Here is a 57384-nt window from a genome sequence, read left to right as displayed (position 1 = left end):
GGCGGGCCTCCGGCGCGGTCCACGGCACGGGGCCGTCCAGGGCGTAGTCGATCTTGAAGACGCCGGGGCCGTAGCGGTAGCCCTCGTAGTAGTTGCCGAGGCCGGCGATGCGGGCCAGCGCGGTGGGCGAGGTGTCGAAGACGTACGCGCGGGCGGGCGGCAGGTCGTCGAGGCGCTTGACCTCGTAGTCGGTGTGGACGTTGCCGCCGAGGTCCTCCAGGTACGCGGTGAGCGCGTCGGAGATCGACTGGGAGCCGCCGCGGGCCAGGGGCCAGCCGCGGGCGTGCGCGGCGAGCGCGAAGACCAGGCCGATGGCGCCGGTGGCGAAGCCGCCGAGAGGGGCCATGACGTGCGCGACGAGACCGGAGAACAGGGTCTTGGCCTGCTCGTCCCGGAAGCGCCGCATCAGCCAGGTGGACGGCGGCAGTCCGACCAGGCCGAAGCGGGCGAGCGTGACCGGGTCGCGGGGCAGCGCGGTCAGCGGCAGGGACATGAAGTCACGGGCCAGGGTGTCCCACTTGGCCAGGAACGGCTCGACCAGCCTGCGGTAGGGCCCCGCGTCGCGTGGGCCGAAGGAGGCCGCGGTCTCGGCGACGGACCGGGACAGCACGGCGGCGGTGCCGTCGGTGAAGGGGTGCGCCATCGGCAGGCCGGGGTGCAGCCACTCCAGGCCGAAGCGGTCCAGGGGCATGGTCCGGAAGACCGGTGAGTTGATGCCGAGGGGGTGCGCGGCGGAGCACGGGTCGTGCCGGAAGCCCGGGAGGGTCAGCTCTTCCGTGCGGGCGCCCCCGCCGACGGTGTCACGTGCCTCGAACACGGCGACGGAGAAGCCGCGGCGGGCCAGCTCCACGGCAGCGGTCAGTCCGTTCGGCCCCGCACCCACCACGACCGCATCGAGCATCGACGGCACCTTCGGACTCCTTCGTCAGCCGATGGCCTTGAAGGGTCAGGATATGCCGGGGCACTGACAGCGGAGGGCGCGGGCAGTACCGCCCGGGTTCTCGGTCCCATCGGTGGCAGCGCGACCGCGGCTGGCTGGAGGGCTTGTCACGCCCACGCGGCGGAGCCGCACAGCGACAGAGCCCCGGGCCTCCGTGGGCGCGGCCCAGGTGGGTCGTTACACCCCGCCGGCCAGCAGTCCCGCCACCCGCCGGGCCGTAGCCGCGTCCCGCGCCGCCGTGAACGGCAGTGCGTTGCCGCCGGTGATCCGGAACGGCTCGCCCGTGCGGGTCAGGTGGGCGCCGCCCGCCTCCTCGACCAGGAGAATGCCCGCGGCGTGATCCCAGGCGGCCTCCCAGCTGAATGCGGTGGCGTCCAACTCGCCCCGCGCGACGGCCAGATACTCCAGGCCCGCCGAACCGCAGGAGCGCGGCGCGATGCCGTCGGTCCACAGGCCGAGCAGCCCGCGCTTCTGCTCCTCGGTGGTGTAGTCCGGGTGGGACGTGGCGATTTCGAGGTCACGGCCGGGCTCCGGCGCGCCGGACCGCAGCCGTACGCCGTCCAGGTAGGCGCCCTGGCCGCGCACCGCCGTGGCGAGTTGGTCGCGGGCCGCGGCGTAGGTCCAGGAGGCGAGCAGCACACCGTGCCGGGCGAGCGCGACGAGCGTGCAGAAGCCGGTGTCGCCGTTCACGAACTGCCGGGTGCCGTCGACGGGGTCGATGATCCAGACCGGCGCGTCGCCGCGTATCGCCTCGTACGACGCCGGGTCGGCGTGCACCGCTTCCTCGCCGACCACGACCGAGCCGGGCAGGAGGGTGCTCAGCGCCCCGGTGAGGAACTGTTCGGCGAGCCGGTCGGCGTCGGTCACCAGATCGTGCGGGCCGCTCTTCTGGTCGATCTCGTGCTCGGCGAGCTGCCGGAAGCGGGGCATGATCTCGGCGGCGGCCGCCTTGCGGACCGCTTCCTCCACGTCGGCCGAGTGCTGTGCGAGAAACTCTTCGATGGTTTCGTTGTCTTCGATCACGTGTCAATAAGAACACGCCCCACTGACAACCCCCGCCCGCCGGGTGACCGCCGGATGGCATCGGCGTGAACATGAGGGGCGGGCAGCGCCGGGCCGAAAGCGCCGGACCGGCGATGCTCAGCGTCCGACCGCGTAGCCCTGCATCCCCCGCGGATTCGCCGCCGCCGACAGGACGCCGGTGTCCGGGTCCCTGGCCACCGCGCAGAGCCGGCCCTCCGACCAGGCGTCACCGACGGTCACGTCATGACCGCGGCGCCGCAGCTCCGCCACCACCGCGGGATCCGTCCGCGACTCCACGGTGACGCTCCCCGGCCGCATCCCGCGCGGGTAGAAGGAGCCGGGGAAGCTGTCGTTGTGCCAGTTCGGGGCGTCGATCGCGCCCTGCAGGTCGAGGCCGCCGCGCACCGGGCCGCGCAGGGCGACCGCGAGGAGGAAGTGCAGCTGCCACTGGTCCTGCTGGTCCCCGCCGGGCGTCCCGAAGGCCATGACGGGCACGCCGTCGCGCAGGGCGACGGAGGGCGTGAGGGTGGTGCGGGGCCGCCGGCCCGGCGTCAGGGAGTTCGGCAGGCCCTCCTCCAGCCAGGTCATCTGGAGCCGGGTGCCGAGCGGGAAACCCAGCTCGGGTACGACGGGGTTCGACTGGAGCCAGCCGCCGCTGGGGGTCGCCGCGATCATGTTGCCCCAGCGGTCGACGATGTCGAGGTGGCAGGTGTCGCCGCGGGTCCCGCCGTCGGCGGCGACGTCGGGCTCGCCCGGCACCGGGGAGGTCGGGCGCTTGGCGACGGTCGGCTCCCCGACGCCCAGCGCGTCGGAGCCGGGCTCCACGTCGGCCGCCACGCGCGCGTGCGCGGACAGCCGCGGGGCGCGCCCGCCGGGGCTGCCCGGCCGCATCTCACGGGACGCCGTCCCGCCGACCAGCTTCCGCCGGGCCGCGTTGTACTCGTCCGACAGCAGCTCGGCCAGCGGCACCTCGGCCGCGTCGCCGTACCAGGCCTCCCGGTCGGCCATGGCCAGCTTGCAGCCCTCGATCAGCAGATGGACGTACTCGGCGGACCCGTACCGCGGGAGCTCGGGCGGGAGCAGCGCGAGCTGTTGGAGAAGGACGGGGCCCTGGCTCCAGGGACCGGCCTTGCACACGGTCCAGCCGTTCCAGTCGTACGTCGCGGGCGCCTCGTAGGTCGCGGTCCAGCCGGCGAGGTCGGCGGCCGTGAGCGTGCCGGAGTGCCGCTCGCCGCTGGTGTCCAGGGTGGGGCGCCCGGCCTGCCGTACGAGGGCCTCGGCGATGAATCCGGACCGCCACACCTGGCGCGCGGCCTCGATCTGGGCGACCCGGTCACCGGCGCCCGAGACCTCGTCGAGCAGCCGCTTCCAGGTCGCGGCGAGGGCGGGGTTGCGGAACAGCTCCCCGGGGCGGGGCGCCCGGCCGTGCGGCAGATAGACCTCGGCCGACGAGGTCCACTCCGTCTCGAACAGTTCCCGGACGGTCTCCACGGTCTCGCCGACCCGCTCCACCGGCGCGTGGCCGTGTTCGGCGTACCCGATGGCGTACCCGAGCACCTCCGCGAGCGACCGGGTCCCGTGGTCCCGCAGCAGCAGCATCCAGGCGTCGAAGGCGCCGGGCACGGCGGCGGCCAGCGGCCCGGTCCCCGGCACCAGGTCGAGTCCGAGTCCCCGGTAGTGCGCGACACTCGCCCCGGCCGGCGCCGGCCCCTGCCCGCACAGCACCCGCACCTCGCCGCCCGCCGGGGCGACGAGGATCGGCACCTCGCCGGCCGGGCCGTTGAGATGCGGCTCGACCACGTGCAGCACGAACGCCCCGGCCACGGCGGCGTCGTACGCGTTGCCCCCGCGCTCCAGCACGGCCATCGCGGACTGCGAGGCGAGCCAGTGCGTGGAGGACACCATGCCGAAGGTGCCCTGGAGGGTGGGACGGGTGGTGAACATCGGGTCTCTCACCTCGCTGTCGCGCGGATCGGTCCGTCCGATCTTCGGGCACTCACTGTTCGGGCTTCAACCTTCCCGCGGCTCCGGCCCGCCTCGGCGGTGTGAAGGTATAGAGGTCGAGCACGTCGGGGCAGGGCGCGACGCCGGGGCCGCCGGCCCGGACCCAGGTGATGATGTCCTCGGTCGCGTCGGGGTCGTTGACGAGGCCGAGCCAGACCGGGCGGGCGCCGGACGCGCGGGCGGCGGCGGAGGGCTGGACGACGATCACGTTGGCGTGTTCGCACACGTCGAGGCAGTCGGAGACGCGTACGGGCACGGTCTCGGCGAGGCGCGCGGTCTGCCGCGCGTGGTCGACGCCGGTCACCTTCGGGGTGCCGCAGCAGCAGTCCCGGCACAGGACGACGCGGCACGGCGCGGGTGCGGCGGCGGGTGCCGGGGGTTCGGTCGGCGTGGACTCGGCGGGTGCCCGGGGTTCGGTCGGCGCGGGTGCGGCGGCGGGTGCCGGGGGTTCGGTCGGCGTGGACTCGGCGGGTGCACGGGGTGCGGTCGGCGCGGGTGCGGCGGCCCGTGCCGGGGGTTCGGTCGGCGTGGACGACGTGGTGCTGCGGGACGCGGGGCTGGGGAGCACGGGTATGCCTCGGGTGTCGGGGCTCGTACGCGGAGCCTGGCCTGCGGACGTCCTCCCCGCCCGGGGGCGCGGAGGTGCCAGCAGGTCTTCGGACTCGGGTTCGTCCGGTCGGGGCGCCTTCCCGGTCCCGGCCCCCGGCGGCCCCACGGCCGTCGCGGACCCCTTCCAGTGGCTTCGCGTGCCCCGCCCGTCCCCCTCACCGCTGCGCGTCAGTTCCGGATTCGCACCGGATTCCCTGGCCTCGGATGTGGCTCGACTGGCCCGTCGAGGCTATCAACTCCCCCTGCCGCTCAGGTCGTGCGCTCGGTCACGGGGTACGGCACGAACGTGCTGGTGTTCTGGTCGATGCGCAGGGTGCGGCCGAGGGGCGGCACGGCACGCTGCGGGCAGTCGAGGCGTTCGCAGACGCGGCAGCCCATGCCGATCGGCGTGGCCGCGGCGGGGCTGGTGAGGTCGAGTCCGTCGGAGTAGACGAGGCGCTGGGCGTGCCGGATCTCGCAGCCCAGTCCGATGGCGTACGTCTTGCCGGGCCCGCCCCAGCCGCCGCGGTGCCGGGTGACCGCGCGGGCGGTCCACAAGTACCGCTGCCCGTCCGGCATTTCGGCGATCTGCACATGGATGCGGCCGGGCGCGGCGAACGCCTCGTAGACGTTCCACAGCGGACAGGTGCCGCCGGCCCGGGAGAAGTGGAACCCGGTCGCGGACTGCCGTTTGGACATGTTGCCGGCCCGGTCGACCCGCACGAAGGAGAAGGGCACGCCGCGCAGGCGCGGGCGCTGGAGGGTGCTGAGCCGGTGGCAGACGGTCTCGTAGCCGAGGCCGTGGCGGTCGGTGAGCCGCTCGATGTCGTAGCGGACCTCTTCGGCCGCGGCGTGGAAGGCGGTGTACGGCAACACCAGCGCGGCGGCGAAGTAGTGGGCGACGCCGATGCGGGCCAGGGTGTGGGCGGGCGAGCCGGCCGGGAAGTCCTCGCCGGCCTGCCGGTCCAGTTCGTCCGCGTACTCCAGCAGGGCGAGCTGGGTCGCCATCCGGAAGGCACGCTGGCCGGGGCGCAGTCGGTTCGACAGGTGCAGGGTGCGGGTCGATGCGTCGTAGTGGTGCAGGCGGTCGCCGGAGCCGGCCGGCGGGGGGCCTCCCTCGGCCGGGCGGGTGCCGTGGGTCCCGGGGGCGTCGGCGAGGCGGATCCCGTGGGCGTCGGTGAGACGTGCGGTCAGGGCCTGCAGGACCTCGCCGGGCCGGATGCCGATCCGCTCGGCGAGCCGCTCGGCCGCGAGGTCGGTGTCGTGGAGGTAGTTCTGGCGGCGGTAGAAGAAGTCGCGGATCTCCTCGTGCGGCGAGCGGGGCAGCGCGTCAGCGGTGTCGCGGCCGTCGGCGGGGGCCCGGCCGTCCGCTCCGGCGAGCCGCTCCGACAGCAGCTGGTTGCGGCGGCCCAGGTCGAGCAGGACCTGCGCGACCGCGGGCATGCGGGAGGCGAGTTCGGCGAGGTCGGTCGGGGAGACGCGGGCGGCGGCGATCTCGCCGGTGAGCGCCTCGCGCAGGTCGGCGACGAGCCGGGCGGTGTCGCGCTCGGAGAAGAAGCCCGGGTCGACGCCGAACGTCTCGGTGAGCCGGAGCAGGACGGGCACGGTGAGCGGGCGGGAGTCGTGCTCCATCTGGTTCAGATAGCTCGCGGAGATGCCCAGGACGCGGGCGAGTTCCGCCTGGCTCATCCGGCGCTCCTCACGCAGCCGCCGCAGCCGCGTACCCGCGTACGTCTTGCTCACCCGCGCACCTCCAGGTCCGGTACGGAACCCGGTCAGCGTACGCGAACGCGGACTGTGCGCACCCTTCGCAAACTTCGCGAACGACGGTCGGAAGATTCGCAGAACTTGGCAGACGTCCACCATTGATGGCACTCAGTGCCAGTGCCAGAGTCTTCGTACGGCCCGCCGGACCCGGCAGGAACCGCCCGGAACCGGGAGACGACTCACGCCCTGACGTCGGCGATCCCGGCGGTGGCGGCACCCTGCGCAGGCAGCATTGCTCAGCTTCGCCCGCGAGGGCGACGGCGGGCCGCATCCCCCCTACGACACGCGGTGCCACGCCCTGCCGTGAACGGCACGGGCTTGGCAGACACAACAGACCGAGGAGACGGTGACAGTCATGGCAGAGGCGAGGACGCAGGCGGCCGAGGAACTCGCACGGCGCTGGGCCACCGACCCGCGCTGGCGGGACATCGAGCGCACCTACGGCGCCGAGGACGTCGTCCGGCTCTCCGGCAGCGTCCGCGAGGAGCACACCCTGGCCCGGCGCGGTGCCGAGCGGCTGTGGCGCCAACTGCACGAGCGGGACTACGTCCACGCGCTCGGCGCGCTCACCGGCGGCCAGGCCGTGCAGCAGGTCAAGGCCGGCCTCCAGGCCATCTACCTGTCGGGCTGGCAGGTCGCCGCGGACGCCAACCAGGCCGGGCACACCTACCCCGACCAGAGCCTGTACCCGGCCAACTCCGTTCCCCAGGTGGTCCGTCGGATCAACAACGCCCTCCTGCGCGCCGACCAGATCGCCGCCTCCGAGGACGCCGGTGACACCACGGACTGGCTCGCGCCGATCGTCGCCGACGCCGAGGCCGGGTTCGGCGGCCCGCTGAACGCCTTCGAGCTGACCAGGGCGATGATCGCGGCCGGCGCGGCCGGGATCCACTACGAGGACCAGCTCGCCTCGGAGAAGAAGTGCGGCCACCTCGGCGGCAAGGTCCTGGTGCCGACCTCCCAGCACATCCGCACCCTCAACGCGGCGCGGCTCGCCGCCGACATCGCCGATGTGCCGACGGTCGTCATCGCCCGTACGGACGCCCTCGCCGCGAACCTGCTCACCAGCGACGTCGACGAGCGCGACGCCGAGTTCGTGACCGGCGAGCGCACGGCGGAGGGCTTCTACCGGGTACGGAACGGAATGGCACCGGTCATCGCCCGCGGGCTCGCCTACGCCCCGTACGCCGACCTGATCTGGGTGGAGACCGGTACGCCGGACCTCGCGCAGGCGCGGGAGTTCGCGGAGGCCATCCACGCGCGGTACCCGGATCGGATGCTCGCCTACAACTGCTCGCCGTCCTTCAACTGGAAGGCGGCGCTGGACGACGACCGGATCGCCAAGTTCCAGCGTGAGCTGGGGGCGATGGGATACCGGTTCCAGTTCATCACGCTGGCCGGTTTCCACTCGCTCAACCACGGGATGTTCGACCTCGCGCGGGGGTACGCCGAGCACGGCATGACGGCGTACGTCGACCTCCAGGAGCGGGAGTTCGCCGCGCAGGCGCAGGGGTTCACGGCGGTGCGGCATCAGCGGGAGGTCGGTACGGGGTACTTCGACCTCGTGTCGACGGCCGTGAATCCCGCCTCCTCGACGACCGCGCTGGCCGGGTCCACCGAGGAAGAGCAGTTCCACTAGCCGGTTCGCCGTGCGCGGGTGCGTGGGGGCTGGTCCCGCACACGTGGCGGAACCCGCATGTCGACACAGCCCCGCGCCCCTCGCAGGGCGATACCCCGCACGGTCTCGACGAGGAGAGCCCGATGTCCGTCACCGCAGTCACCCACCCCGTCCGTGTGCTGGGCTCCCCCGGGCACCGGCACGACGAGATCCTCACCCCCGCCGCCCTGGACTTCGTCGGCCGGCTGGCCGCGGAGTTCGGTGAGCGCCGTCAGGACCTGATGAGAGAACGCCGGCGACAGGCCCTCCGGCTCGCCGCCGGCTCCCCGCTCGACTTCCCCATGGTCACCTCCGCCGTCCGCGCCGATCCCACCTGGCGTGTCGCACCGCCCGCCCCCGGGCTGGCCGACCGGCGCGTGGAGATCACCGGACCGCCCGATCGCCGTACGGCGTCCGCCGCGCTCGACTCCGGTGCTCAGGTGTGGGTGGCCGACTTCGAGGACGCCACCTCCCCGACCTGGGACAACATCATCGACGGGCAGCTCACCCTGCTCGACGTCGACGAGCGGCACCCCACTCTCATGGTCCGCCCCCGCGGCTGGCATCTGGACGAGGAACACCTCACCTGTGACGGCCGCCCCGTCCCCGCCGCGCTCGTCGACTTCGGCCTCTACTTCTTCCACTGCGCGCAACGCCGGATCGACGCGGGTGGCGGCCCGTACTTCTGTCTGCCGAAGCTGGAGAACAGGTACGAGGCCCGGCTGTGGAACGACGTCTTCGTCCTCGCCCAGGAGCTGCTCGGCATGGCGCGCGGCACGGTCCGGGCCGCCGTCCTGATCGAGACGATCACCGCCGTGTTCGAGATGGAGGAGATCCTCCATGAGCTGCGCGAGCACTCGTGCGGGCTCGACGCGGGCCGCTGGGACCATCTGTTCAGCCTGATCAAGACGTTCGGCCACCGCACCGACTTCCTGCTGCCGGACCGCGCGAAGGTGACGATGACCGCCCCGTTCATGCGGGCGTACACCGAACTGCTCGTGCGCACCTGCCACCGTCGCGGCGCGCACGCCATCGGCGCTAGGTCCGCCCAGGTGCCGGGTGGGGAGCCGGCCGCCGTCGAGGCCGCGCTGGCCACGGTCCGGCTGGACAAGGAGCGGGAGGCGGAGGACGGCTTCGACGGGTCGTGGGTGGCCCACCCGGGCCTCGTCCCGGTCTGCCGCGAGGTCTTCGACGACGTCCTCGGCGCACGCCCGCACCAGATCGACCGTACCCGCGACGACGTCGAGGTCACCGCCGCGGACCTGCTGTCGGTGCGCCGGATCAGCGGCCCGCCGACCGACGAGGGCGTGCGCACCGGCATCGCCGTCGCGTTGCGCTACTTCGCCGCCTGGCTGCGCGGACAGGGCGCCGTCGAAGTCGACGGCCTGTGGGAGGACGCGTCCACCGCCGAGATCGCCCGGGTGCAGATCTGGCAGTGGCTGCGGCACCGGGTGATCGACCGGGAGACGGTGCTGCGGCTGCTCGACGACGAACTCGCGGCGCTGGGCGCCGAGTACCCGTGGGCACCGGTCGAAGAGGTCCGCGCGCTGTTCGAACGGAGCGCGATGGCAGGGGAGTTGCCGCTGTTCTTCACTCCCGACGCCTACACCCGTCATCTGGTGCGCCGGACGGAGGCCGCGGCATGAGCGGGGACGTCCGACGGGTCGGTGTGGTCGGCGGCGGGCAGATGGGCGCCGGGATCGCCGAGGTGTGCGCGCGGGCCGGTCTCGACACGGTGCTGTGCGAGGTGGACGCGGTCGCGGCGCGGGCCGCCCGGGACCGGGTGACGGCATCCCTCGACCGTGCGGTACGGCGGGGGAAGCTGACGCGGCCCGCCGCCGCCGACGCGCTCGCCCGTCTGGTGTGCACCGGCAACCTGGAGGACCTGGCCGACCGGCAGCTCGTCATCGAGGCCGTCGTGGAGAACCCCGACGCCAAGACGGAGGTGTTCGCCGCGCTCGACAAGATCGTCGAGGACCCGGCGGCGGTCCTGGCCACCAACACCTCCTCGCTGCCCGTCATGCGGCTCGGCATGGCCACCGGCCGCGCGGACCGGGTCGTGGGCCTGCACTTCTTCAACCCCGTTCCGGTCCTGCCGCTGGTGGAGGTCGTGACCTCGCTGCACACCTCGGCCGCGACGATCACCGCTGTCGAGTCGTTCGCCGCGGGGGCGCTCGGCAAGAGCGTGATCCGCTCCCGCGACCGGGCCGGCTTCGTCGTCAACGCCCTGCTGATCCCGTACCTGTTGTCGGCGATCCGGATGGCGGAGTCCGGCTTCGCCACCGCCGCCGACATCGACACCGGCATGGAACTCGGCTGCGCCCACCCCATGGGCCCGCTCCGGCTCGCGGACCTGATCGGCCTCGACACCGTCGCCTCGATCGCCGAGTCCCTCTACGACGAGTTCAAGGAGCCCCTGTACGCCCCTCCCCCGCTGCTCCTGCGGATGGTCGAGGCGGGGCTGCTGGGCCGCAGGAGCGGGCGGGGGTTCCACACGTACGGCCGGGTAGGCTGACCGGTGCAGCTGGTTCGCCCCGTCCGCCAGGCGGGATGCGTCGTAAGAGGGAACCCGGTGGGAATCCGGGACTGCCCCGCAGCGGTGAGCGGGAACGACCGCCGTCATCAGCACTGAGCCCGACATACCGGGCCTGGGAAGCGACGGCCAGTAGGAGTCCTCACGAGGTGAGGACGTGCCCGCGAGTCCGAAGACCTGCCAACTGCCCGCGCGCGAACCACTCGTGCGCGGACATCCCGGTGACCTCGAGGGCGGGTCGGCGAACATGACCGAGCGGTAGCCGTACGGCCGCTGCCGTCCGGTCCGTCACCCCTTCGCGCTCTCGTCCCGTCGCCGGGATCTCAGGGATTCATCTCGCGAAGGAGATCTCCGTGACCACCAAGCCCGCAGCCGCGGCAGCACGGGCCACCGTGTACGGCTACCCCCGTCAGGGCCCGGACCGGGAACTGAAGAAGGCGATCGAGGGCTACTGGAAGGGCCGCGTCACCGCCGACGCCCTCCGTGCCACCGCCGCGGAACTGCGCCGCGCCAACTGGCGCCGGCTCGCCGACGCCGGCATCCACGAGGTGCCGACCGGCGACTTCTCGTACTACGACCACGTCCTGGACACCACCGTCGCGCTCGGCGCGATTCCCGAGCGGCATCGCGTCGCCGTCGAGGCCGACGCCCTGGACGGCTACTTCGCCATGGCCCGCGGCACGCAGGACGTCGCGCCGCTGGAGATGACGAAGTGGTTCGACACCAACTACCACTACCTCGTACCCGAGTTGGGCCCGGACACGGTGTTCGCGGCGGACTCGGCCAAGCAGGTCGCCGAACTGAAGGAGGCCCTGACGCTGGGCCTGACCGCCCGGCCGGTCCTGGTCGGGCCGGTCACCTACCTGCTGCTCGCCAAGCCGGCACCCGGCGTCGCCGCGGACTTCGAGCCGCTCACCCTGCTGGACCGGCTGCTGCCGGTGTACGCGCGGATCCTGGCCGACCTGCGCGCGGCGGGCGCCGAGTGGGTCCAGCTGGACGAGCCCGCGCTGGTCCAGGACCGCACCCCGGCCGAGCTGAACGCCGCCGGGCGCGCCTACCGTGACCTCGGCACGCTCACCGACCGGCCGAAGCTGCTGATCGCCTCGTACTTCGACCGGCTCGGCGAGGCGCTGCCCGTGCTGGCGAAGGCCCCGGTCGAGGGGCTGGCGCTCGACTTCACCGAGGCCGCGGGCGGCAACCTCCAGGCGCTGGCCGCGGCCGGCGGGCTGCCCGGCAAGCGGCTGGTCGCCGGCGTCGTCAACGGCCGCAACGTCTGGGTCAACGACCTGTCGGCGTCGCTCGCCACGCTCGGCACCCTGCTGGGCCTCGCGGACCGGGTCGACGTCGCGGCCTCCTGCTCCCTGCTGCACGTGCCGCTGGACGCGGCGGCCGAGCGCGACATCGAGCCGCAGATCCGGCGCTGGCTGGCCTTCGCCCGGCAGAAGACCGCCGAGGTCGTCACCCTCGCCAAGGGCCTCGCCCAGGGCACCGGCGCGATCACCGCCGAACTCGCCGCGAACCGGGCGGACCTGGTCTCCCGAGCGGGCTCGCCGATCACCCGCGACGCGGCCGTACGGTCCCGTGCGGCGGCCGTCACCGCCGCGGACGCCCGCCGCTCGCAGCCGTACGCCGAGCGAGCCGCGGCCCAACGCGCCCACCTCAGGCTGCCGTTGCTGCCGACGACCACGATCGGTTCGTTCCCGCAGACCGGCGAGCTGCGTACCGCGCGTGCCGACCTGCGGGCCGGCCGGATCGGCACGGCCGCCTACGAGGACCGTGTCAGGGCCGAGATCCAGGAGGTCGTCGCCTTCCAGGAGAAGACCGGCATCGACGTCCTGGTGCACGGCGAGCCCGAACGCAACGACATGGTCCAGTACTTCGCCGAGCGGCTTACCGGGTACCTCGCCACACAGCACGGCTGGGTGCAGTCCTACGGCACCCGCTACGTCCGCCCACCGATCCTGGCCGGCGACATCTCCCGGCCCGAGCCGATGACGGTCCGCTGGACGGCGTACGCCCAGTCCCTGACGTCCCGCCCGGTCAAGGGCATGCTCACCGGGCCGGTCACCATGCTCGCCTGGTCCTTCGTCCGCGACGACCAGCCGCTCGGCGAGACGGCCCGCCAGGTCGCTCTCGCGCTGCGCGATGAGGTGAACGACCTGGAGGCGGGCGGCACTTCCGTCATCCAGGTCGACGAACCGGCCCTGCGCGAGACCCTGCCGCTGCGCGCCGCCGACCGCGACGGGTATCTCGCCTGGGCCACGGAGGCGTTCCGGCTCACCACCGGCGGGGTCCGGCCGGACACCCAGATCCACACCCACATGTGCTACGCCGAGTTCGGCGACATCGTGCAGGCCATCGACGACCTCGACGCGGACGTCATCAGCCTGGAGGCGGCCCGCTCGCACATGCAGGTCGCCCGCGAACTCGCCGCGCACGGCTATCCGCGCGAGGCCGGACCGGGTGTCTACGACATCCACTCGCCGCGTGTGCCCAGCGCCCGGGAGGCCGCCGCACTGCTGCGCACCGGGCTGAAGGCGATCCCCGCCGAGCGGCTGTGGGTCAACCCCGACTGCGGTCTGAAGACCCGCGGCTGGCCGGAGACCCGGGCCTCGCTGGAGAACCTGGTGGCTGCGGCCCGTACGGTACGGGGCGAGCTGTCCTCGTCCTGACCCGGCCGGCCGGGGGGCCCTCGCCGCCGCGGTGAGGGCCCCCGGACAGCGAGGAGCACGTCATGACCCCGGCCCGAGGAGCAACCCCGTGACCAGTCGCGTCACCTTCATCTCACCCGCGATGAACGCGGCACTGCGCCGGGCCCGCTTCGACGACGGCTGGACCCCGCTCGACGACATCGGCACCGCGCAGGCCCGCTCGGCCGCCGCAACCCTGCGCCCGGCCGCCCGGGTGCTCACCTCGCCGGGCCTGCGCTGCCGTGAGACCGCCGAGGCGCTCGGTCTGCACGGCCCGGTCGTACCGGAACTGGCGGGGCCGGACATGGGCGGCTGGCGGGGCCGCACGCTCGACGAGGTGAGCGCCGCCGAGCCGGAGTCCGTGGGCCGCTGGCTCACCGACCCCGACCGCGCGCCGCACGGGGGCGAGTCGGTACGGGAGTTCTGCGACCGGATCGCCCGATGGCTGGCGGACGCCCGGGACCTGGACGGCCGCACGCTCGCCGTGGTCGAGCCGGAGGTGGTCCGCGCGGCCGTCGTGCACGCGCTCGGCATGCCCGTGGCGGCCTTCTGGCGGCTCGACGTCGCCCCGCTGACAGCGACCGCGCTCAGCGGACGGAGCGGACGCTGGAACCTGCGGCTGGGGCGGCCCCTCGCCGCGCCGGACAGCGACGACTAGCGACGGCTCCCCGGCATCAGGACGCCGTATCGCGGTGGCGGCGCAGCAATGCCGGACACCGACGACTAGCGACGGCTCCTCGGCATCAGGACGCCGTGCCGCGGTGGCGGCGCAGCAATGCCGGACACCGACGTGGCGACCCCTCCCCGGCGTCAGGACGCCGTGTCGCGGTGGCGGCGCAGCAGTGCCGCCACCGCACAGCGCAGACAGCCCGGGTCGGCGTCGGTCTGCGTCCCCGCCTCTGCGGCGCACGCCGTGCCCTGCTGCTCGCGGCAGGCCGGGAGCGGCCGCGCGACCAGTGTCTCCAGGTCCCGCAGCAACTGCTCGGTTCGCCTGACCTGCTGACCGAGGACCCGGACGCGGGCGCTCTGGCCGCCTATCTGCCGTCGGCTGGCGATCAGTTGCTCGTACTCCTCCACGGTGAGCGCCACCGCCTCGCGGCCGCCGAGAGTGATACGGCGCGGCTGTGGATGTCTGGCCACTCGACTCCTCCGCTCCCCGCCGGAAGGACCGGCGGGTGATCGGCCGTTGTCCCTGCCCTGTCTGTCCGGGCCCTGTCTGTCCGGGCCCTGTCTGTCCGGGCCCTGTCCGTCCGGGCCCTGTCCGTCCGGGCCCTGTCCGTCCGGGCCCTGTCCGTCCGGGCCCTGTCCGTCCGGGCGCTGTCCGTCCGGTCGACTCGGTGCCCGGGGAACGCGAAAGGGCCCCCGGATGGTTCCGCGGGCCCTCGCGCGTGAGCGCATACCGGTCAGCCGGGCGTGGTCACCGCCGAGGCCGGTGCCGCGGCGGCCGGCCTCGGGTTCAGCAGCCGCTCGGCCAGCTCGCCGAAGACGAGTCCGAAGCCCGCCCACAGGGTGACCTGCATGGCCAGCGCGGACAGCCGGAACCGCCACAGGACGGTCGCCGGGAAGTCCGCGGGGACCTCGTCGACGGCCGGCAGGAACGCGTACGCCAGACCGATCAGCAGGGCGAACGCGGCCACCGCGGCGACGGTGGCGTACCAGGTGCCCAGCCTCGGGGCGAGGCGCCTGCCCAGCATCGCGGCGGCCACCGCGAGCAGGACGCCGAGCACCATCATCAGGAAGTACAGGGTGGTCCGCTTGCCGATGGTGTCGTGGTCGCCGACGGCGGGCGGGTTGGCCGGGTACTTCAGGAACGGCACGACGTAGACGGCGAGCAGCGCGCAGCCGGACAGCAGCAGCGCGGTGGCCCGCGGGGTGAAACGGCCGACGCGGCCGAGGGCGAAGCAGTAGGCGAGGGCGGCGATGCCGCCGAAGGAGACGCCGTAGATCAGGACACCGGTCGCGAGGCCGGCGGTGGACTGGAGGCTGCGGGAGACGAGTTCGACCTCGTGCTCGTGCCCGGCGGCGTGGGCCTCCTCGAAGCCGATCGCCTTGTCGACGCTCGGCTCGCCGAGGACGTACGCCACGATCAGCGCGAGGACGCCCGCGGCGAGGCCGGCGAGCATGCCTCGCACGAGCAGGTTGCGCACGGTTGCGGAGTTCATGAGGGTTGCGGGTCCCCGGTCAGTGGCAGGGGAAGCCGAGCAGGTGGCGGGCGTCGTGCACCCACTCGTGGACGTCCTCGCCGGAGACGACGGAGGTGGCGCCCTGTTCGGCGCCGACGAAGTACAGCAGGACCAGCATCAGGATGCCGAAGAAGACCGCCCACGGGACGATCGCGCCGATCGGCAGCTTGGCGGGGAGAGCGGGGGTCGTGGCGGTCGGCTGGGCGACATGCTGCGCCATGGCAGAGCCTCCTTGGGGGAGTTCGCGTCCCATCTCGGTGGTGCACAGGACGACGGCCACGGGTCTGACTCGCCGCCCCTCGCGAAGGGGGCGGCATACAGTGGCGCGACCGTGCCGGATTCCCACCGGCTTCCGTCGTGCCGTCGTCGATATCGCCCCGACCGTACCGCTCGACCGGGACATGACCAATGGCGGACGGGCCTGCCGGGCCCTGCTCTGACCGAACCTTTACCTGCGACGAAAGCCGCGGAACGCCCCTTCCCCGACCGCCGGGAATCAGGCGGAGATCCAGGTCACAATGCGGGAGAGGGCAAGGTCACAGCCGTGCCCTCTGCTGCTCCTTTGTCGATCTGACCTAGCATCCGAGCATGACGGTCCTGCCTGACGACGGGCTCTCGCTGGCCGCCGAGTTCCCTGACGCAACCCATGAGCAGTGGCAACACCTGGTGGAAGGTGTGCTGCGCAAGGCGGGCAAGGACGTCTCGGGCCCGGCTGCGGAAGACGCCCTGTCCACTGCCCTGGAGGACGGGTTGCGCACCCGCCCTCTGTACAGCGCGCGCGACACCGCGCCCGATGCCGGTCTGCCCGGGTTCGCCCCGTTCGTCCGAGGCGGTCGCGCCGAGGGCAACACGGCCGGCGGCTGGGACGTCCGGCAGCGGCACACGGCGCTCACCGACGGCGTGGTGCTCGCGGACCTGGAGAACGGCGTCACCTCGCTCTGGCTGGTCCTCGGCGAGGGCGGCATCCCGGTGACGGAACTCGGCCGCGCCCTGGACGGCGTGTACCTCGACCTGGCCCCGGTCGTCCTCGACGCGGGCACCGAGGTGGAGCCCGCCGCCCGTGAGCTGCTGCGGCTGTACGAGGAGCGGGGCGTCGCCAAGGAGGCGGCGCGCGGCAACCTCGGCGCCGACCCCCTGGGCCACGAGGCCCGTACCGGAAAGTCCTCCGGGTTCGCCCCCGCCGCCACGCTGGCGCGGCTGTGCGCCGAGGAGTACCCGGGACTGCGGGCGCTCACCGTGGACGCGCTGCCGTACCACGAGGCCGGTGGGTCGGCCGCCCAGGAGCTGGGCGCCTCGCTGGCGACCGGTGTCGCGTATCTGCGTGAGCTCACCGAGGCCGGCCTGACGGTCGAACAGGCCGCCGCGCAGCTTGAGTTCCGCCTCGCCGCGACCGCCGACCAGTTCCTGACCATCGCCAAGCTGCGCGCCGCGCGCCGGCTGTGGGCGCGGGTGACCGAGGTGTGCGGGGCGCCGAGCGCGCAGGTGCAGCACGCCGTCACCTCACCGGTGATGATGTCGCGCCGCGACCCCTGGGTGAACATGCTGCGCACGACGGTCGCCACGCTGGCCGCCGGCGTCGGGGGCGCCGAGTCCGTGACGGTGCTGCCCTTCGACCACGCGCTCGGCCTGCCGGACGCGTTCGCGCGGCGTATCGCCCGCAACACCTCGACCATCCTCATCGAGGAGTCGCACCTGGCCCGGGTGATCGACCCGGCGGGCGGCTCCTGGTACGTGGAGCGGCTCACCGACGAACTGGCCGAGGCGGGCTGGGAGTTCTTCCAGCGGATCGAGGGGGCCGGCGGCCTCGCGGCCGCGCTGCGCTCCGGGCAGCTGGGCCAGGACCTCGCCGCCACCTGGGAGGCCCGCACCGGCAAGCTCGCCAAGCGCCGGGAACCGGTCACCGGCGTGAGCGAGTTCCCGAACCTCGCCGAGCAGCTCGTGGTGCGCGAGCCCGCCCCCGAGGCCCGCTCCGGCGGCCTGCCCCGCGTCCGGCGCGACGAGGCGTACGAGGCGCTGCGTGCCCGCTCCGACGCCCACCTGGCCGCGACCGGCTCCCGGCCGCGGATCTTCCTGGCGGCGCTCGGTCCGGCGGCGGCGCACACCGCGCGCCTGACCTTCGCCTCCAACCTCTTCCAGGCGGGCGGCGTCGAGCCCGTCACCGAGGGCACGTTCGCCGAAAGCGGCGCCACCGAGGTGTGCCTGTGCTCCAGTGACGCCGTGTACGAGGAGCAGGCGGAGGCGGTGACCGAGCAGCTGAAGACCGCCGGCGCCTCGCACGTGTTCCTCGCCGGACGGCCCGGGAACCACCCCGGTGTCGACAGTCACGTCTTCGCCGGCTGCGACGCCGTCGCCGTGCTGTCCGCCACCCTCGACCGCATGGGAGTGTCCTGATGGGAATCCCCGACTTCTCCGGGATCGAGCTGGGGGAACCGAGGACCGACGCCGGCGTCGACGAGTGGCGGAAGGCGGCGGGGAGCGACGGAGCCTTCTGGGAGACCCCGGAGGGCATCGCGGTCAAGCCGCTGTACACCGGCCGTGACCTGGAGGGCCTGGACTTCCTCGGCACCTACCCGGGCATGGCGCCGTATCTGCGCGGCCCGTACCCGACGATGTACGTCAACCAGCCCTGGACGATCCGCCAGTACGCGGGCTTCTCCACGGCCGAGGAGTCCAACGCGTTCTACCGCCGCAACCTCGCGGCCGGCCAGAAGGGCCTGTCGGTCGCCTTCGACCTGCCCACGCACCGGGGTTACGACAGCGACCACCCGCGGGTGACGGGCGACGTCGGCATGGCGGGTGTCGCCATCGACTCGATCTACGACATGCGGCAGCTCTTCGACGGCATCCCGCTGGACCGGATGACCGTGTCGATGACGATGAACGGCGCCGTGCTGCCGGTGCTGGCGCTGTACATCGTGGCGGCGGAGGAACAGGGCGTACCGCCCGAGAAGCTGGCCGGGACCATCCAGAACGACATCCTCAAGGAGTTCATGGTCCGCAACACCTACATCTATCCGCCGAAGCCGTCGATGCGGATCATCTCCGACATCTTCGCCTTCACCTCGCAGCGGATGCCGCGCTACAACTCCATCTCCATCTCCGGCTACCACATCCAGGAAGCCGGTGCGACGGCCGATCTGGAGCTGGCGTACACCCTCGCGGACGGCGTCGAGTACATCCGCGCGGGCCGTGAGGCGGGCCTGGACGTGGACGCGTTCGCGCCTCGGCTGTCGTTCTTCTGGGCGATCGGCATGAACTTCTTCATGGAGGTCGCCAAGCTGCGGGCGGCGCGCCTGCTGTGGGCGAAGCTGGTGAAGCAGTTCGACCCGAAGAACACCAAGTCCCTCTCCCTGCGCACCCATTCGCAGACCTCGGGCTGGTCGCTGACCGCGCAGGACGTGTTCAACAACGTCACGCGCACGTGCGTCGAGGCGATGGCGGCGACGCAGGGCCACACGCAGTCGCTGCACACCAACGCCCTCGACGAGGCGCTCGCGCTGCCCACCGACTTCTCGGCCCGCATCGCGCGCAACACGCAGCTGATGATCCAGCAGGAGTCGGGCACGACCCGGGTCATCGACCCGTGGGGCGGCAGCGCCTACGTGGAGAAGCTGACGTACGACCTCGCCCGCCGTGCCTGGCAGCACATCCAGGAGGTCGAGCAGGCCGGCGGCATGGCCAAGGCGATCGACGCCGGCATCCCCAAGCTGCGCATCGAGGAGGCCGCGGCCCGCACCCAGGCCCGCATCGACTCCGGACGCCAGCCCGTCATCGGCGTCAACAAGTACCGCGTCGACAGCGACGAGCAGATCGAGGTGCTCAAGGTCGACAACTCCTCCGTGCGCGCCCAGCAGATCGAGAAGCTGCGGCGGCTGCGGGCGGAGCGCGACGAGCAGGTCTGCCAGGACTCCCTGGACGCGCTCACCCGGGCCGCCGGCGGCGAGGGCAACCTGCTGGAGCTGGCGGTGAACGCGGCCCGCGCGAAGGCCACCGTCGGGGAGATCTCGGACGCGCTGGAGAAGGTGTACGGCCGGCACGCGAGCCAGATCCGTACCATCACCGGCGTGTACCGCAACGAAGCCGGGGAGTCGCCGTCCGTGGACCGCACCCGCACCCTCGTGTCCGACTTCGAGGAGGCCGAGGGCCGCCGCCCGCGCATCCTGGTCGCCAAGATGGGCCAGGACGGCCACGACCGCGGCCAGAAGGTGATCGCGACCGCCTTCGCCGACCTCGGCTTCGACGTCGACGTCGGCCCCCTGTTCCAGACGCCTGCCGAGGTGGCCCGCCAGGCCGTCGAGGCGGACGTGCACATCGTCGGGGTGTCGTCGCTGGCCGCCGGTCACCTCACCCTCGTACCGGCGCTCAAGGAGGCGCTGGCCGAGGAGGGCCGCGAGGACATCATGATCGTGGTCGGCGGTGTGATCCCGCCGCAGGACGTACCGACGCTCCTGGAGATGGGCGCGGCCGCGGTCTTCCCGCCCGGGACGGTGATCCCGGACGCCGCGTACGACCTCGTGCAGCGGCTGGGGGCCGACCTCGGGCACGAGCTGTGATCGATCTCGACGCGTATGTGAAGGGCGTGCTCGACGGGAAGCGGGCGATCGTCGCGCGTGCCATCACCCTCGTCGAGTCCACCCGGCCCCAGCACCGGGTGCTGGCGCAGCAGTTGCTCACCGAGCTGCTGCCGCACAGCGGAAAGGCGCGGCGCATCGGCGTCAGCGGGGTGCCGGGGGTCGGGAAGTCGACGTTCATCGACGCGTTCGGGACCATGCTCACGGGGCTGGGGTACCGGGTCGCGGTGCTGGCCGTCGACCCGTCGTCCAGCCGGACGGGCGGGTCGATCCTGGGCGACAAGACGCGGATGGAGCGGCTGGCCGTGGATCCGGCGGCCTTCATCCGCCCCTCCCCCACGGCCGGCACGCTGGGCGGGGTCGCCAAGGCCACCCGTGAGTCGATCGTGGTGATGGAGGCGGCCGGCTACGACGTGATCCTGGTGGAGACGGTCGGGGTCGGCCAGTCGGAGACCGCGGTCGCGAACATGGTCGACTCGTTCCTGCTGCTGACGCTGGCCCGCACCGGCGACCAGCTCCAGGGCATCAAGAAGGGCGTCCTGGAACTGGCCGACGTGCTCGCCGTCAACAAGGCCGACGGTCCGCACGAGCGCGACGCCCGCGCCGCGGCCCGGGAGTTGGCCGGCGCACTGCGGCTGATGCACGGCAAGGACGCCGCCTGGACGCCGCCCGTCCTGCACTGCAGCGGCCGTGAGTCGATCGGCCTGGACACCGTCTGGGACCGGCTCGAACAGCACCGCGCGCTGCTCGACTCCACCGGCCGGCTCGCCGCCAAGCGACGTGAGCAGCAGATCGACTGGACCTGGACCATGGTCCGCGACGAACTCCTGGGCCGGCTGCACGCGGACCCGTCGGTGCGGGCCGTCGCGCCGGGACTCGAACAGCAGGTCAGGGACGGCGCGTTGACGGCGACGCTGGCCGCCGAGCGGATCCTCGCGGCGTTCGAGGGCGTGCGCGATCAGCACACCGAGGTGTCGGAACCCCGTGGGGCCACGAGCCCCGACTCGTAGGCGAACACCACGAGTTGGGCCCGGTCGCGCGCCCCGAGCTTGGTCATCGCCCGGCTGATGTGGGTCTTCGCCGTGAACGGGCTGATCACCATGTGCGCGGCGATCTCCTCGTTGGTCAGTCCGCGCGCCGCCAGCGCGGTCACCTCGCGTTCGCGGCGGGTCAGGCACTCCAGGCCCGGTGCCGTGGACCGGTCGGGCGGGCGGGCGACGAACTCGCCGATGAGGGTGCGGGTGACCGCCGGGGACAGCAGCGCCTCGCCGCGGGCCACCACCTCGATCGCCTGGAGCAGGTCGGCGGGTTCGGTGTCCTTCAGCAGGAAGCCGCTCGCGCCGGCCCGCAGCGCCTCGAAGACGTACTCGTCGTGGCCGTAGTTGGTGAGGATCACCACGCGCACACCGGCGAGGGCGGGGTCGGCGGCGATGCGGCGGGTGGCCTCGATGCCCGTCATCACCGGCATCTGCACGTCGATCAGCGCGATGTCGGGGACCTGGGCGCGGATCAGCGCGAGGCCGCGCTCACCGTCCCCCGCCTCGCCGACCACCTCGATGCCGTCCTCGGCGTCCAGCAGGGCCCGGAAGCCCGCCCGCATCAGCGCCTGGTCGTCGACCAGTGCCACCCTGATCACGTCGTGCGTCATCCCGCCTCCCCCAGCGGCAGCCGTGCCCGCACCGCGAATCCACCCTCCTCGCGCGGGGCGGCCTCCAGTGTGCCGCCCAGAGCCGTGACACGCTCGCGCATACCGGTCAGGCCGATGCCGTCGGCGGGCGGGCGGGCCGGGTCCGCGGTGCCGTCGTCCGCCACGCGTATCGTCAAGTCGCCCTCACCGTAGGCCAGATGCACGCTCACCTTGGCCGGCCCCGCGTGCCGTGCCGCGTTGGTGAGTGCCTCCTGGACGATGCGGTACATGGCCCGGTCGACGGTCGCCGCCAGCGGCCGCTCGTCCCCCGTCACGGTCAGGTCGACCGCGAGCCCGGCGGCCCGTGCCCGCTCCACGAGCAGCGCGGGCGTGCCGGTCGGCTCGTCGGTGCGCAGCACCTCCAGCGTGGCGCGCAGTTCGCGCATGGCCTCGCCGCTCGCCTCCTGGATGGCGAGCAGGGCCGGCGGCACCTCCTCGCCGCGCTTGCGGGCGAGGTGCACGGCGACGCCGGCCTGGAGCTTGACGATGGAGATGCTGTGGGTGAGGGAGTCGTGCAACTCCCTCGCGATGCGCAGGCGTTCCTCGCCCGCTCTGCGCAGGGCCGCCTCCTCGCGGGTGCGTTCGGCCTCCAGCGCGCGCTGCTCGGTCTGGCGCAGATACGCCTGCCAGTTGCGGTCGGCGAGGCCGGTGACGACCGCGCACAGGAACCATCCGGCGAGCAGCAGCGCTTCGCGTACGACGTCCGAGGTGGCCGAGCCGGTCGCGACGTATCCGCCGAGGAAGACGGCGGCCGCCGCGGCCGCCGTGCCCCGGTGCCCGGTGCGGGCGGCCGTGTGCACCGCTCCCACGACGGGGAGGGCGAGGCTGCTCGCCGGTCCGGCGTGGACGACGTCGGCGAGCAGGCAGACGGTGGTGATCGCGAGGACCACGCGCGGGGCGGTGCGGTGTGCGGCCAGGGCCAGTGAACCGGCCGCGATCAGGGCCCAGTCGACGGGCCCGGCACGGTCGTCCGCCACGGCGGCGAGCACGGTGATCACGCCGGCCACGACCGCGACGGTCGCGTCGGCGAACCGCTCGCGTGTGATTCGGTGCCCGCTCATGCCCGCACACTAGACGGCGCCGCCGACAGCGACGTCAGCCCTGTGGACGGCTCCCGGACTACTCCCGGCGCAGTAGTGCGGCCCGCCGGCCCGCCCCGCCGGCGCAGCCATGACTCCGTTCGCCGGTACGACGACCCGCAGGGCCCCGGCGGCGCACGCTACTGCCATGTCCACACCCTTCAGGCACACCGAACCCCTTCCGCCCGGATCTGCCGCCGGCACCGTCGCCGAGGTGTACGCGCAGATCGCCCTCGACTTCGGCATCGCCGAGCCGTCCACCTTCGTGGTCCTGTCGTCTGCGCCCGAACTCCTGGCCCCCGCATGGGCGTTGCTGCGTGAGTCGCTCATCGCGGGTCCGGGCGGCCGGACCGGCAAGGAGCTGGTGGCGCTCGGAGTGTCGCTCGCCAATCGGTGCCCGTTCTGCGTGGACGCGCACACCGTGCTGCTGCACGCCACCGGCGACCACGCGCTCGCCGAGCGGGTGGCCCGCGGCGAGACGCCGCAGGACGAGGAGCACGCGCGTCTGCTCGCCTGGGGGAAGCGCACGCGCGTGCCGGGCGCCGACCTGGAGCCGTTCCCCTTCCCTCGCGAGCACGCCCCCGCCTATCTCGGCACCGCGCTGACCTTCCACTTCATCAACCGGATCGCGTCGGCCCTGCTGACCGAGAACCTGCTTCCGGCGGGCGCCCAGCGCTTCCGTGCGGTGCGGAGCATCGCGGGCCGGGCGCTCTCGCGGACCGTGCGCCGCACCGCCGGCCCCGGCCAGTCGCTGGCGCTGCTCGACGACATCGACCCCGGTGAGGCCCCGGCGTGGGCGCTCGGCACACCCGTCGGCATCGCGTACGCGTCGCTGCTCAGGGCCGCGATGCGGGGAGCGGGTCTGCTCGACGCCGCGGACCACGACCTCGTGGAGGCGGTCCTGCAGGACTGGGACGGCACGCATCCACCGCTCGCCCTGGACGGGTTCCCGGACCGCCGGGAGCGTCCCGGCGCGCGGCTCGCGCTGCTGGCCGCCCTGGCGCCGTACCGCATCACGGACCAGGACGTGGCGGCGTGGCGCCGGCCGGAGCACACCGACCACTGTCTGGTGCATCTCGTGGCCTACGGCGCCTTCATCGCCGTGGACCGTATCGAAAGCGCACTTTCCGCCCAGATCACCCAGGAGGTCGTGTAACTCACCCAGGACACCCCGTGATCGCGACCCGTCCGTAATGGCGTCGGCACGGAGCGAGTTGGCCCTTTCGCCTCACAGGGAGTCATGTGACACTGGCGTCCCGTCCGCAGTGCGGACTCCTTCCGCACCGTCCCCCACGAGAAGTGCGCCGTGCGTTCCCTTCCCTTGCCGCTCGCCCTCACCGCACGACTGTCGCCCGTCGTCGTGCTCGCCGCCGCGGGCTGGGCGCTGTCGTCCGGACCCGCCACGACGCCGACCGCCGAGGACCGGACGGCGACGCAGAAGACGGAGGAGGACTCGCCCTCGGCTCCCGCGACGGCCGCGGCGTCGAAGACGTACGCCGCCGCTCCCTCGCCGTGCGCAAGCCTGGGCTCGAAGTCGATAAAGGATCTCGTGCCCGGCGCCAAGACGGCCGGCAAGGAGATTCCGTCGACCGACTCCAAGCTGCGCCGCACCTGTTCGTGGAACGCGCTCAAGGGCTACGAGTACCGCTGGCTGGACGTGTCCTACGAGATCACGGCGTCGGACGAGGCGGCCGAGGAGTCCTACAAGGAGCGCGTCGCGGACAAGAGCGGCGGGGGCGCGGTGCCCGGGGTCGGCGACTCGGGGTACTCCGTGGTGAACCTCAGCACCGAGGACGGGCAGCAGACCCGGGAGGGCACGGTGCTGGTCCGCGCGTCCAACGCGCTGGTCTCCATCACCTACAGCGGAAGCGACTTCGAGTCGAAGAAGGCGCCCGACACCGACGACATCAACAAGGGCGCGATCAAGGCGGCCAAGGAAGCGGTCGCCGCCCTGGAGGACGGCCAGAAGGGCTGACCGTCCTCCCCTGCCTCATCAGGCGTCCGCGCGTTCCTTGCGCCCGCCCATCAGCACCACGTACAGCACCAGAGAGGTGCCCAGGCCCACCGCCCAGCCGTAGTCGGCGAGCGGCTTGAGGAACGGGATCAGTCCGTCGGCCGGGAACGGCCCGGTCCTCGAACCGTCCGCGCCCACACCCGAGTACGAGCCGCCGACCGCGAGGACGCCGCCGACGACGAACGCGGCGATGGCGCGCCAGTTCCAGCCGGAGGAGTACCAGTAGCGCCCTCCGGGCGTGTACAGGTCGGCGAGGTGCAGGACCGTGCGGCGGACGATCCAGTAGTCGGCGATCAGGATGCCCGCGACCGTGCCGAGCAGGCCGCCGACCACCCCGAGCCAGGTGAAGATGTAGAACTCCGGGGTGGAGATCAGCTTCCACGGGAAGATCAGGATACCGACGACGCCGGTGATCAGCGCGCCCGTACGGAAGTTGATGAGCTTCGGCGCCAGGTTCGCCAGGTCGTACGCAGGGGAGACCACGTTCGCCGCGATGTTCACGGAGACCGTCGCGATGAGCACCACGACGAGGGCGAAGAGCAGACCGAAGGCACTGTCGGCCTTGGCGGCCAGGGCGACCGGGTCCCAGATGGCCTCGCCGTAGACGACCTCGGAGCCGGAGGTGACCAGGACGGCGAGGATCGCGAAGAGCGTCATGGTCGTGGGCAGGCCGAGGGACTGCCCCCAGGTCTGCGCCTTCTGACTGGCACCGAAGCGGGTGAAGTCGGGGATGTTGAGGGAGAGGGTCGCCCAGAAACCGATCATTCCCATCAGGGACGGGAAGAAGACCGGCCAGAAGTCGGGACCCCAGCCGAGCTTCGAGGGCTGGTCGAGCAGCGCGCCGAACCCGTCCGCCTCGACCGCGATCCAGATCAGCAGCACCAGCGCGCCGACGATCACGAAGGGCGCGGCCCAGTTCTCGAAGTGCCGCAGGAAGTCCATGCCGCGGTAGATGATCGCGATCTGCACGGCCCAGAACAGGATGAAGCAGAGCCACAGCGGCCAGGGGTTGCCCGCGATCTTGCCGGCGTTCTCCCAGTGGCCCCCGGTGAGCTTGGAGCCGAGCGCGAAGATGCCGCTGCCGCCGATCCAGGTCTGGATGCCGAACCAGCCGCAGGCCACGGCCGCCCGGATCATCGCCGGGATGTTGGCGCCGCGCAGCCCGAAGGAGGCCCGCGCCAGCACCGGGAAGGGGATGCCGTACTTGGGTCCGGCGTGCCCGGTGGCCAGCATCGGCAGCAGCACGATGACATTGGCCAGCGCGATGGTGAAGACGGCCTGCTTCCAGTCCATGCCGAGCGCGACCAGGCCGGAGGCCAGGGTCCAGCTGGGGATGCAGTGGGCCATCGAGATCCACAGGGCGGCGAAGTTGTACGTCGTCCACTTGCGCTCGGCGACCGGGACGGGACGCAGATCCTCGTTGGCGAAGGGGCTGTCGGCGGGAAACGCCTCGGGGGCGAGTTCGATCCGGCCGCCGGTGTCGGCGGACTGGGATATCGGTGACCCCTTGGGGACTGTATTGGTCATGAGCAGGCCAATCGATCTTGGACGGGAACGGGAGAGGCCGTGCGGGGGCCGGCGGGGCGACGGGAACGGGCGGGTGCGGACCCGCGGGATGCGGGTGCGGGCCCTCCCCTCCCCGGGCCCCGCCACCCCTCCCCTCCCCGGGGCGGCGGGGAGGCCGGGACCGGTGGGGAGGGAGACAAGGGGTGGGGGGTCGGTGGAGCGGTGCGGTGGTGCGTGAACTCGCCTACCGGCGTCAGGAGTTGACCGCGGGGATGACCGACTCGCCGTACGCGTCGATCACCGCTTCCTGCGCGTCGTGCATGTCGTAGACGGCGAACTGGTCGACGCCCAGCTCGCGCAGGGCGTTCAGCTTCTCGATGTGCTTCTCGACCGGACCGATGAGACAGAACCGGTCGACGATCTCGTCGGGCACGAACGCGGTGTCCGGATTGTCGGCACGCCCGTGGTGGGAGTAGTCGTAGCCCTCACGGGCCTTGATGTAGTCGGTGAGTTCGTCGGGGACGGCGGCGGAGTGCTCGCCGTACTTGGACACCAGGTCGGCGACGTGGTTGCCGACCATCCCGCCGAACCAGCGGCACTGCTCACGGGCGTGGGCGAGCTTCTCGGGCGAGTCGTCCTCGGTGACGTACGCCGGCGCGGCCACGCAGATCTTCACCTCGGACGGGTCACGGCCGGCCGCGACCGCCGCGGCCTTCACGGCCTTGACCATGTACTCGGTCAGATAGAGGTCGGCGAGCTGCAGAATGAACCCGTCGGCCTCCTCGCCGGTCATCTTCAGCGCCTTCGGACCGTACGCCGCCATCCACACGGGGAGTTCGGCGCCGGGTTTGATCCAGGGGAACCGGACCACCGTGCCGCCGCCGAGGTCCGCCTCATGTCCGCTGCCGAGCGCCCGGATGACCTTCATGGCCTCACTGATCCGGGCGAGCGTGTTGGGCTTGCGGCCGGCGACACGCATGGCCGAGTCGCCGCGGCCGATGCCGCAGACCGTGCGGTTGCCGAACATGTCGTTGAGGGTGGCGAAGGTGGAGGCGGTGACCTCCCAGGTCCGGGTGCCCGGGTTGGTCACCATGGGTCCGACGGTCAGCTTCTGCGTGTTGGCCAGGATCTGGCTGTAGATGACGAACGGCTCCTGCCACAGCACGGCCGAGTCGAAGGTCCAGCCGTAGCTGAACCCGCTGCGCTCGGCGCGTTTCATCAGGCTCACGACCCGCGAGGCCGGCGGGTCGGTCTGCAGGACGAGTCCGAAGTCCATGTGCTCCGCTCCTAGTTGAGGTACTGGCAGGTGGAGCGGGGGGTGTAGACACCGTGCCCGGCGTGACCGGTGTACTCCCGCTCGGTGATGACGAGTTCGCCGCGCGAGAGGACCGTCTCGACCCGGCCGGTGGTCTGCTTGCCCTCGTAGGCCGAGTAGTCGACGTTCATGTGGTGCGTCTCGGCGGACATGATCTGGGTCGCCTGCGGGTCGTAGATCACGACGTCGGCGTCGGCGCCCGGCGCGATGGTGCCCTTCTTCGGGTACATGCCGAACATCCGGGCCGGGGACGCGCAGGCGATCTCGATCCAGCGGCGGCGGGAGATACGGCCCTCGACGACGGCCTGGTGGAGCAGGTCCATCCGGTTCTCGACGCCCGGCATCCCGTTGGGGATCTTGGAGAAGTCGCCCCGGCCGAGGTCCTTCTGACCGACGAAGCAGAAGGGGCAGTGGTCGGTGGAGACGACCTGGAGGTCGTTCGTCCGCAGGCCCTTCCACAGCTGGGCCTGGTGTTCACGCGGCCGCAGCGGCGTGGAGCACACGTACTTGGCGCCCTCGAAGTCCGGCTCGGCGAGGTTGTCGGTGGACAGGAACAGATACTGCGGACAGGTCTCGCCGAAGACGTTCAGGCCCTCGTCGCGCGCCCGCGTCAGCTCGGCCACCGCCTCCATGGCCGAGACGTGTACGACGTACAGGGGGGCGCCGGCGACCTGGGCGAGCCGGATCGCGCGGTGGGTGGCCTCGGCCTCCAGCAGCGCCTTGCGCACCTCGCCGTGGTAGCGCGGGTCGGTCTCCCCGCGCGCCAGCGCCTGCTCCACCAGCACGTCGATCGCGATGCCGTTCTCGGCGTGCATCATGATCAGGCCGCCGTTCTCGGCGGAGCGCTGCATGGCGCGCAGGATCTGGCCGTCGTCGGAGTAGAAGACCCCCGGGTAGGCCATGAACTGCTTGAAGCTGGTCACGCCCTCCTCGACCAGCAGGTCCAGCTCCTTGAGCGTCTCGTCGTTCACATCGGAGACGATCATGTGGAAGCCGTAGTCGATGGCGCAGTTGCCCTCGGCCTTGGCATGCCAGGCGTCCAGGCCCTCGCGCAGCGAGCGGCCCACGCTCTGCACGGCGAAGTCGACGATCGTGGTGGTACCGCCCCAGGCGGCCGCCCGGGTGCCGGTCTCGAAGGTGTCGGAGGCGAAGGTGCCGCCGAACGGCAGCTCCATGTGGGTGTGGACGTCGACGCCGCCCGGGATGACGTACTTCCCGGTGGCGTCGATGGTCCGCTCGGCCGTCCAGGCCTCGGCGGCGGACGTTCCGGCGGCGGCGAGGGCGGCGATACGGCCGTCCTCGATCAGGACGTCGGCGTGCAGCTCGTCGGATGCGGTGATGACGAGGCCGCCGCGGATTACTGTTCGGCCGGTCATGGGTCCTCTCCCTCGTGGTCGCGTGCGGGTCGTTCGTGGCTGGTCGCGCAGTTCCCCGCGCCCCTGAGTCGGCTGCGCTGCCGGCGTATTTACGGTGCCGTCAGCGGGCCGTACGTTCCCGGGGCGCGGTCCCGGTAGAACTGCCAGCGGTCGCGGACCTCGCGGAGCTTGGCCAAGTCCAGGTCTCGTACGACCAGTTCGGTCTCCTTGTCGCTCGCCACCTCGCCGACGAACTGGGCCTCCGGGTCCACGAAGTAGGTGGTGCCGTAGAAGTCGTTGTCGCCGAGGTCCTCGACGCCGACCCGGTTGATCGCGCCCACGAAGTACTCGTTGGCGACGGCCGCCGCCGGCTGCTCCAGCTGCCACAGATAGCGGGAGAGCCCGCGGGAGGTGGCGGAGGGGTTGAACACGATCTCGGCGCCGGCCAGGCCCAGCGCCCGCCAGCCCTCGGGGAAGTGACGGTCGTAGCAGATGTAGACGCCGATCTTCCCGACGGCCGTCTCGAAGACGGGCCAGCCGCTGTTCCCCGGGCGGAAGTAGAACTTCTCCCAGAATCCCTGAACTTGCGGGATGTGGGTCTTGCGGTACTTGCCGAGGTAGGAGCCGTCCGCGTCGATCACCGCGGCGGTGTTGTACAGGACGCCCGGCTGCTCCTCCTCGTACATCGGCAGCACCAGGACGATGCCCAGCTCCTTGGCGAGCGCCTGGAAGCGCCGCACGGTCGGGCCCTCGGGGATCTGCTCGGCGTACTCGTAGAACGCCTTGTCCTGCACCTGGCAGAAGTACGGCCCGTAGAACAGCTCCTGGAAGCACAGCACTTGAGCGCCCTGCGCGGCCGCGTCGCGGGCCGCCTGCTCGTGGACCTGGATCATCGACTCCTTGTCGCCGGTCCAGGCGGTCTGGAAGAGGGCAGCGCGGATCACTCGGCTCATCGGGACCTCCGGTCACTCGGTGTGCCAGAAGGCTAGGAAGTCCGAAGCGGCGGTTTGAGTTGCACGGTGTCACGTCTGCGGGCATACGGCGTGCCACGGTGTCACCCTGTCGTGATCCCATGTTTCACCGCCGTTTTCCCAGGTCGTTGCAGGTTTCAGCTCTGTTGCGCGTCGTGCGCGAGGAGTGCGATGTGCACGGAGGCGGCCTGTTCGAAGTCGTCGAGGTCGACGCCGAGCCGTGTCTGTATCGCCTCCAGGCGGCGGTAGAGCGCGGGCCGTGAGACATGGTGGAGCTGGGCCGTGCGGGACTTGTTGCGGCCGGTCGCGAGATACGTCCGCAGCACGGACACCATGTCGTCGTCGGCCGTGCGCAGCAGCCCGTCCAACTCCCGCTCCGCGAACGACTGCACATGCGGGTCGTCGCGCAACAGCCGGATCAGGCCGCGCAGATGGACGTCCCTGAGCCGGACCACGGCCGGGAGGTCACGGGCCGCCGAGGAGTCGGCGGCGTCGGCGACGTGCTGGGCCTCGCGCAGCCCGGTCGGCACGTCGTCCCATGCGGTACGGGCGTCGGCGGCGGCCACGACGGTACGGGCGGCCTCCGAGTGCACCCGGGCCGCGAAGTTCTCCGTCAGCACCGAGGCGTCCTGGTCCCGGGCGAGGCTGAGCAGCACCGCCACGGCCCCCTCGGCCAGCTCGGCGACGAGCCCGGACAGCCCCACCATCCGCAGTACGCGATCGAGCTGGTCGGGTTCGACGTCCCGCACGACCAGCGGCACGAACGTCCGCCGGTTGACGGGCAGCCCGGCCGCCCGCGCCCTGGGCAGCAGCTGACGCGCCGGTACGACGCCGCTGACGAGGTCGGTCAGCAGGCTCTGCGCGGACTGCTCCTCCCAGGTGTGCGCGGAGTTCCCGCCGAGCATGCGGTGCAGGACGAGGGCCTCGGCGGCACGGTCGGCGAGCAGCCGTCCGGTGGCGGTGTCGCCGCGGTGCCCGCACAGCGTGATCCGCCCCCAGCGCTCGCCGCGCCCGCCGAGTTCGGCGCGGATCCAGCCGTCGCCCGCGCTGCCTCCCCCCGTGCCTGAGCGGCCTGGGTGGTGCGCCCATGCCTGCCGGGCGATGCGCTCCCAGTCGCGCAGCACGTCGTCCACGGCGGACCGCTCCCCCGCCGTGGCGAGGACCCGGTGGGCGAGGTTGGTGACGACGACGGGGCAGGCGCTGTGCGAGGCGACCTCGTCAAGCAGGCTCTGTAGCGGGGCACCCGCGGTGATGAGCGCGGTGAGCGTGGTCCGTACGGACTCCGAGAGGCTGACGGCGGCGAACTTGCGCCGCACCAGCCGGCACTGGACCTCTTCGGTCAGCTCGGCGAAGGGGAACGGCCGGTGCAGCACCACCATGGGCAGCCCGCACCGCTCGGCCGCCCGGCGCATCACCTCCGGCGGGGCGGGGAACGCCCGGCCGAGGCCCAGTACGACGGCCGACGCCTCGGCCCGGTGCAGGGAGCGGATGTACTCGGCCTGCTTGTCCTCGTCCCCGGCCAGCAGTACCCCGGTGGTGAGCACCATCTCGCCGCCGGTGAGCATCACCCCGACGTCCGGTGCCTCGGCGACGTGCACCCAGCGCACCGGCCGGTCGAGCTGGCCGGCGCCCGCCACCACCTCGGGCTCCCCGGCCAGCACCCGCTCCAGGGTGAGGACCTGCCGGACCGACAGAGCGGGTTCGGAGAGTTCCGTGGGCTCCCAGGGCTCCGAGGTGGTGGTCATGGCGGCGTTCCCTTGCTCAGGCACTCGGGCGTTCGTGCTAGATGCTCCTCAGAGCGTTCTCGAGGATCGCGGCGCCTTCCTCGGCCTCCGCGACGGTGAGGGACAGGGGCGGCGCGACGCGCAGGGCGCTGGTGTTGTGGCCGCCGCCCTTGCCGATGAGCAGGCCGCCGTCGCGGGCCGCCTCCAGCACCGCGGACGCGGCGGCGGGGTCGGCCTCGTCGGTGCCGGGCCTGGTCAGTTCGATGCCCAGCATCAGGCCGCGGCCGCGCACCTCCCTGACGTGCGGCACCTGCGCGGCGACGGCCCGCAGCCGCTCCAGGAGCAGCCCGCCGACCCGCCGGGCGTTGCCCTGGAGGTCGTGCTCCAGCAGGTACGACAGGTTGGCGAGGCCAGCCGCCATGGTGATCTGGGTGCCGCCGAAGGTCGAGATGCTGTTGGAGTCGAGGCAGTTCATGAGCTCGGCGCGGGCGACGACCCCGCCGATGGACATGCCGTTGCCGATGCCCTTGGCGAAGGTCAGCATGTCCGGCGGGCCGGAGCGGGCGTGCGCCTGCCAGCCCCAGAAGTGGTCGCCGGTGCGGCCCCAGCCGGTCTGCACCTCGTCGGCGATCCACAGGATGCCGCGCTCGGCGAGCACCTCGCGGAAGGCGGCGTACAGCCCGTCCGGGCCGGAGGTGAAGCCGCCGACGCCCTGGATCGGCTCGGCGATCAGCGCGGCGGGCGTGCGGGTGTGGCCGAGGAGGTCCTTCAGGTCGTCGACGCAGGCAGCGATGAAGTCGTCGTCGGAGAGGTGGGCGTAGGGGCCGCGGGTGCGGACGCCGCCGTGGACGTACAGGGTCTGGAGCGGTGACAGCGAGGTCGGTGACCAGCCGCGGTTGCCGGTGATGCCGACGGCGCTGAAGGAGCGGCCGTGGTAGCTGTTGCGCATCGCGAGGATCGAGTTGCTCCGCTGGTAGGTCGTCGCGAGCAGCAGCGCGGTGTCGTTGGCCTCGGTGCCGGAGGTGGTGAAGAAGACGCGGGCGTCCGGGATGCCGCTCAAGTGCGCGATGCGCTCCGCGAGTTCGACCATGGGCCGGTTGAGGTACAGGGTCGAGGAGTGGATGATCCGTCCCGCCTGCTCGCTCACCGCCTTGGTGACCTCGGGCAGCGCGTGCGCGGTCATCGTGGTGAGGATGCCGCCGAAGAAGTCGAGGTAGCGGTTGCCCTCGGCGTCCCAGACGTGCCGGCCCTCGCCGTGGGTGATCTCCAGCGGCTCCTCGTAGTACAGGGCGAGCCAGTCCGGCATGACGGCACGGTGGCGTCCCAGCAGGTCCTTGGTCACGGCTGCACCAGCCCTTCGTAGGCGTCGGGGCGGCGGTCGCGGTAGAAGGCCCACTGCTGCCGCACCTCGTCGATCAGGTCGAAGTCGAGGTCGCGCACGAGAAGCTCCTCGCTCTTGTCGCTGGCGATCTCCCCGACAACCTGCCCACGCGGATCTACGAAGTAGCTCGTCCCGTAGAAGTCGTTGTCGCCGTACGGCTCCTGTCCCACGCGGTTGATCGCGGCGACGAAGTACTCGTTGGCGACGGCCGCCGCGGGCTGCTCCAGCTGCCACAGGTAGGCCGAAAGACCGCGCGAGGTGGCCGACGGGTTGTAGACCAACTGGGCGCCGTTGAGGCCGAGTTGCCGCCAGCCCTCCGGGAAGTGGCGGTCGTAGCAGATGTAGACGCCGACCTTGCCGACGGAGGTCTCGAAGACGGGCCAGCCGATGTTTCCGGGCTTGAAGTAGTACTTCTCCCAGAAGCCCTTGACCTGTGGGATGTGGTGCTTGCGGTACTTGCCGAGGAAGGTGCCGTCGGAGTCGATGACGGCGGCGGTGTTGTAGTAGAAGCCGGACTGCTCGACCTCGAAGACGGGCACGACGATCACCATGCCGGTCTCGCGGGCCAGGTCCTGCATACGGCGTGTGGTGGGCCCGTCGGGGACCGGCTCGGCCCAGCTGTAGTGCTCGGGGTCCTGGACCTGGCAGAAGTAGGGAGCGTTGAAGACTTCCTGGAAGCCGATGATCCTGGCGCCCTGCCGGGCCGCCTCGCGTGCGTGCTCCTCGTGTTTCGCGACCATGGACTCGGAGTCGCCGGTCCAGGTGGCCTGGACCAGAGCGGCGCGTACGACGTTGGCCATGAGCTGCTCCTTCGACGGGACGTCAGAGCCTCTACGCCCGTAGAGGGGGCCGTAGAGGCTCGAAAGTAAGCCCCTGGGACAGCCTTGCCAAGACCATCGTCGTTAACCCGCTGAGTCGATCAGGTTTCACCCTCCTGTGGGTGATGGATGGGGCCGGTGGGAGGGATGGGGCCGGTGATGCGGGTTCCGCTCACGCGGTGAAGCCCGCCACCCGCAGGGCGTGGACGAGGTCCCACCGACGTTCCTCGGAGACGCCCTGGGCGGCCTCCAGCAGCAGCGGTACGAGCGCCCCGGGGTCCGCCTCGACGCTGCGGGCGGCCTCTTCCGGGGTGCGCATGCGGACGTACGCGTCGAGGAGCGCGCGGACCTCGCGGCGCCGGCCCTCGCCGGCCAGCCCCAGCACGGCCCGCCCTATCTCGGGCGCGGGCCGCAGCACGCCCTGCCGCAGGATCTGCTCGCCGTCCTCGGCGCGCCCCGCGGCGGTCAGCGCGTCGGCGGCGGCCACGAGCCGCTCGGCCGGCAGCGAGGCGGCCTCCCACAGCAGGGTCGCCCAGTCCGCCCCGAGTCCGGCGCGCTGCATCTCCGCGGCGAGCAGCGGCAGACGTACGGCGGGCCAGTGCGCGGCCTCGACGAGCAGGACGTGCGCCTCGCCGCTGCGCCCCTCACCGCGCAGCCGCACGAGTGCCCGGACGATCCCGGCGACCTCCCGCCGGTCCTCCGGGCCGACCCCCGCGTCCCGCGGCTGCACGGGCGCCGCGGCCACGTCCTCGGCGGCGGCCCCGGCGAATCGCGCCCCGCGCGGGCTGCGGGAGGTGGGGGCGGCGGTCTGAGCGGGCAGCGTGGGCAGGACGGGCTCGGCGGTCGGCGGTACGACGACGGGGGCGGCCTCCTCCTCATCCATCCCGGCGAAGCGGGCACTGCCGCGGCGGCGCTTGCGCTGCTTGGGGGCGGGAGCGGTGCCCCCCACGGCAGGACCGCCGTCCGGCACCGGGGCGGACCCGGTACCGCCCTCCCTGAAGCCCTCACCGCCCCTCCGACCGGCCCCGGCCCCGTCACCCCGAAGGTCCGCACCGCCGAACCGGCCGGCCCCGGCCCCGTCGTACTGAAAGTTCGCGTCACCCATCCGACCGGCCCCGGACCCGTCGTCCGGGAGGTTCGCACCGCCGAACCGGCCGGCCCCGGACCCGTCGTCCCGGAGGTTCGCACCGCCGAACCGGCCCGCCGTCGTCCCCTCGGCCTCGTCCTCCACGCGGAAGACGGGCTCCGCCATCCGGTCCCGTCGTAGCGCCTGTCCTCGCGCACGCGCGCTTCGCCGTTCCAAGTCGGCCATCCGGAAGCGGAGTTCGTCGCACCGTGAGGTCGCGCGTTCGAGGTCGTCCCGGGCCCAGGCGAGGTCGAGGCGGATGGCGTCGGCCTGTTCGCGGCCGGTGGCGAAGGTGAGCGACCGGCCCAGTTCCGCCTGCCGTTCGGCGGCGTGGCGCTGTTCGCGGAGCATGACGTCGAGGCGGTCCCCGAGGGCGTCGCGCCCACCCGGGCGGGAGTCGTGCGCGGCGAGGGCGGCGGCGTGCAGGGCGCGGGCGCGTTCCGTCTCGGGGCCGGCGCCGCCGGGGCCGTACTGGGCGGCCAGGTCGTCCAGCAGGGACTCCACCACGTCCCAGGGCGGCACCTCACGGCCGTCGAGGCAGGCCCGCAGGCCCTCCGGGTCCCGCTGCCAGAACACCCCGCACCAGCCGCCGCCCTGGTCCAGGCGCGCCATGAGGCCGTCCAGGTAGTTCACGAACTCCCGCACCCGAGCCGGGAGTTGATCCACTGACATCGCTCAACTCCCGCCAGACCGGAGCACTCCGGTCCGTTAGGCAACACCAGCCGTGTTACGGACGTGCTACGGGGAGTTTTCCGACGGAACGCAGAGTACGCCGGAGCTACCGCAACGTGACGTGCGCACCTCTCAGGCGGCGGCCTCGACCGCCGGCGCGCACTGCCCGACCAGCTCGTCCATCGACAGCCCGAGGGCCGCCGCGAGTGCGGCCACCGTGAAGAAGGCCGGCGTCGGGGCGCGGCCGGTCTCGATCTTGCGCAGCGTCTCGGCGGAGATCCCGGCGTTCGCCGCGACCTCCGTCATGCTGCGGCCGCCGCGTGCCTCGCGGAGCAGCAGGCCGAGCCGCTCGCCGCGTTCACGCTCTTCGGGGGTGAGAGGGGTGCGCACCATGGCGCCCATTCTAATACCGCCCCCGACCGACCCCCATTCAAAACCGGTATAGTAATTGGCATGGTGGAACTGAAGACGGACAAGTCGATCGATGCGATGTACGTGACCGGACAGGTCGTGGGCCAGGCCCTCACGGCCGTGCGCAAGGCCGCCGACGTGGGGGTCTCCCTACTGGAGCTGGACGAGGTGGCACGCGAGGTGCTGCGCGGCGCGGGGGCGACCTCGCCCTTCCTCGGCTACCGTCCCTCGTTCGCGCCCACCCCCTTCCCCGCCGTCATCTGCGCCTCGGTGAACGACGCGATCGTGCACGGCATCCCGACCGGCTACCGGCTGCGCGACGGCGATCTGGTCTCCATCGACTGCGGCGCCGAACTGGGCGGCTGGGCGGGCGACTCGGCGATCAGCTTCACGGTGGGCCGGGCCCGCCCGGCGGACGTACGGCTGATCGAGACGGCGGAGCGGGCGCTGGCGGCCGGCATCGAGGCGGCCGTGGTCGGCAACCGCATCGGCGACATCGCCCATGCCATCGGCTCGGTGTGCCGGTCGGCGGGGTACGGCGTCCCGGACGGGTTCGGCGGCCACGGCATCGGCCGCAAGATGCACGAGGACCCGGGGGTACCGAACGAGGGCCGCCCGGGCCGGGGCATGCCGCTGCGGCACGGCATGGTGCTGGCCATCGAGCCGATGCTCATCGCGAGCGGCGAGGACGGCTACCACGCGGCTCCCGACGGCTGGACCCTGTGCACGAACGACGGCTCCCGCGCGGCCCACGCGGAACACACGGTGGCGATCACCGACGCGGGACCACGCGTCCTCACCGCGCGGGACGGCCTCTGAGCACGCCGCCCGTCGAGCCTCCCGCCTGCTGGAGGTGGTGCGCACCGTGGGATGCGCCATGCGCCCCGGCGGCTCCTTCCCGGGGTTTCGGATTCGGCGGGCGCGACCATCGACCGGGCGCATGTGAGAACGATTCTTCGCACATGCGCACGGCGAGCCACCGGCAGCCACGACACCCGCACGCCCGGGGCGCGCGCTCCGCCGGCGGACCAACGTCATCAGCCTTCTCGTATGTTCATACTTTCGTGCCGCGTCTTGCCGCGCCCTCACCTTCGGCCGCTAGCTGTGTGCTGCGCCCAGCCCGACGTGGGCTCGGGGCACGACTCAGCGAGGAGTAGTCATGAAGAAGGCATACGAAGCGCCGACGTTCGTCCGGCTCGGAACGTTCCGCAAGGAGACAGGGCTCCTTGCCCGCCACGGCAACGACCGGCTGATCTTCAGCAAGAACTGACGGGCGACGGCACTGACCCGACGTCATGACTGAACTGCACGCAAGTGCGGGGACGGGCCTCGGCGACGCGGACTTCACGGTCTTCCCGGACCGTGCGGACGCGGCCGCCGTGGCCCGGTCCTTCGCCCGGCCCGGCTCCCACACCCTCACCCACGCGTCCGGCCGGCCCTGGCTGGTCGGCACCTGGCACGACGACGAGGTCGTCACGGCGAGCGCCGGCGACACGGCCCTCGCCGTCATCGGCTGCTGCCCGGTCGAGGCGGGCGAACTGCGCCGCACGGCCGCACGGCTGAGGGACCTCGCGGAGCTCGACGCACTGGCCCGCTCCCTCCCCGGCAGCTTCCATCTCGTCGCCACCCTCGGCGGCCGGCTCCGAGTACAGGGCACCGCCTCCGGTCTGCGGCTGGTCTTCCACGCGGAAATCGACGGCGTACGGGTGGCCGCCAGTCGCGCCGACACCCTCGCCGCCTCCCTCGGCCTCGACCCCCATCCGCAGGAACTGGCCGTCCGACTGCTGTGGCCGGCCCCGTACCCCCTGTTCGAGACCTCCCTGTGGCGCCCGGTGACCGCCGTGCCCCCGCAGGACGCCGTGATCGTCGCCGCGGACGGGCGCTCCGTCCGGCACACCCCCTGGTGGACCCCGCCGGAGCCGGTCCGACCCCTCGCCGAGGCGGCGCCGCTCATCCGGACGGCGCTGGAGGAGGCAGTCGACGTGCGGACCCGGCAGGGCGGCGTGGTCAGCTGCGACCTGTCCGGCGGGCTGGACTCCACGTCCGTATGCTTCCTCGCCGACCGCTCCCGCGCCCGCGTGGTGGCCGGCACCTGGCCGGGCCGCGATCCGGCGGACACCGACCTGCACTGGGCCGAGCTGGCCGCGAGCCACCTCCCGGACGTCGAGCACGTCATCTGGGACGCGGACGCCTCACCGCTGGTCTACGAGAACTTGCTCGGCATCGACGACCTCCTCGACGAGCCCACCATCGGCGTCATGGACCGCTCCCGGGTCCTGCACCACCTGCCGGCCCTCGCCGCCCGCGGCAGCCGGCTGCACCTGACCGGCATCGGCGGCGACCACGTGGCCTGGTGCTCCGAGGCCTACTACCACCGGCTGCTGCGCACCCGTCCGCTGTTCGCCGTGCGGCAGCTGCGCGGGTTCCGGGCCCTGTGGAACTGGCCGCTCGGCGGCACCGTACGCGCCCTGGCGGCCTCCCGGCCGTACGGCGGATGGCTCGCCGACACGGCCGGACGGCTGCGCGATCCGTCCCCCACGTCGGTGGCCAGCGGGCTCGGCTGGGGCATGGAACCGCGGCTGTTCGGCTGGGTGACCACGGAAACCGAGCGGCTGGCGCGGCGGGCGCTGCTCGACGCCGCGTCGACGGCGACACCCCTGCATCCGGACCGGGGGATGCACACGGACCTGGAACAGATCCGCTCGACCACGCGCATCATCCGCCAGTGGGACCGGATGGCGGCCCTCGCCGGTCTGCCGATGGCCCACCCCTTCCTCGACGACCGGGTCATCGAGGCGTGTCTCGCCGTACGGCCCGCCGAGCGCGTCACGCCGTGGGCGTACAAGCCGGTGCTGACCGCCGCGATGCGCGGACTGGTGCCCGAGGCGTGCCTGCGGCGCGCCACCAAGGCCACGGCCGCCATGGACGCCGCCGACGGGCTGCGAGATCACCGCGCCGACCTGCTGGCGCTGTGGGCGGACTCCCGGCTCGCGCGGCTGGGACTGGTGGACGGCGCCGAGCTGCGCCGTCTGGCCCGCCGGCCCGCCTCGCCGGGGCTGTCCGACGCCATCCTCTACTCCACGATCGCCGCCGAGGTGTGGCTGCGGGCGCTGTCCCGCGGTCACGCCCGTACTCCCTGAAGAACCCGCACCGCGTGAGAAAGGCGAGCGCATGCCCTTGCGGTTCGACGCACACGTCTCCACGGCCGAGACCGACTACGGCACCGTCCTGCTGGACGAACGAGCCGGCACCTACTGGGAGTTGAACCCGACCGCCACCCTCGTGGTCCGTACCCTGCTCGCCGGCGGCGAGGAGGCGGACGCGACCGCCGCGCTGGTCCGCGAGTTCGACATCGACCGGGCGCAGGCCCAGCGGGACGTCGAGGCGCTCGTCGGGCACCTGCGTGAGGCGGGACTGGCCTCATGACGACACCCAGCGCGCTGGAACGCCCCACCGGCGTGCCCCTCCGCCGCCGTCTGGCCGCCCGCCTCGTCCTCCTGCCCGCCGTCGTCCTCGCCCTGCTGCCGCCCCGCCGCCTGCGCGCCGTCCTCGGTGTCCTGCGTCGCGGGGCCGCGCCCGCCGGCACCGCGCAGGCCCAGCGGGCGAGGGACGCGATGTGCGCCGTCAGCCTGCGCTGCACCGGGCCGAAAGGCTGTCTGCCGCGTTCCCTGGGGGCCGCGCTGCTGTGCCGGCTGCTGGGCACGTGGCCGACGTGGTGCGCCGGGGTCCGCGTCGTCCCGCCCTTCACCGCGCACGCCTGGATCGAGGCGGAGGGCCGCCCCGTCGGCGAGGACGTACCCGACGGCTACTTCGCCCGGCTGGTCGCCGTCGAGCCGACCGGGCGATGAGCGACGACACGGAGGCGGACACCGGACGGACGCGGGGGGCCGGACGGACGCCGGACGCCGGACGGGTGGCGGATGCTGGGCCGCCGCGGGATGCCGGAGGGGCGGCGGGTGCTGGACGGGCGCCGGACGCCGGACGGGCGCGGGGCGCCGGACCGCCGCGGGATGCCGGACAGGCGGCGGACACCGGGCCGCCGCGGGATGCCGGACGGGCGCCGCGGGATGCCGAGCCGGCCGCCGGCGGCGCGGTCGTGGACGGGGGACGGCAAGAGCCCTCGGACGAGGACAGGTCGACCCGCGCCGCCGTGGCCACGCTGTACCGGCTCACCGCGGGGCACCGGACCGCCGTGGCCGTGGCCACCGTGCTGACGCTGGCCGGCTCCGCCCTGGGGCTGGCCCAGCCGCTGGTGGCCCGGCAGGCGGTGGACGCGAGCGGCCGCGGGCAGGTCGTCTGGCCGCTGCTGGCGCTCCTCGGCGCACTGTTCCTCGTGGAGGCGGCGATCGGGTCGGCGGGCCGTTTCCTGCTGGAGCGGACCGGCGAGGGCGTCGTGCGCGGGCTCCGGATGGGCCTGGTCGGACGTCTGCTCCGCCTGGAGATGCGGGAGTACGGCCGGCACCGCAACGGCGACCTCATCTCCCGCGTCACCACGGACACCACCCTCCTGCGCGAGGTCGTCTCGCAGGCTCTCGTCGACCTGGTGACCGGATGCCTGGTCGCCGCCGGGGCGCTCCTGCTGATGGCGTGGCTCGACCCGCTGCTGCTGCTTCTGGTCGCCGCCACCGTGGCCGTCGCCACCGCCGTGGTCAGCTCGCTGCTCCAGGGCATCCGCAGAGCCTCCGAGCGCATGCAGGACTCCGTCGGTGCCGTCGCCGCGGATCTGGAACGGGCGCTGGGCGCCCTGCCCATGGTCCGGGTGCATCGTGCCGAGGAGCGTGAGGCGGCCCGGATCGGAGCCCGGGTCGAGGAGGCCTACGACGCGGGAGTTCGTACCGCGAAGCTCGCGTCCGTCATGAGCCCCGCCGTCGAACTCGCCGTCCAGGGCTCCTTCCTCGTCGTCCTGGTCGTCGGCGGCCTGCGCGTGGGCGCTCAGGCGGGCTCCCTCGGCGACCTCGTCGCGTTCCTGCTGTACGCCTCCTACCTCGTCCTGCCGCTGTCCTCCGTGTTCCACGCGGTGAGCCTCGTCCAGCGCGGCATGGGCGCCCACCGGCGCGTCGCCCAGGCAATGCGGCTGCCCGTGGAGCGCACGGGGCCGTCGGCCGCGCGGTCCCGTCGCGTGCCGTCCGCTGCGACCGGCGGGCCCGTGCTCACGCTGCACGACGTCCGCTTCGGCTACGAGGCGGGCCGCCCTGTGCTGTCCGGCGTCTCCTTCGCCGTCCCGCCCCGCCGGCACGTCGCCGTCGTCGGCCCCTCGGGAGCCGGCAAGAGCACCGTCTTCGCGCTGGTGGCCGGGTTCTACGAACCGGACGCGGGAACCGTGCTGTTCGACGGCCGGCCCGCCGCGGAACTCGGCCGTGACGCCTGCCGCCGGCGGATCGCCATGGTCGACCAGAACACCCACGTCGTACACGGCACTCTGCGGGAGAACGTCACCTACGCCGTGCCCGACGCACCGGAGGCGGAGATCCGGCGTGTCCTCTCCCTGGCCCGGCTGGAGGAGCTCGTCGACCGGCTGCCCGACGGTCTGGACACCGTCATCGGGGAACGCGGCGGCACCCTCTCGGGCGGCGAGCGTCAACGCGTCGCCCTGGCCCGGGCCTTGCTCGCCCGCCCGGAGCTGCTGCTCCTGGACGAGCCCACCTCCCACCTCGACGCGATCAACGAGGCGGCGCTGACCACGGTGATGAAGGACGTCGCCCAGGAATGCGCCCTGCTGGTCATCGCCCACCGGCTGTCCACCGTGCAGCACGCCGACCACATCGTCGTCCTCGACCGGGGCCGCAGCACCGCCTGCGGAAGCCATGAGGACCTGCTCGCGCGCGACCCGCTCTACCGCGACCTGGCCACCAGCCAGATGCTGCGCGCCGGCGGCGGGCCGTCCGTGGGCCGCCGCGACGGCCGGGCGAACGGCTGAGCCGTGCCTGCACATGCCCTCCGAGCCAGAACGTGCCATCGTGGCATGAGCGAGCCCGAACCGGGTTACCCGACTCCGGCGTGTCGATCAGCGAGGGCGACCCTGCCCGCGCAGGGAAGCCGGATGGGAACGCGCATGACCAGCGGCTTCAGTGGTCCCGAGGACTACGACCCCTTCGGAGAATTCCTCGCCCGCTTCTTCGGCGGCCCGCGTCCCGGCCCCCGGCAGATCGACATCGGCCGACTGCTCAGTCAGCCGGCCAGGGAGCTGGTGCGCGGCGCGGCCCAGTACGCGTCCGAGCACGGCAGCCGGGACCTGGACACCCAGCATCTGCTGCGCGCCGCGCTGTCCGCCGAGCCGACCCGGAGCCTGCTCACCCGGGCCGGCGCGGACCCGGACTCCCTGGCGACGGAGATCGACGAGCGCTCCGGCCCGGTCCAGCATCCGCCGGGCGAGGCCCCGCCCCCGACGTCGCTGTCCCTGACCCCGGCGGCCAAGCGGGCCCTGCTGGACGCGCACGACCTGGCCAGGGCGCGCGGAGCCGGGTACATCGGTCCGGAGCACGTGCTCAGCGCCCTCGCCGCGAACCCCGACTCGGCGGCCGGGCACATCCTGAACGCGGCCCGGTTCGCCCCCTCCGGCATGCCGCCCGAGGCGCCGGACGCGACGCAGTCCCGCCCCGGCGCCGACCAGCGGCCACGCGTCGACTCCGGCACGCCCACCCTCGACAAGTACGGCCGCGACCTCACCGACCTCGCCCGCCAGGGCCGTATCGACCCGGTCATCGGCCGGGACGAGGAGATCGAGCAGACCGTCGAGGTGCTCTCCCGGCGCGGCAAGAACAACCCGGTGCTGATCGGCGACGCGGGCGTGGGCAAGACCGCGATCGTGGAGGGCCTGGCCCAGCGGATCGCCGACGGTGACGTGCCGGACGTGCTCAGCGGCCGCCGGGTCGTCGCGCTGGACCTGACCGGCGTGGTCGCCGGCACCCGCTACCGGGGTGACTTCGAGGAGCGGCTCACCAACATCGTGGAGGAGATCCGGGCGAACTCCGACCGACTGATCGTCTTCATCGACGAGTTGCACACCGTCGTCGGTGCCGGAGGCGGCGGCGAGGGCGGGTCCATGGACGCCGGGAACATCCTCAAGCCCGCGCTGGCCCGCGGTGAACTGCACGTCGTCGGCGCGACCACGCTGGAGGAGTACCGGCGGATCGAGAAGGACGCGGCGCTCTCCCGCCGCTTCCAGCCGATCCTGGTCCCCGAGCCGACCACCACCGACGCCATCGAGATCCTGCGGGGCCTGCGCGACCGCTACGAGGCCCACCACCAGGTGCGCTACAGCGACGAGGCGCTCGTGGCCGCCGTGGAACTGTCGGACCGCTATCTCACCGACCGCCGGCTGCCGGACAAGGCCATCGACCTGATCGACCAGGCGGGTGCCCGGGTACGGCTGCGCGCGCGGACCAAGGGCACGGACGTACGCGCCATGGAGCGCGAGGTCGAGCAGCTGACCCGGGACAAGGACCAGGCCGTCGCCGACGAGAGCTATGAGCAGGCGACCCAACTGCGCGACCGTATCGTCGAGTTGAAGAAGCGCATCGCGGAGACGGGCGACGGGGAGATCGACGAGGGCATGGACCTGGAGGTCACCGCCGAGGCCATCGCCGAAGTGGTGTCCCGGCAGACCGGTATCCCGGTGAGCAGCCTCACCGAGGAGGAGAAGGACCGGCTGCTCGGCCTGGAGGAGCATCTGCACGAGCGGGTGGTCGGACAGGACGAGGCGGTGCGTGTGGTGTCCGACGCGGTGCTGCGCTCACGGGCCGGGCTCGCGAGCCCGGACCGGCCGATCGGCAGCTTCCTCTTCCTCGGCCCGACCGGCGTCGGCAAGACCGAACTGGCGCGGGCGCTGGCCGAGTCGCTGTTCGGCAGCGAGGAGCGCATGGTCCGCCTGGACATGAGCGAGTACCAGGAACGGCACACCGTCAGCCGGCTGATCGGCGCCCCGCCCGGCTATGTGGGCCACGAGGAGGCCGGCCAGCTCACCGAGGTGGTCCGGCGGCACCCGTACTCGCTGCTGCTGCTCGACGAGATCGAGAAGGCCCACCCGGACGTCTTCAACATCCTGCTCCAGGTGCTGGACGACGGCCGGCTGACCGACTCCCAGGGCCGCACCGTGGACTTCACCAACGCGGTCATCGTGATGACCAGCAACCTCGGCTCGGAGGCGATCGGCCGGGGCGGCGCCGGGATCGGGTTCGGTTCGGGCGACGAGGAGGCCGACGAGGAGGCGCGCAACGAGCGGATCCTGCGGCCGCTGCGCCAGCAGTTCCGGCCCGAGTTCCTCAACCGCATCGACGAGATCGTCGTCTTCCGCCGGCTGACCCCCGAGCAGCTCCAGCAGATCACCAACCTGCTGCTGGACAAGACCCGTCGGCTGCTGCACGCCCAGGGCGTCGCGGTCGAGTTCACGGACACGGCCGTCGACTGGCTCTCCGAGCGCGGCTACCAGCCGGAGTACGGCGCCCGGCCGCTGCGCCGCACCATCCAGAAGGAGGTCGACAACCAGCTGTCCCGGCTGCTCCTGGACGGCCGGATCGGCGAGGGCGGCCGGGTCACGGTGGACGTGGCGGACGGGCGGCTGGCCTTCCGCACGGAGGACCTGCCGCCCGCCCCTGAGCTCTGAGGCGCTAGCGCGCCGGCCGCACCACCATCGCCGAGCCGCCGCCGCGCCGGACCTTCTCCGCGGCGGCGAGCCACTTTCCGTCCGGCAGGCGCTGGACGCCGGTGGCCGCGCCGATCTCCGGGTTGAGCCGGAAGCCGTGCCCGATCGCCTCCAGCTGGGTCCTCAACGGGCTGTTGTACAGGCCCGGTTCGAGTTCCGTGGTGGCGGCGTTGCGCTGGCTGGCGCGCGGCGCGGCGATCGCGTCGACCAAGGGCAGGCCCCGGTCGAGGAACCCGGTCAGGGTCTGCAGCACGGTGGTGATGATGGTGGCGCCGCCGGGCGAACCGAGCGCCACGACGGGCTTGTCGTGCCGGTCCAGGACGATCGTCGGCGACATGGACGAGCGCGGGCGCTTGCCGGGGCCCGGCAGGTTCGGGTCGTGCACGGCCGGGCTCGCCGGGGTGAAGGAGAAGTCCGTCAGCTCGTTGTTGAGCAGGAAGCCGCGGCCCGGGACGGTGATGCCGCTGCCGCCGGTCTGCTCGATGGTGAGGGTGTACGAGACGACGTTGCCCCACTTGTCGGCCACGGTGAGGTGGGTGGTGCTGTCGCCCTCGTAGGTGGTCGGGGCGGCGGTGCCGCGCGCGTCGCAGGACGCCGGGTCACGCGGGTCGCCCGGCGCCACCGGGCTGGTGAGCACGGCGTCGTCCTTGATCAGGCACGCCCGCGAGTCGGCGTAGCGCTGCGACAGCAGTTCCTTCGTCGGTACGTCCTCGAAGGCGGGGTCGCCGACCCAGCGCCCGCGGTCGGCGAAGGCGATGCGGCTGGCCTCGATGTAGCGGTGCAGGTAACGGACCTCGCTCGCCTTCGACAGGTCCGTGTTCTCCAGGATGTTGAGGGCCTCGCCGACGGTCGTGCCGCCGGAGGAGGAGGGTGCCATGGAGTAGACACCGAGACCGCGGTACGCGCTCTTCGAGGGCGCCTGCGACCTGACCCGGTAGCCGGCCAGGTCCTTCGCGGTCAGGTCGCCGCGGCGGGCGTTCCAGCCGGAGGCCGGGTCCACGGGCGGGTCGTCGACCGTCGCCACGATGTCGTCGGCGATGTCGCCCCGGTAGAGCGCGCCGACGCCCTTGCGCGCCAACTCCGCGTAGGTGCGGGCGAGGTCGGGGTTCTTGAAGGTGGAGCCGACGGCCGGCAGCGCGCCGCCCGGCAGGAACAGCTTCGCGGTGTCCGGGAAGTAGCGGAACCGGGTCTCGTTGGCGGCGGTCTGCGAGCGGAAGGTGTCGTCGACCGTGAAGCCGTCGCGAGCGAGCCGTTCGGCGGGCTTCAGCACCGACCCGAGGCTTTTGCTGCCCCACTGGTCGAGCGCCTTCTGCCAGGTGGCGGGCGTGCCGGGGGTGCCGACGCTGAGGCCGCTGCTGACGGCCTCGGCGAACGGGATCGCGGTGCCGTTCTCCGTGAACAGGCCCGCGTCGGCGCTCAGCGGGGCGGTCTCCCGGCCGTCGATGGTGCGCACGGTGCGGGACCGGGCGTCGTAGTAGACGAAGTAGCCGCCTCCGCCGACGCCGGCGGAGTAGGGCTCGGTGACACCGAGCGCGGCGGCCGTGGCGACGGCGGCGTCGACGGCGTTGCCGCCCTTGCGCAGGACCTCGATGCCGGCCGCGGAGGCGTCCGCGTCGACGCTCGAGACGGCTCCGCCGTAGCCCACGGCCACGGGAACCTTCTGCACGGCGTGGGTGCCGGTGCCGGGCGGCGCCGCCGCTCCCACCGACACCACCGTGGCCGAGATCGCCAGGACCGACAGTTTCCGCGCGACAGGGCGACGCATCAGCACCTCCAGTCAGGGACCGTCCGCGCAGCCTATTCGATCGGCATGCCCGCGTCAGCCAGCCCACGGCCGCCTTTCCTCGAACGTGGGTTTGCGTTCGCCCGCTACCATGCGCGCCCATGAATGACGACGTACGCAACATCGTCCTGGGCGTGGTCGCGGCCGGTATAAGCGCCACGCTCGGCTGGCTCGCCCGCACCTACCTGTGGAAGCGCAGGCTGCGCCGCAAGCAGGCCTTCTTCGGGCTGCCCGACAACGCCGAGTCCTTGCTGGTGGTCAACCGCGGGGCCGGCGGGCCCGAGCTGTCGGTGATGCGTTACGACGTGTTCGCGCTGCTCGAACTGGCCGCCCTGATCAAGGACTGCCACGCTCACGCCCAGATCATCCCGCACGACGCGGCCCGCCAGGGCTTCGGCGAGCGCACCGAGTTCTGCGTCGGCGGCCCGGCCTCGAACCGGCGCATGGCGGCGCACCTGGCCTCGCTCCTGCCGGGCGTGCAGGTGAACGTGGACTCCGAACCCGGCCCGGACCGGGGGGCGTTCCAGATCGGCTCCGAGCGCTACCGGGTGGAGGTCGGCAAGGAGGAGTACGCGCTCCTCGCCCGGCTCACCGTCGGCGAGAGCCAGGGCCCGCGCCCGGTCTTCCTGTTCTGCGGCCAGACCGCCATCACCAACCAGGCGGCCACCCGCTATCTCGCCCGCAACCATGAGCGGTTGACCCGCAAGCACGGCACCGGCTCCTTCGCCCTGCTGCTGAAGGTGGTCAACTCGCAGGCGTACGGCCCGGACGTGGTGGAGCTGGTCGCCGATGTCACCCGCGCCGCCCAGACCCCCTTGCCGGCCGCCGCGGCTCCCCGCAATAGCCACCGCGCCTCCTGAGGTCCGCCACATTCCACTAATCGTTACTGGCACGTAACTTACCGACGGGTTACTTGCGGTAAGCGGCCACGGTTACCGTCGGGTCACTTTGCACTGACACGAGTGAGGAGTGGCCCGTGGGACACCATCGCAAGGCCCTGCGTACGACCGCCGTGGGCGCCGTCTCCGCGACACTGGTCGCCGGTAGCGCCCTCGGGCTCGCCCCCGCCGCCCAAGCAGCCCCGAACAGCGTCCGTTTCGTCGACATCCACGGCGACGGCGGCACCACGCTCAAGGCGAACGTCGTCACACCGGCCGGCGCCGACGGCAAGCACCGCTACCCGCTGCTCGTCATGCCCACGAGCTGGGGCCTGCCCCAGGTCGAGTACTTCGCACAGGCCCAGAAGCTCGCGGACTCGGGCTATGTCGTGGTCAGTTACAACGTGCGCGGCTTCTGGCAGTCCGGCGGCGAGATAGAAGTGGCGGGCCCGCCCGACATAGCCGACGCGTCCAGGGTCATCGACTGGGCTCTCGCCAACACCCCTGCCGACGCACGGCAGATCGGCATGGCGGGCGTCTCCTACGGCGCCGGCATCAGCCTGCTGACCGCCGCGCACGACAAACGGGTCCGGGCGGTCGCCGCCCTCAGCGGCTGGGCCGACCTCATCGGCTCGATCTACTCGGGCCGCACCCAGCACGTCCAGGCCGCCGCGCTGCTCGACGGCGCGGGCCGGATCACCGGCCGCCGCAGCGATGAACTCCGGCAGGTCTTCGACGACTTCTACGCCTCCAACCTGTCCAAGGAACAGGACCTCATCAACTGGGGGAAGAAACGTTCGGTCGCCACATACGTGGACCAGCTCAACGACAGCGGCGCCGCGGTCATGATGGCCAACGCCTGGGGGGACACGATCTTCCCGCCCAACCAGTACGCGGACTTCTACGAGAAGCTCTCCGGCCCCAAGCGGCTGGAGTTCCGCCCCGGTGACCACGCCACCGCCGAACTGACCGGGCTGTTCGGCCTGCCCAACGACGTGTGGACGGACACCGAGCGCTGGTTCGACCACTACCTCAAGGGCGAGGACAACGGCATCAACCGCGAGCTGCCGGTCCAGCTCAAGTCCCGGTCCGGCGGCGCCTACGAGGGCTATCCGGACTGGAAGTCGGTCGGCGCGACGGACAGGAAGATCTCCCTCGGCGGCACGACGACGATCCGCACGAACGTCGACTCGGGAGCCAACGGAGGGGTCGTCTTCCTCTCCAGCATCCTCGACCAGGTGGCCCAGTTGCCCCCGATGGCCTCGATCCCGCTGCTGCCCCGCCGCTGGGCGGCCGTATGGCAGTCGGAGAAGTACTCCTCGGCCCAACGCGTGCGCGGCACCTCGCAGTTGCACACCACGGTCACCCCGACCAAGGAGAGCGGCACCCTCGTCGCCTATCTGTACGACGTGGGCCCGCTCGGCCTCGGCAAGCTGGTCAGTACCGCGCCGTACACCTTCCACGGACGGACACCCGGACAGCCGTTCGGCCTCGACCTGGAGCTGTACTCCACGTCCTACGACGTCCCGGCAGGGCACCGCCTCGCGTTGGTCGTCGACACGGTCGACCCGCTCTACATCGAGCACAACCCGTCCGGCGCGCGGCTGACCTTCTCCTCGCCGGCGAACGACCCGTCGTACGTGTCGATTCCACTGCGCGAACAGTGATCTCCGGCCGGCGCCGGACGGGTATGGCTCTGTGACTGCTGCCCCCTGCTGCCCCTGTCCCCAGGGGCCGTGGGGGGATCCCCACCCGGCAGCAGCGTCCCTGGTCGTGGGCGGGGCCACCGCCACGGCCTTGGGGACGGACGAAACATCGTAGTCGAGGTCGGACCCGGCGGGGTCGGAAGGGTTGTCAGACCACGAAGTGACAGGTCCCCCACGTGATGGTCGACGTCATGCGGCACGATCAGTGGATCGCCAGCCATGCCCAGCCCCAGTCCTGTTCAGCTGTGTAGCGATGTCAGCCGTGTAGCGATGGCCGCAAACTATCGGGACAAGAGCTGACTTATTGGGCGACACGCACTTTTCGGACATAAGCCGTATTTACTCGGCGCTTATATCGCGTCTCCACGGCCCGGGCTTCAGGACTCCGCGACCTCCGCGTACAGCTGCGACAACTCGGGCACACCGCTCACGGCCCACTCCCGCCCCGACGCCACCACGTCGAACTCCCGGCCGGACGCGAGCCGGACGACCGGCTGGCCGTCCGGCCAGATCTCCCACGCCGCGCCGGGCACCGTGCGCACGATGACGGTGCCGAGATACAGCCCGGCGTCATTGCCCAGCCAGGGCAAGATCTCCTCGTCGTCCCGCCAGCGCGGCACCAGCTGATCAAGGGCCTCCAACGAGGCCACCGTGTCGTCCAGTTGGATCCCCGCCCCGGAGGCGTGGTAGCGCAGGAGTTCGCACTCGGAGAGCAGTTCGGCGATGCCCTCGGGGTCGGGGACCCCGCGCTTCTCGGGCCGATGGCCAAGAAAAGGGATCTTCATACGCACAGCGTGTCATTCGCACGGCCGAACGCACCACAGGCGCGCGGACCGCCGATTCCGGTCGAGTTCACGCCGACTTGTGGCATGGCTCGTTGACGGGTCACGGGTGCCTCTCTAACTTCTCCGTGCGTCATGCGTCTCGTCGGAACGACTCGCACCTGAAGATCTCACCAGTTACGTCTCTTCCGAGTGTCCTGCCCGAACTTGTCATGCGCAGTCATACGCAGTCCTGAGCGGTCGTGAACGGGAGGAGTCGGCCGTGCGCCGATGTGTATGGATTTCCGCGGTCGTCCTTGCCCTCTTCGCCGCCCTGGTGCCGGGTGTCTCCGCACACGCGGCCGGCGAACGCAGAGCCGTGCCGCTCCCGCTGGAGCGGCTCTTCGACAACACGGCCGTCAGTGACGACGCTCGGCCCGCCGCGGCCGACTTCGACGGCTCGGGCGCCTCCCTGTCGGCGCAGGACCTCGCCGCCGCCGGCTGGACGCCGGGCCGCGCGCTGACCGTGCAGGGCGCCCGGCTGACCTGGCCCGACCGGCAGCCGGGCGAGCCGGACAACGTGCTCGCCGCCGGGCAGGAGGTGCGGGTGCGCGGCCGCGGCGACGCGCTCGCGTTCCTGGTCGCGGGCACGGCCGGCCTCGACATCGGCGCGGCGGGCACCGTGGTCTACGCCGACGGCGCCCGGTCCGGATACCGGCTGACCGCGCCCGACTGGCGCACCGGCCCGCTCGCCACCAAGGCGGTCGCCCTGCCGCACATCAACACACCCGGCGGCCAACTCGCCGAACGGGCGCGGCTGTACGTCGTGACCGTGCCGCTCGTGGCGGGGCGCCAGGTCGCCTCCGTACGGCTGCCCGAGGCGCCCGGACTGCATGTGTTCGCGGTGGCCGTGCGGGCCGCGGCGACGGGCTGGACCGGGAGTTGGGGCGCGGCGACGGGCGGCTATCCCACCGTGGGGCCGTGGACGGACCGGACGCTGCGCCTGGTGGTGCACACCTCGGTGGGCGGTCCGCGGGTGCGGCTGCGGTTCGACAACACGTTCGCTGCGGGCCCGGTGCGGATCGGCGCCGCGAGCGTGGCGGTGCAGCAGTCGGGCGCGGCGGCGAAGGCGGCACCGGTCCGGGTGGCCTTCGGCGGTGCGGCGGGAGTGGAGATCCCGGCGGGCGCGCAGGCGTACAGCGATCCGCTCGGCTTCACCGTGCCCGCGGACGCCAACCTGCTGGTGAGCTTCCATCTGCCGCAGAGCGTGCCGGCGGCGCCGGTGCACCGGCTCGCGCAGCAGCGGTCGTACGTGAGCGGCCCCGGCGACCACACGGCGGACCTCGCGGCCACCGCCTATCCGACGGTGCTGACCAGTTGGCCGCTGCTGACCGGCGTCGACGTGAGCGGCGGACCGGGGTCCGTGGTGCTGCTCGGCGACTCGATCACCGACGGCGACAAGTCCACGACGGACGCGAACCGGCGGTGGCCCGACGTGCTGGCCACACGGCTGCTGAACCAGAGTGCGGTCCCCCGCTACGGGGTGCTCAACCAGGGAATCTCCGGCAACCGCGTGGTCTCCGACCGCTATCCCGGCGACGGGGTCTCCACCGACACGGCCGGAGTGAGCGCCCTGAACCGCCTCGACCGGGATGTGCTGGCCCAGACATCGGCGCGTACGGCCGTGGTGTTCGAGGGCATCAACGACGTGCGGGCGGGCACGACAGCCGAGCAGGTGATCGCCGGGCTGCGCGAGATCGCGGACCGCGGGCATGCGCGGGGGCTGCGGATGCTGGCGGCGACGGTACTTCCGTGCGAGGGGGAGGTGCGGTGCACCGCGGCTGTCGATGTCGAGCGGGTCGAGATCAATGCCTGGATCCGGAGTGCCGGGGTGTACGACGGCGTGCTCGACTTCGACGCCGTGGTGCGGGACCCGGCGCAGCCGTCCCGGATGCTGCCGGCCTACGACAGCGGGGACCATCTGCATCCGGGCGACGCGGGGCTCGCCGCGCTGGCCGAGTCGGTGGATCTGCGAGCGCTGGTGCCGTGACCGTCCGGGAGCTTCGCCCCCGGACCCCCGTCGGCCTCAACGGCCTCGTCCTCCATCGCCGGACAGGCTGGAGGGTGTTGCCCTACACGTCGAGATCCACGACCACCGGCGCGTGGTCGGACGCGCCCTTGCCCTTGCGCTCCTCCCGGTCCACGTACGCGTCGGTGACGGCCTTGGCGAACGGCTCGTTGCCGTAGACCAGGTCGATGCGCATGCCGCGGTTCTTGGGGAAGCAGAGCTGGCGGTAGTCCCAGTACGTGAACGGGTGGTCGTACTTCAGGGGGCGCGGGACCACGTCGGACAGGCCGGACTCGCGCAGGGAGGCGAGGGCGGCGCGCTCGGCGGGGGTGACATGGGTGAGGCCCTCGAAGGCGGCCACGTCGTAGACGTCGTCGTCCGTCGGCGCCACGTTGTAGTCGCCCAGCACCGCGAAGGGGCGGCTGCCGCCCGCGTCTCCGGCGACGGCCGCCTTCAGGGCCTCGAACCACTGGAGCTTGTAGGCGTAGTGGGCGTGGTCCACCTCACGGCCGTTCGGCACGTACACCGACCAGACGCGGACCGGGCCGCAGGTCGCGGAGATGGCGCGCGGTTCCTGCACGCCGTCGTAGCCGGGGTCGCCCGGCAGGCCCTTGACGACGTCCTTGAGGCCGACGCGGGAGAGCACCGCCACGCCGTTCCACCGGCCGGTGGCGTTGACCGCCGCCTCGTAGCCGAGGTCGCGCAGCGGGTCGATCGGGAACTGGTCCTCGGCGACCTTGGCCTCCTGGAGGCAGAGCACGTCGGTGCCACTGCTCTCCAGCCAGGCCAGGAGCCTCGGCAGGCGTGCGGTGATCGAGTTCACGTTCCAGGTCGCGATGCGCATGTCCCACAACCTACCGGGCGGGACTGACAACCCGGCCCCGCCCGGGGTGGGACCGGTCACAGCTCCGCGGAGTCCCCCGGCGTCAGACGCAGATGCTCCGAGCCGCCCAGGCCGCCGATCTGGCGGTCGTAGATCGGGCGGGCCAGGTCGGTGAGGAGGGCGTCGTGGATGTCGTAGGCGCGCTGCGGCTTGACCTCGCGGACGTAGTCGATGACCTCCGCGATCTTGTTCCACGGGGCCATCACCGGCAGCATCAGCGTCTCGACCGGGTGGTCCGGCACGGTGAGGGCGTCGCCGGGGTGGAAGACGCGTCCGCCGTCGACGAGGTAGCCGACGTTGGTGATGCGCGGGATGTCCGGGTGGATGACGGCGTGCAGTTCGCCGTGGACCTGGACGTCGAAGCCGGCCGCGGTGAAGGTGTCGCCGTGGCCGACGGTGTGCACGCGGCCCGGGAACGCCGCCGAGATCTGCTCGGCGACGGACTTCAGCGTCCAGATCCGCGCGGCGGGGTCGGCCTCCATGGCCGCCCGCAGCCGCGCCTCGTCGAAGTGGTCGGGGTGCTCGTGTGTGACGAGGATCGCGTCCGCGCCGACCGCGGCGTCCTCCTCGCTGAACCCGCCGGGGTCGATAACGAGCGTCTGTCCGTCCTTCTCCAGACGGACGCAGGAGTGCGACTTCTTCGTGAGCTTCATGACCCCATCCTCGCGCGCACCCGTTCGGCACGCTCACTCCTGCGGAGTGGTCTCCTCCCTGATGACCTTCTGGGCGACCTTGAACGCGCTGTTCGCCGCCGGTACCCCGCAGTAGACGGCCGCCTGGAGCAGCACTTCCTTGATCTCGTCCGGGGTGAGGCCGTTGCGCAGGGCGGCGCGGGTGTGGAAGGCCAGTTCGTCGAGGTGACCGCCCGCGACCAGGGCGGTGAGGGTGACACAGCTGCGGGACCGCCGGTCGAGGCCGGGTCTGCCCCAGATCTCGCCCCACGCGTACCGGGTGACGAGTTCCTGGAAGTCCCCCGAGAAGTCGTCGGCCTGGGACAGCGCCCGGTCCACGTGCGCGTCGCCCAGCACCTCACGGCGGACCTTGATCCCCGCGTCGTACGGATCCGCCCGCCCCGTCGTCGTCTGCTGCGCCACGACGGCCGGGGCGATCTCGGCGATGGGCGCGGGCTGCGGCGGCACGGGCGCCAGGACGGGCTTCAAGGGGGCGGCGACGATGGCCATCTGGCCGGTCGTGGAGTCGTAGGCGGGCTGCCAGGCCGTGGAGAAGTGCCGGACCAGCAGATCGGTGACGGCGGCGGGCTGCTCGACCGGGACGAGGTGGGAGGCGCCGGGGACCACCGCGAGCCGCGCGTCCGGTATGCCGGCGACCAGGGTGCGGGCCTCGGCGGGGCCGGTGACCTGGTCGTCCGAGCCGACGAGCACGAGCGTGGGCACGGCGACGCCCGCGAGCTGCGACCGTACGTCGAACGAGGCGAGGGCCTCGCAGGCGGCGATGTAGCAGCCGGGGTCGGTGGTGCGCACCATCTGCACGGCCCACTCGGTGATCGCGGGCTGGGCGGCGGCGAAGCCGTTGGTGAACCAACGGTCCGGCGAGCTGCGGGCGATGGGGTCGAGGCCGTTGGTGCGCACGATCACGCCGCGCTGCCGGAACTCGTCCGCCGTGCCGAAGCGCGGCGAGGCGGCGATCAGCGCGAGCGAGGCGATGCGCTCGGGGTGACGCAGGGCGAGTTCCATACCGAGGGCGCCGCCGAGCGCGCAGCCCGCGTAGCCGAAGCGCTGCACGCCGAGGCCGTCGAGGGTGACGAGCAGTCGTTCGACGAGTTCGGTGACGGAGCCCGCCGGGTAGGCGGGCGCGCCGCCGTGTCCCGGCAGGTCGAACCGGAAGACGCGCCACTGCTGGGTCAGCTCGGGAACCTGCCGGTCCCACATGTGCCAGGTGGTACCGAGCGAGGGGCCCAGGATGAGGACCGGGGCATCTTCCGGGCCGTCGAAGCGGTACTGGAGGGCGGGGGTCTTCGTCTCACTCACCGCTCCACGCTAACGTCCGCATCCGAACACCGGCCCCACGGACCCCACGTCCTCACACCTGGCTCCCGCAGATCAGCGAGGAACTCTCACACGGCCTTCACGGGACGGAGGTTCGGCTCAGCCGCGGACCGTGACGCCGTACCGGGTGCGCAGCCGCCACATCTCCCACGCCGAGACGGCGGTCACCGACAGCGGGCCGCCGAGCAGGGAGCAGAACTGCGCCACCGGCGGACCCGCGGGCATGCCACTGCCGATCAGGTGGAAGAGGGCGAGCACCCACACCAGTACGCCGGTGACCACCGGCGGCAGCATCGGGTGGACATGGGCGGTGTTGAAGGCGCTGCGGGCGGAGTACAGCGACGCCAGGAACAGGAAGGGCAGGCCCCAGAAGATCGCGACGATCACGACGAGCGCGAACGGCACCACCGTCCAGCCGTGCAGGCTGTCCTTGAACCCGGTGCCGCCCGCGACGTAGATGGTGGTGGCGAGGACCACCAGGGTCAGCACGTACCAGCCGACCGCCTTGAGCGGGGCGCTCAGCCGGGACCGCAGGTGCGGCCTCAGGTGCGCGGGTGCGTAGAGGATGAAGCCGAGGATGACCAGAGGGCCCGCGCAGATCAGCAGGAGCGGCGTGACGATCGCATTGGCGAAGCCCTCCTGTGCCGCGTCGTTCCAACGGTCCTTCTCCACGCCGTAGGCGAGGATCAGCCCGATGGTGGCCAGCGCGCCGAGCACCGTGCGCGCCACCTGGACGCGGTCCACGGTGCGGTCCGTGATCCGGTCGCCGCTCTGGTGCACGAAGAGCTTCGTGGCGACGCGGTGCGCGGAGCGCAGGACCAGGACGGCGAGGAAGAACGGCGAGAAGTACCAGAGGCAGCTGCGGCGGCGCGCCACGGGGACGGGGGCACCGGGCGGCGGGCCGTAGGGATACGGGCTGGGGTGGGGGTACGGATTGGGGTGGGGGTACGGATTCGGGTTCGGGTTCGGTGCGGGGTGGCCGTAGGGGTTGCCGCCGTTGTGGGGCCCGTAGGGGCTGTTGGGCGGCTGTCCGGGGCCGTGGGGGGCGCCCCAGTTCTGGCCGCCGGGTCCGTTGCCGTGTGGTTGTCCCGAACCGGGTCCAGGACCCCATCCCCCCGTTGCCATGGCCTCTCCCACCGTTCTTTTCCGGCCAGTTGCTGTGTGTGGCCCGTGCGACAACGCGGCAGTGTAGTTGCTTACGGGAAAGGGCGGTCGTGGGTGTAGGGCATGGTCCGGTCAAGCCTCCGGAGGCGTGAGCCCGAGGTCGGTGAGGGTGCCGGCCGGGTCGAGACCGGTGAGCGCGCCGACGGGGTCGAGGTCGGGCGTGCCGCGTGGCCACCAGTCGTCGTGGCCCGGTTCCGACTCGTACGGGTACCACAGGCCGTCGCGGCCGAGGCGGAGCTGGACATGGCCGCGGGGGTGGGTGAGGCGGTTGTGCCAGGGGCGGAAGGCCGGGAGGTCGGCGGCGAGCAGGAGCGGCCGGGCACGGTCGAAGCGGCCGGCCGGCGGATCCCAGGGTTCCTCCAGGACGGCGAGCCCCTTGAGACCGCCCTGCCGCCAGGCGGCGACCGCGCGGGCCAGGTCGGCCGGGGTGCGGTCGGTGGCGGAGGCCAGGGAGGCGTACAGGGCGCGGGTGCCGGCGGTGAGGCCCGAACCGGGGCGGGCGGCGGCGAGCCGTACCGCGTCCTGCCACAGGGTCAGTTCGGCGACCGGGTCACGGCCGGTGGCGAGCAGGGCGTGGGCGCGGGCGGCCGCGTCCGTCGCCAACTGGTCCAGCGCGAAGGGGTCCGGGCCGCCCGGGGCCGCCGGGTAGACCGGCGGCTGCTCGGGGTGCGGGGGCACCGGCAAGGGGGCCGGGAGGGGCGGGAGGCGACGCTCGGCATCCAGTGCGTGGGTGGCGCGTACGCCCGCCAGGGGCGCCGGCTGCTGGTCCTGTGCGGCCCGGGCCGCGCGGGCGGCGCTCAGCCGGGACAGCGCGTCGAGCAACTGCCGTTCACCGCGCCCGCGCAGCAGAAGCAGGACGAAGGGGTCGGCGTCCAGCAGTCGTGCCGTCTGGTAGCAGAGGGCCGCGGCGTGTTTGCAGGGGTGGCCTCGGTCGGGGCAGCTGCACCGCGGGTCCAGGTCGCCCGGGCCCGGCAGCAGCGGCACGCCGCACTCGGCGAGGGACCGCGGCATCTCCTTGTCCAGCAACGCCGCGATGTGTCCGGGCTGTTCGGCGACGGTGTCCAGGAACCGCGTCCAGTCCGCGTCGTCCAGCGTCCGCAGCCGCACCTGCACCCGGTAGGGCCGTGGCCGGCTGCCCCGCACGTACGCCAGCACCAGCCCCGGCGTCACGGTGATCGCGTCGACGTTTCCCTCCTGCGCATAACCCCGCCCCCGCGCCAGCCTCTTGGCATCGAGAGCACCCTCCTCCAACGCGGTCACCCATGCATTGCCCCACCAACTCTCGGCGAACCGCCGGTCATCCACCGACCGAGGCCCGAACGCCGGGAAGGTACGCCGCAGTTCACCGTCCCGCGAGGGAGCGGCCATGGACCGGGGGACGCGGGGGGAGGGGGCCGGGGGTGGAGGGGTCGGAGAGGGCGTCGGCGAAGGGGTGGGTGGTGAGTTGCGGGAGGAAGGGGGCGGTGAGGAGTGGGGAGG

General features: G+C 72.5%; 46 protein-coding genes and 3 riboswitches (1 of these 49 only partly in view). Of the genes, 20 read left to right on the top strand and 26 right to left on the bottom strand.

Annotated elements, in window-relative coordinates; genetic code table 11:
• The 5 genes from ACGFW6_RS39250 to ACGFW6_RS39230 all read right to left on the bottom strand — a co-directional run.
• Positions 1–901, bottom strand: partial view of a phytoene desaturase family protein gene (locus ACGFW6_RS39250; protein ID WP_393521115.1) — the 5' portion only. 512 nt of this gene lie to the left of the window's left edge; the window shows 901 of its 1413 coding nt (coding positions 1–901); it begins with the start codon at positions 899–901; its stop codon lies off the left edge, out of view.
• Positions 902–1117: 216 nt separating this feature from the next.
• Complete coding sequence (locus tag ACGFW6_RS39245; RefSeq protein WP_393521113.1) at positions 1118–1963, bottom strand: inositol monophosphatase family protein; 846 nt, start codon at positions 1961–1963, stop codon at positions 1118–1120.
• A 117-nt stretch (positions 1964–2080) separates the two neighbouring features.
• Complete coding sequence (locus tag ACGFW6_RS39240; RefSeq protein ID WP_393521111.1) at positions 2081–3907, bottom strand: gamma-glutamyltransferase family protein; 1827 nt, start codon at positions 3905–3907, stop codon at positions 2081–2083.
• 52 nt (positions 3908–3959) lie between these two features.
• Positions 3960–4304, bottom strand: coding sequence for a hypothetical protein (locus tag ACGFW6_RS39235; RefSeq protein ID WP_393521182.1), 345 nt, complete (start codon positions 4302–4304; stop codon positions 3960–3962).
• Between the two features lie 292 nt (positions 4305–4596).
• Positions 4597–4811: riboswitch (cobalamin riboswitch) on the bottom strand.
• A gap of 14 nt (positions 4812–4825) precedes the next feature.
• Positions 4826–6298, bottom strand: a complete 1473-nt coding sequence (locus ACGFW6_RS39230; protein ID WP_393521109.1) for a short-chain fatty acyl-CoA regulator family protein — start codon at positions 6296–6298, stop codon at positions 4826–4828.
• 379 nt (positions 6299–6677) lie between these two features.
• On the opposite strand from ACGFW6_RS39230, the gene aceA reads away from it, so the two are divergent.
• The 5 genes from aceA (at position 6678) to ACGFW6_RS39205 (ending at position 13860) form a co-directional block, all read left to right on the top strand.
• The gene (gene aceA, locus ACGFW6_RS39225) at positions 6678–7961 is read left to right on the top strand and encodes an isocitrate lyase (RefSeq protein WP_393521107.1); all 1284 of its coding nucleotides are present in this window, start codon (positions 6678–6680) and stop codon (positions 7959–7961) included.
• 122 nt (positions 7962–8083) lie between these two features.
• On the top strand, positions 8084–9625 hold the full coding sequence (locus ACGFW6_RS39220; protein ID WP_393521105.1) for a malate synthase A: 1542 nt from the start codon (positions 8084–8086) through the stop codon (positions 9623–9625).
• On the top strand, positions 9622–10494 hold the full coding sequence (locus ACGFW6_RS39215) for a 3-hydroxybutyryl-CoA dehydrogenase (protein WP_393521103.1): 873 nt from the start codon (positions 9622–9624) through the stop codon (positions 10492–10494). Before ACGFW6_RS39220 ends, ACGFW6_RS39215 begins: the two co-directional genes overlap by 4 nt.
• Positions 10488–10712: riboswitch (cobalamin riboswitch) on the top strand. Its footprint overlaps the gene before it by 7 nt.
• Before the next feature lie 153 nt (positions 10713–10865).
• Positions 10866–13184, top strand: a complete 2319-nt coding sequence (gene metE / locus ACGFW6_RS39210) for a 5-methyltetrahydropteroyltriglutamate--homocysteine S-methyltransferase (RefSeq protein ID WP_393521101.1) — start codon at positions 10866–10868, stop codon at positions 13182–13184.
• A gap of 88 nt (positions 13185–13272) precedes the next feature.
• Entirely contained in the window at positions 13273–13860 is a 588-nt protein-coding gene (locus ACGFW6_RS39205) for a histidine phosphatase family protein (protein ID WP_393521099.1), read from the top strand.
• 152 nt (positions 13861–14012) lie between these two features.
• On the opposite strand, the gene ACGFW6_RS39200 is transcribed toward ACGFW6_RS39205, so the two are convergent.
• The 3 genes from ACGFW6_RS39200 to ACGFW6_RS39190 form a co-directional block, all read right to left on the bottom strand.
• Positions 14013–14342 (bottom strand): hypothetical protein, encoded by a 330-nt coding sequence (locus tag ACGFW6_RS39200; RefSeq protein WP_393521097.1) that lies wholly within the window; start codon positions 14340–14342, stop codon positions 14013–14015.
• Between the two features lie 263 nt (positions 14343–14605).
• The gene (locus ACGFW6_RS39195) at positions 14606–15364 is read right to left on the bottom strand and encodes a CbtA family protein (protein WP_393521095.1); all 759 of its coding nucleotides are present in this window, start codon (positions 15362–15364) and stop codon (positions 14606–14608) included.
• A gap of 19 nt (positions 15365–15383) precedes the next feature.
• Complete coding sequence (locus ACGFW6_RS39190; RefSeq protein ID WP_147998663.1) at positions 15384–15605, bottom strand: CbtB-domain containing protein; 222 nt, start codon at positions 15603–15605, stop codon at positions 15384–15386.
• 62 nt (positions 15606–15667) lie between these two features.
• Positions 15668–15739: riboswitch (cobalamin riboswitch) on the bottom strand.
• Between the two features lie 234 nt (positions 15740–15973).
• Here ACGFW6_RS39190 and ACGFW6_RS39185 point away from each other — a divergent pair.
• The 3 genes from ACGFW6_RS39185 to meaB are packed head-to-tail and all read left to right on the top strand — an operon-like array spanning position 15974 to position 20966.
• The gene (locus ACGFW6_RS39185; RefSeq protein WP_393521093.1) at positions 15974–17776 is read left to right on the top strand and encodes a methylmalonyl-CoA mutase family protein; all 1803 of its coding nucleotides are present in this window, start codon (positions 15974–15976) and stop codon (positions 17774–17776) included.
• Positions 17776–19938: a methylmalonyl-CoA mutase gene (gene scpA / locus ACGFW6_RS39180; RefSeq protein ID WP_393521091.1), complete on the top strand. Its 2163-nt coding sequence runs from the start codon at positions 17776–17778 to the stop codon at positions 19936–19938. Before ACGFW6_RS39185 ends, scpA begins: the two co-directional genes overlap by 1 nt.
• Positions 19935–20966 (top strand): methylmalonyl Co-A mutase-associated GTPase MeaB, encoded by a 1032-nt coding sequence (meaB, locus tag ACGFW6_RS39175; RefSeq protein WP_393521089.1) that lies wholly within the window; start codon positions 19935–19937, stop codon positions 20964–20966. Before scpA ends, meaB begins: the two co-directional genes overlap by 4 nt.
• Here meaB and ACGFW6_RS39170 read toward each other — a convergent pair.
• Positions 20915–21604 carry a response regulator gene (locus tag ACGFW6_RS39170; RefSeq protein WP_393521087.1) on the bottom strand — a complete coding sequence of 230 codons (690 nt, stop codon included), beginning with the start codon at positions 21602–21604 and terminating at the stop codon, positions 20915–20917. The two genes, meaB and ACGFW6_RS39170, sit on opposite strands and share 52 nt — an antisense overlap.
• A complete protein-coding gene (locus tag ACGFW6_RS39165; RefSeq protein ID WP_393521085.1) occupies positions 21601–22704 on the bottom strand; it encodes a sensor histidine kinase in 1104 nt (367 codons plus the stop codon). The genes ACGFW6_RS39170 and ACGFW6_RS39165 overlap by 4 nt, the downstream gene beginning before the upstream one ends.
• Positions 22705–22870: 166 nt before the next feature.
• On the opposite strand from ACGFW6_RS39165, the gene ACGFW6_RS39160 reads away from it, so the two are divergent.
• Positions 22871–23878: a carboxymuconolactone decarboxylase family protein gene (locus ACGFW6_RS39160; RefSeq protein ID WP_393521083.1), complete on the top strand. Its 1008-nt coding sequence runs from the start codon at positions 22871–22873 to the stop codon at positions 23876–23878.
• A 150-nt stretch (positions 23879–24028) separates the two neighbouring features.
• Positions 24029–24697: a hypothetical protein gene (locus ACGFW6_RS39155; RefSeq protein ID WP_393521081.1), complete on the top strand. Its 669-nt coding sequence runs from the start codon at positions 24029–24031 to the stop codon at positions 24695–24697.
• 18 nt (positions 24698–24715) lie between these two features.
• Here ACGFW6_RS39155 and ACGFW6_RS39150 read toward each other — a convergent pair whose 3' ends face one another.
• The 9 genes from ACGFW6_RS39150 to ACGFW6_RS39110 form a co-directional block, all read right to left on the bottom strand.
• Positions 24716–26263: an NCS1 family nucleobase:cation symporter-1 gene (locus ACGFW6_RS39150; protein WP_393521079.1), complete on the bottom strand. Its 1548-nt coding sequence runs from the start codon at positions 26261–26263 to the stop codon at positions 24716–24718.
• A 232-nt stretch (positions 26264–26495) separates the two neighbouring features.
• Positions 26496–27518 carry a TIGR03842 family LLM class F420-dependent oxidoreductase gene (locus ACGFW6_RS39145; protein ID WP_393521077.1) on the bottom strand — a complete coding sequence of 341 codons (1023 nt, stop codon included), beginning with the start codon at positions 27516–27518 and terminating at the stop codon, positions 26496–26498.
• 11 nt (positions 27519–27529) lie between these two features.
• Positions 27530–28933, bottom strand: a complete 1404-nt coding sequence (hydA, locus tag ACGFW6_RS39140) for a dihydropyrimidinase (RefSeq protein ID WP_393521075.1) — start codon at positions 28931–28933, stop codon at positions 27530–27532.
• Between the two features lie 89 nt (positions 28934–29022).
• Positions 29023–29865, bottom strand: a complete 843-nt coding sequence (locus ACGFW6_RS39135; protein WP_107907928.1) for a nitrilase-related carbon-nitrogen hydrolase — start codon at positions 29863–29865, stop codon at positions 29023–29025.
• Between the two features lie 155 nt (positions 29866–30020).
• Positions 30021–31628, bottom strand: a complete 1608-nt coding sequence (locus ACGFW6_RS39130; RefSeq protein ID WP_393521073.1) for a PucR family transcriptional regulator — start codon at positions 31626–31628, stop codon at positions 30021–30023.
• Between the two features lie 37 nt (positions 31629–31665).
• Entirely contained in the window at positions 31666–32949 is a 1284-nt protein-coding gene (locus ACGFW6_RS39125; RefSeq protein WP_393521071.1) for an aspartate aminotransferase family protein, read from the bottom strand.
• Positions 32946–33788 carry a nitrilase-related carbon-nitrogen hydrolase gene (locus ACGFW6_RS39120; RefSeq protein ID WP_393521069.1) on the bottom strand — a complete coding sequence of 281 codons (843 nt, stop codon included), beginning with the start codon at positions 33786–33788 and terminating at the stop codon, positions 32946–32948. The genes ACGFW6_RS39125 and ACGFW6_RS39120 overlap by 4 nt, the downstream gene beginning before the upstream one ends.
• A 190-nt stretch (positions 33789–33978) precedes the next feature.
• Complete coding sequence (locus ACGFW6_RS39115; protein WP_393521067.1) at positions 33979–35604, bottom strand: hypothetical protein; 1626 nt, start codon at positions 35602–35604, stop codon at positions 33979–33981.
• A 132-nt stretch (positions 35605–35736) separates the two neighbouring features.
• Positions 35737–35997, bottom strand: a complete 261-nt coding sequence (locus ACGFW6_RS39110; protein ID WP_393521065.1) for a helix-turn-helix domain-containing protein — start codon at positions 35995–35997, stop codon at positions 35737–35739.
• A 60-nt stretch (positions 35998–36057) separates the two neighbouring features.
• Between ACGFW6_RS39110 and map the strand changes: the two genes are divergently transcribed.
• The 7 genes from map to ACGFW6_RS39075 all read left to right on the top strand — a co-directional run bounded on the left by map (position 36058) and on the right by ACGFW6_RS39075 (position 44617).
• Positions 36058–36834, top strand: a complete 777-nt coding sequence (gene map / locus ACGFW6_RS39105) for a type I methionyl aminopeptidase (protein ID WP_393521063.1) — start codon at positions 36058–36060, stop codon at positions 36832–36834.
• Positions 36835–37174: 340 nt separating this feature from the next.
• On the top strand, positions 37175–37285 hold the full coding sequence (locus ACGFW6_RS39100) for a keywimysin-related RiPP (RefSeq protein WP_393521061.1): 111 nt from the start codon (positions 37175–37177) through the stop codon (positions 37283–37285).
• Between the two features lie 25 nt (positions 37286–37310).
• The gene (locus ACGFW6_RS39095; protein ID WP_393521059.1) at positions 37311–39155 is read left to right on the top strand and encodes a lasso peptide isopeptide bond-forming cyclase; all 1845 of its coding nucleotides are present in this window, start codon (positions 37311–37313) and stop codon (positions 39153–39155) included.
• Between the two features lie 31 nt (positions 39156–39186).
• Positions 39187–39441 (top strand): lasso peptide biosynthesis PqqD family chaperone, encoded by a 255-nt coding sequence (locus tag ACGFW6_RS39090; protein WP_393521057.1) that lies wholly within the window; start codon positions 39187–39189, stop codon positions 39439–39441.
• On the top strand, positions 39438–39863 hold the full coding sequence (locus ACGFW6_RS39085; protein WP_393521055.1) for a lasso peptide biosynthesis B2 protein: 426 nt from the start codon (positions 39438–39440) through the stop codon (positions 39861–39863). Before ACGFW6_RS39090 ends, ACGFW6_RS39085 begins: the two co-directional genes overlap by 4 nt.
• A gap of 302 nt (positions 39864–40165) precedes the next feature.
• Positions 40166–41932 (top strand): ABC transporter ATP-binding protein, encoded by a 1767-nt coding sequence (locus ACGFW6_RS39080; RefSeq protein WP_393521053.1) that lies wholly within the window; start codon positions 40166–40168, stop codon positions 41930–41932.
• A gap of 135 nt (positions 41933–42067) precedes the next feature.
• Positions 42068–44617 (top strand): ATP-dependent Clp protease ATP-binding subunit, encoded by a 2550-nt coding sequence (locus ACGFW6_RS39075; RefSeq protein WP_393521180.1) that lies wholly within the window; start codon positions 42068–42070, stop codon positions 44615–44617.
• A 4-nt stretch (positions 44618–44621) separates the two neighbouring features.
• On the opposite strand, the gene ggt is transcribed toward ACGFW6_RS39075, so the two are convergent.
• Positions 44622–46421 carry a gamma-glutamyltransferase gene (gene ggt / locus ACGFW6_RS39070; RefSeq protein ID WP_393521051.1) on the bottom strand — a complete coding sequence of 600 codons (1800 nt, stop codon included), beginning with the start codon at positions 46419–46421 and terminating at the stop codon, positions 44622–44624.
• Positions 46422–46540: 119 nt separating this feature from the next.
• Here ggt and ACGFW6_RS39065 point away from each other — a divergent pair, with 119 nt between their 5' ends.
• Both ACGFW6_RS39065 and ACGFW6_RS39060 read left to right on the top strand, forming a co-directional pair.
• On the top strand, positions 46541–47299 hold the full coding sequence (locus ACGFW6_RS39065; protein WP_393521049.1) for a hypothetical protein: 759 nt from the start codon (positions 46541–46543) through the stop codon (positions 47297–47299).
• Between the two features lie 116 nt (positions 47300–47415).
• Positions 47416–48984: a CocE/NonD family hydrolase gene (locus ACGFW6_RS39060; protein ID WP_393521047.1), complete on the top strand. Its 1569-nt coding sequence runs from the start codon at positions 47416–47418 to the stop codon at positions 48982–48984.
• Between the two features lie 416 nt (positions 48985–49400).
• Here ACGFW6_RS39060 and ACGFW6_RS39055 read toward each other — a convergent pair whose 3' ends face one another.
• On the bottom strand, positions 49401–49808 hold the full coding sequence (locus ACGFW6_RS39055) for a DUF6278 family protein (RefSeq protein WP_393521045.1): 408 nt from the start codon (positions 49806–49808) through the stop codon (positions 49401–49403).
• 259 nt (positions 49809–50067) lie between these two features.
• Between ACGFW6_RS39055 and ACGFW6_RS39050 the strand changes: the two genes are divergently transcribed.
• Complete coding sequence (locus tag ACGFW6_RS39050; protein WP_393521043.1) at positions 50068–51834, top strand: SGNH/GDSL hydrolase family protein; 1767 nt, start codon at positions 50068–50070, stop codon at positions 51832–51834.
• Between the two features lie 82 nt (positions 51835–51916).
• Here the strand turns inward: ACGFW6_RS39050 and ACGFW6_RS39045 are convergent, their stop codons facing one another.
• The 5 genes from ACGFW6_RS39045 to ACGFW6_RS39025 form a co-directional block, all read right to left on the bottom strand.
• A complete protein-coding gene (locus ACGFW6_RS39045) occupies positions 51917–52696 on the bottom strand; it encodes an exodeoxyribonuclease III (RefSeq protein WP_393521041.1) in 780 nt (259 codons plus the stop codon).
• 56 nt (positions 52697–52752) lie between these two features.
• A complete protein-coding gene (locus ACGFW6_RS39040; RefSeq protein ID WP_393521039.1) occupies positions 52753–53388 on the bottom strand; it encodes an MBL fold metallo-hydrolase in 636 nt (211 codons plus the stop codon).
• A gap of 33 nt (positions 53389–53421) precedes the next feature.
• On the bottom strand, positions 53422–54723 hold the full coding sequence (gene pcaC / locus ACGFW6_RS39035) for a 4-carboxymuconolactone decarboxylase (protein ID WP_393521037.1): 1302 nt from the start codon (positions 54721–54723) through the stop codon (positions 53422–53424).
• Positions 54724–54840: 117 nt separating this feature from the next.
• Positions 54841–55866, bottom strand: a complete 1026-nt coding sequence (locus ACGFW6_RS39030; protein ID WP_393521034.1) for a hypothetical protein — start codon at positions 55864–55866, stop codon at positions 54841–54843.
• A gap of 111 nt (positions 55867–55977) precedes the next feature.
• A partial coding sequence (locus ACGFW6_RS39025) for an SWIM zinc finger family protein (RefSeq protein ID WP_393521032.1) occupies positions 55978–57384 on the bottom strand: 1407 nt, incomplete at its 5' end.

The organism is Streptomyces sp. Y7 (assembly GCF_043195415.1).
Classification (GTDB): domain Bacteria; phylum Actinomycetota; class Actinomycetes; order Streptomycetales; family Streptomycetaceae; genus Streptomyces.
The sequence above is the reverse complement of the archived record's forward strand: the minus strand, read 5'-3'. Positions and strand labels throughout refer to the sequence as shown.

Bases quoted from the DNA above. Each gene is read 5' to 3' on its own strand.
- ACGFW6_RS39095 (WP_393521059.1), top strand. From the start codon at position 37,311: ATGACTGAACTGCACGCAAGTGCGGGGACGGGCCTCGGCGACGCGGAC.
- aceA (WP_393521107.1), top strand. From the start codon at position 6,678: ATGGCAGAGGCGAGGACGCAGGCGGCCGAGGAACTCGCACGGCGCTGG.
- hydA (WP_393521075.1), bottom strand. From the start codon at position 28,933: ATGACCGGCCGAACAGTAATCCGCGGCGGCCTCGTCATCACCGCATCC.
- ACGFW6_RS39150 (WP_393521079.1), bottom strand. From the start codon at position 26,263: ATGACCAATACAGTCCCCAAGGGGTCACCGATATCCCAGTCCGCCGAC.
- ACGFW6_RS39185 (WP_393521093.1), top strand. From the start codon at position 15,974: ATGACGGTCCTGCCTGACGACGGGCTCTCGCTGGCCGCCGAGTTCCCT.
- scpA (WP_393521091.1), top strand. From the start codon at position 17,776: ATGGGAATCCCCGACTTCTCCGGGATCGAGCTGGGGGAACCGAGGACC.
- ACGFW6_RS39085 (WP_393521055.1), top strand. From the start codon at position 39,438: ATGACGACACCCAGCGCGCTGGAACGCCCCACCGGCGTGCCCCTCCGC.
- ACGFW6_RS39045 (WP_393521041.1), bottom strand. From the start codon at position 52,696: ATGCGCATCGCGACCTGGAACGTGAACTCGATCACCGCACGCCTGCCG.
- ACGFW6_RS39160 (WP_393521083.1), top strand. From the start codon at position 22,871: ATGTCCACACCCTTCAGGCACACCGAACCCCTTCCGCCCGGATCTGCC.
- ACGFW6_RS39040 (WP_393521039.1), bottom strand. From the start codon at position 53,388: ATGAAGCTCACGAAGAAGTCGCACTCCTGCGTCCGTCTGGAGAAGGAC.
- ACGFW6_RS39120 (WP_393521069.1), bottom strand. From the start codon at position 33,788: ATGGCCAACGTCGTACGCGCCGCTCTGGTCCAGGCCACCTGGACCGGC.
- ACGFW6_RS39215 (WP_393521103.1), top strand. From the start codon at position 9,622: ATGAGCGGGGACGTCCGACGGGTCGGTGTGGTCGGCGGCGGGCAGATG.
- ACGFW6_RS39165 (WP_393521085.1), bottom strand. From the start codon at position 22,704: ATGAGCGGGCACCGAATCACACGCGAGCGGTTCGCCGACGCGACCGTC.
- ACGFW6_RS39170 (WP_393521087.1), bottom strand. From the start codon at position 21,604: ATGACGCACGACGTGATCAGGGTGGCACTGGTCGACGACCAGGCGCTG.
- ACGFW6_RS39055 (WP_393521045.1), bottom strand. From the start codon at position 49,808: ATGAAGATCCCTTTTCTTGGCCATCGGCCCGAGAAGCGCGGGGTCCCC.
- ACGFW6_RS39240 (WP_393521111.1), bottom strand. From the start codon at position 3,907: ATGTTCACCACCCGTCCCACCCTCCAGGGCACCTTCGGCATGGTGTCC.
- ACGFW6_RS39100 (WP_393521061.1), top strand. From the start codon at position 37,175: ATGAAGAAGGCATACGAAGCGCCGACGTTCGTCCGGCTCGGAACGTTC.
- ggt (WP_393521051.1), bottom strand. From the start codon at position 46,421: ATGCGTCGCCCTGTCGCGCGGAAACTGTCGGTCCTGGCGATCTCGGCC.
- ACGFW6_RS39135 (WP_107907928.1), bottom strand. From the start codon at position 29,865: ATGAGCCGAGTGATCCGCGCTGCCCTCTTCCAGACCGCCTGGACCGGC.
- ACGFW6_RS39030 (WP_393521034.1), bottom strand. From the start codon at position 55,866: ATGGCAACGGGGGGATGGGGTCCTGGACCCGGTTCGGGACAACCACAC.
- ACGFW6_RS39075 (WP_393521180.1), top strand. From the start codon at position 42,068: ATGACCAGCGGCTTCAGTGGTCCCGAGGACTACGACCCCTTCGGAGAA.
- ACGFW6_RS39145 (WP_393521077.1), bottom strand. From the start codon at position 27,518: ATGGACTTCGGACTCGTCCTGCAGACCGACCCGCCGGCCTCGCGGGTC.
- ACGFW6_RS39130 (WP_393521073.1), bottom strand. From the start codon at position 31,628: ATGACCACCACCTCGGAGCCCTGGGAGCCCACGGAACTCTCCGAACCC.
- ACGFW6_RS39110 (WP_393521065.1), bottom strand. From the start codon at position 35,997: ATGGTGCGCACCCCTCTCACCCCCGAAGAGCGTGAACGCGGCGAGCGG.
- map (WP_393521063.1), top strand. From the start codon at position 36,058: ATGGTGGAACTGAAGACGGACAAGTCGATCGATGCGATGTACGTGACC.
- ACGFW6_RS39115 (WP_393521067.1), bottom strand. From the start codon at position 35,604: ATGTCAGTGGATCAACTCCCGGCTCGGGTGCGGGAGTTCGTGAACTAC.
- ACGFW6_RS39220 (WP_393521105.1), top strand. From the start codon at position 8,084: ATGTCCGTCACCGCAGTCACCCACCCCGTCCGTGTGCTGGGCTCCCCC.
- ACGFW6_RS39090 (WP_393521057.1), top strand. From the start codon at position 39,187: ATGCCCTTGCGGTTCGACGCACACGTCTCCACGGCCGAGACCGACTAC.
- ACGFW6_RS39190 (WP_147998663.1), bottom strand. From the start codon at position 15,605: ATGGCGCAGCATGTCGCCCAGCCGACCGCCACGACCCCCGCTCTCCCC.
- ACGFW6_RS39065 (WP_393521049.1), top strand. From the start codon at position 46,541: ATGAATGACGACGTACGCAACATCGTCCTGGGCGTGGTCGCGGCCGGT.
- ACGFW6_RS39195 (WP_393521095.1), bottom strand. From the start codon at position 15,364: ATGAACTCCGCAACCGTGCGCAACCTGCTCGTGCGAGGCATGCTCGCC.